The organism is Ornithinimicrobium cavernae (assembly GCF_003121625.1).
GTDB lineage: Bacteria > Actinomycetota > Actinomycetes > Actinomycetales > Dermatophilaceae > Ornithinicoccus > Ornithinicoccus cavernae.
The window spans coordinates 57,672-115,342 of record NZ_QDDJ01000008.1; the positions used below are offsets into that span (position 1 = coordinate 57,672).

The window sequence follows — 57,671 nt, forward strand, 5'->3', positions numbered from 1 at the left end:
GCAGCGTCAGGATGATGACCGTCACCATGCCGAAGTTGATCGCGGTGGCAACGGCGGCCACGACGTCGACGATGAGCGCGATGCGCACGAGCGCCCGCGGCGGCACCAACCGGGTCAGCGACCCCAGCACGGTGCCGATCCCCGACCCCACACCGGCGGCGGCCACGACGATGCCGAGCAGCAGTGTGTAGCTGCCGCCCCAGCCCTCCGGCGGGGACTCGCGCAGCAGGAACGCCAGGAAGATCGTGAGGAAGCCCGAGAGCATCCGCAGTCCCACATTGGCGCGCAGGGCGTTGACCACAGCAGGCGGCACCCAGCGGCTGCTGCGCCCGGCGACCTCGCTGATCGGCACAGCACTCTCGCCCCTGGTCGAGTCCACAGCGGGCGGCAGCAGGATCGCCAGGACCGTGCCGAGAGCGAAGATCGCGAAGGCCAGGCGCAACGACCAGCCGGAGCCGAAGTAGCCGACGCCGACGGCCAGCGGTGCCGCGACGGCCGCCCCCGCCACCCCGGCCAGCGACATCCGGCCGTTGGCCTTGACGAGGGTGAGGCCCTTGGGCAGCAGCCTGGGGGTCGCCGCCGAGCGCGTCACGTTGTAGGCCTTGGACGCCACGAGGATGCCCAGGGCGGCGGGGAACTGCCACCACGAGGACTCCCCCAGCGATCCTGCCAGCGCGAAGCACAGGAAGGCCCGGACCGCCATCATGGAGCCGATGGCCCAGCGGCGGCCGTGCCGGAAGCGGTCCAGGAACGGGCCGACGAAGGGCGCGATGATGCTGAACGGCAGGAGCGTGAGCAGCAGGAACAGCAGCACCTGACCGCGCGCCTCACCGGTCGGCACCGAGAAGAACAACGACCCCGCCAGCGAGATCGCCACCACGGCGTCCCCGGCGTTGTGCAGGCCGTGCACCTCGATGAGCCGCGAGAGACCGGTCTCCCCCGCACCGTCGGCCTGGGTCGCTCTGCGCGTGGCCCGGTAGGCGGAGTGGCCGACGACGTTCGTCCCGTGCGCCACCGCCCGGACGCCGCGGCCGAGACCGTGCCCGACAGCGGCCCCGGCGTGGACCACCCTGGCGGTCCGTGAGGGCCTGGGGCGGGCGGAGGCGCCGGTGATCGGGCCGGACGGCCCGGTCTCCCCCAGCGGGTGGTTCTGCCGCCACCGCTCCTGCTCGGCCCGGGACTCCGGGTCCTCCCAGCTCCAGTCGTCGCGCTCCTCAGGGCCGCCGGGGGCGCCCTCGTGGCGTCTGCCCGGGGTCATCGCCGCGGGACCGGGCACAGGTCGAGGTCGAACGGCAGCACCTCGGGAGACACGGCGGCAGCGCGCGCGGCCTGCGAGGTCATGCGGCGCATGTAGTGCCGCCGGCACAGGACCTCGTACTCCACGACGGGTTCCGGTGAGTCGCCTGCGGCATCCCCGTCCCCGACGTCACCGACCACGACCTGGTCACCCTCGACGACCATGATCCCGTCGACGACCCGGGCGTTGTGTGTGGCGGTCTTGCCGCACCAGCACAGGGCCTCCACCTGCAGCACCTCGGTGCGGTCCGCGAGCTCGATCAGCCGTCGGGAGCCGGGGAACAGCTCGGCACGGAAGTCTGCGGTGATGCCGAAGGCGAAGACGTCCAGCCCCATCTCGTCCACCAGCCGGGCGAGCTGCTCCACCTGCACCGGGGTATAGAACTGCGCCTCGTCACAGATCAGGTAGTCGATGCGGCGCCCGTTGGTGGCCTGCTCGGTGACCAGGTCCCAGAAGTCCAGGTCGTCGGTCACCTCGATGCCCTCGCGGGCCAGGCCCAGCCGTGAGGAGAGCATCGCCTGGCCGGCCCGGTCGTGCTTGGAGAAGATCAGCCCGCCGCGCCCGCGCGCCGCGTGGTTGTGGTCCATCTGGAGCGCGAGGGTCGACTTGCCGCAGTCCATCGTTCCGGTGAAGAAGACGAGCTCGGCCACGGCGTGCAGTCTACGGAAGCGCGGGGAGGTGCAGGAGCGGAATCGCCATCTCGTCGCGAGTCAGCGAGCCGTGGTGCCCCTGCAGCGCGAGGAACTCGGGCCGCTGCACGCGCGAGTCGAGGACGGTCGCGTGACCGCGCATCGCCACGACCAGGTCGCCGATGCGTCCGTTTACCTGTGTCTCGACCGGCCCGAACCAGCCCTGGTCGATCGCCTCCTCGCGGCTGACGACCAGTGCCGTGTCCCCCAACAGCTCGGTCCAGGCCGCCAGCACCTCCGGCGCGGCCCCCGGCAGACAGTGCGGCTGCGGGACCCGCGGGTCGCCACCCAGGTGCCGGACGCCCTGGGCGAGGTCCTCCTCCCACGCCAGGTCACGGCGCAGGGACTCGGGGGCGTCGATCATGCCGTGGTCGGCAGTGACCGTCAGCGAGGTCCCTGCCGGCAGGCGCGCCGCCAGGTCGGCCAGGGCGGCGTCAGTGCGCTCCAGCTCCTCGCCCCACTGCCAGGACCCCGGCCCGTGCAGGTGCCCGAGCTTGTCGACCTCCCCCCAGTAGAGGTAGACGAAGGACCTCGGGGACGACTCGAGCGCGGCGACGGCCGCGTCCACCCGGGCCGGCAGCGCGGACGCGGCGGCGAAGGCACCGCCGCGCTGGGCGGCCCGGGTCATGCCCGAGCCGTCGAAGTAGGCCGGCCCGATCCGGGTCACCGCGACCCCAGCGGCCTCCAGCTCCTGGAACACCGTGGGGTGTGGCTGCCAGCGCTCCGGGTCCGGGCCGTCGTCCCAGGACAGGTGGTTGAGCAACCGGTCGTGCTCGGGCATGAGCACCTGCCACCCGACGATGCCGTGGGCACCCGGCGGCAGGCCGGTGCCCAGACTGCCCAGACTGGTCGCCGTGGTGGCCGGGAAGCCGCAGGTCAGTGCCGGGGCCGGACTGTCGAGGGTCCGGAGGAACGGTGCGTGCCCGCTCCAGCGCCGCAGCTGCTCGGCGCCCAGCCCGTCGATGAGCACCACGACGGCCCGCTGGGCGGGCGGCAGCTCGAACAACGGCGCGAGCCCGAGCGCCTCCCCCGGCGTGGAACCCGCTCCCAGGCTCCGCGCGACCGCGGGGAGCACGGTGGCCAGCGATCCCGCATACTCCAGCTCGATGAACTCCGGCGGAAGGCTGACCACCGCCGGGTCACCGGCCCAGGCGGGCCGAGAGCTGCTGTGCGAAGTCGAGCGCCCGGCTGACCGCCTCGGAGCCGTCCGCCTCGGTGGTGATCCGCAGCGAGATGTCGTCGCTGGCGACGGTCCCCTCGTAGCCGTGGTCACCCTCGCAGGTCGGGTCCGCGCAGACCGCCGGCACGAGGTCGAGCCGGGAGACAGTGCCCCACCCGAGGGTGAGGGTCAGGGCGCGCCCGGCCATGCCGCCGGAGTAGGCCGCGGGGTCGGGCAGGACGTGCGTCATCATCACGCCCCGGACGGCGCGCAGCGGCACGGTCTCGGTGGTCGCGGTGGCGAAGTGACTGTTCGGCTCCTCGGACTCGTGGTCGTCGGCGTGCCCGATGACCAGACGGTGCGGCGTCAGGACCAGGACGGTGACATGGCGCCGGACGGCGTTCTCGTCGAGCGTGGTCTCCTGGTGCACGAGGTGACCGACGATCTCGTCTCCGGCAACAGCCGTGGCGACGACGTCAGAGACGAGGGCGGGCAGGTAACCTGCATGCTCGATGTCCTCGCGCAGTGCCTGTGGGAGGGTCATGCTGTCTGGCTGGGGCATGGGGTCATCCTCCCACCTCTGCCGTGAAGTGCTGGAACCGTGGTCTGCTGGCCACACGCCGACCTGACTGTCCGATCCTGGGAGGGGTTCACCGTGCGCCGCCTGCGCCCGCAACTTGTCGGAGCGGTAGCTCTGCTGGCCCTGCTGCTGAGCGGTTGCGGCGACGGCACCGACACCAACCCTGCACCCTCCGGCCCGTCCCCGTCGGCCACCTCCCCGGTGAGGCCGACGACCACGGACGCGACCGAAGACCCGACCGGCGACGACGGGGCGGACTCCACGGCCCCGGACGCCACCGGCACCCCGAACCCGTCCGAGACCGCCGCACCGCCCCCGACCGACCAGGGTGCGACCTCCGAGCCGGTCGCACAGCCGAGCAGCGAGCCACCGGTCGTGACGGGCGAGGACGCGTGCACGGCCGACCGGCTCAGCACCGACCTGCTCGGCTTCCCCGGCAGCATCCGGCTCCACTTCTGCGAGGCCGGCTGGGCCTACGCGGTCAACCTGAGCGCACCGGAGGAGCCGGAGCTCCTCGCCGAGCTGGTGGACGACCGCTGGCTCCACGCCGTCACCCTCGGGGACCCGGTCTGCCAGGACGACCTGACCGCCCGGGGAGCACCAGCCTCGATCGCCAAGCTCGTGCCGTCGTGCGACGAGCTGGCGCCGACCGCCGCGCCGACGGTCGACCCGAGCCCGACCGACCCCGGGACGTGCCTGGTGAGCACCGACCTCTACGGGCAGACGTATGCCGAGCTGGTCGGTGTCGGTTGTGCCGAGGCCACCGCCGAGTGGGAGGTCGCCGAGGCCAACGCGGAGCCGTCCTGGAAGTTCCCGTTCATCACCCCGGGCGGGTGGGAGTGCTACGTCACGCCGCACGACCCGACCTCCGAGGCCGCCGGGTCCTGCTACGGCCCCGACGGCTCGGCCTACTTCACGCTCTACCTGCCCTGACGCCGCCTCGAAGCGGCGTCGGAGGCGTCCGGCGCCCTGCGTAGCCGCTTCGCAGGCACCCGGCCTTCGCAGCGGTCTCGTCGCTCACCCCGACGCACGCGAACGCGTCCCCCGCAGGGGCCCCGCTCGCTCAGCGGGTGAGGGCGCGCCGACCGGCGTCGGCCCGGCCCGTGTCCCGCGCCACCGTGACACTGGCCCCCAGCACCGCCACGCCGCTGGAGTGCGCCACCACGGGGTTGAGCCGCAGCAGCTGCACCTCGGGCAGGTCGTCGGCGAGCACGGACACCCGGGCCAGCAGGTCGTGCAGGGCGACCTGGTCGACAGGATCGGTGCCGCGGTAGCCGGCCAGCAGCGGAGCGGCCCGCACCCCGGAGACCATGTCGGCCACGTCCGTGTCGGTCAGCGGCGGGAAGCGGTGCGCGACGTCGCCGAGCAGGTCGGCGGGGACGCCTGCCACACCGAACCCCACGACCGGGCCGAACAGCGGGTCCTCGGCCGAGGTGATCTCCACGACCACCCCGGTGGGTGCCATCGACTGGACCGCAATGCCCTGTGCCCCGCGGGGGGCGAGCACCCGGGACAGGGCCGTGTAGGCCGAGGCGACGGACTCCGCGGTCTGCAGGTCCGTGCGGATCCAGTGGTGGAAGGTGCCGTGTCGGAGGGCCGGGTCCGTCGCCTTGACCACGGCCGGCAGACCCAGGTCCTGGGCGACGCGCGCGGCCTCCTGCGCGTCCCCGACCGGGATGCTGGGCCACACGGGGATCCCGTAGGCCTGCAGCAGGGCGCTGACCTCCTCGTCGGTCATCACCCGTCCCTCACCCGCGGAGGCCAGCACGCTCTCGATGACGTCGTGCGCACGACGGCGGTTGACGCCGCCGGGGCGCACCCGCTCGCCGTGGTCGCGGTTGCGCCACGCAGCGTAGTTGGTGGCCGCGGCCAGCGCCCGGATGGCGTCCTCGGGCATCGGGTAGGTCGGCAGCGAGCCGCCGGGTGCGACACCGCGCATGCCGAGGAACGTGGCGACACAGGGCTTGTCGCGCTCGGCGACGGCCTCCTCGACCGCGGAGACCACGTCGGTGTCGGCGGTGACGATCGGCGGGATGAAGCAGGCGATCAGGCTGTCCACCGCCGGGTCGTCCAGGGCCTGCTCCAGCGCGCGGGTGAACTCCGGCACCGTGGCCGTGGTCGGGAGGGAGACCGGCCCGTGCCCGATCGTCAGGTCCCAGGACTCCGCGGCGTCCGCGGCCAGGGTGCCCAGCGCGTCGGAGTTGGTGACGATCGCCACCGACCGTCCCGCCGGCAGCGGCTGGTGGACGACCAGCTGCGCCACGTCGAAGAGCTGGTGGGTGTTCTCCACCCGGATGACGCCGCTCTGGCGGAGCATCTCGGCGAAGGCCTCGGGCCGCTCGCGGGTCGCCCGGACGGTGTGGCCGGGCACCACGTGCTGGCCCGTGCCGCTCTTGACGACGATCACCGGCTTGACCTTCGAGAGCTGCCGGGAGATGCGGGTGAACTTGCGGGGGTTGCCCATCGACTCCAGGTAGAGGCCGACGGCCGCGGTGGCCTCGTCGTCGATCCAGTACTGCATCAGGTCGTTGCCGGAGATGTCGACCCGGTTGCCGGCGGAGGCGAAGGTGGAGATGCCCAGGCCGCGCCGCTCGGCCGAGGCGAGGACGGCGATGGCCAGGGCACCGGACTGGGCGAACAGCCCGAGGGACCCCATCGTCGGCATGCGCGGCGAGAGGGAGGCGTTGAGGCTGTAGCCGAGCCCGGTGTTGATCAGCCCGAAGGAGTTGGGTCCGAGGACCCGCAGGCCGTGCACCCGCGCCGTCTCCAGCAGCTGCCGCTGCAGGACCGCCCCCTGCTCCCCCGACTCGGCGAACCCGCTGCTCACCACGACCACCGACGCGACGCCGGCGAACGCGCACTCCCGCACGATGTCGGGCACCTCCGGGGCGGGGACCGCGATCACGGCGAGGTCGATCGACTGCCCGATCTCGGAGACCCGGGCCCAGGCGCGACGCCCCGCGACCTCCTCCGCGGCATGGTTCACCACGAACAGCTCACCGGAGAACCCGCCCTCCTGCATGTGCCGGACGAGGGCTCCACCAACTGAACCGGGCCGTCGGCTCGCACCGATCACCACGACCGACGACGGGTGCAGGACCCGCCGCATACTCACGGCCTCGGACCGGTGCTCGCGGGCCAGGGCGACCGCCCGGGACGCCTCCGTGGGCTCGATCGCGAAGCTCACGGCGATCACGCCGTCGTCGAACTCGTGGGTCACCTCGTAGCCCGCGTCCTGGAAGACGTTGATCATCTTGCGGTTCTGCGGGAGCACGTCGGCGGTGAACAGGCGCACTCCCGTCTCCCGGCCGATCGCCGCCAGGTGCTCCAGCAGCACCGACCCGATGCCCCTGCCCTGGTGCTTGTCGGCGACATTGAAGGCGATCTCCGCGGAGGTCCAGTCGGTCTCGCGGAAGCGGTCGTAGCGCCCGATGCCTGCGATCTCGTCGGCGATGATCAGCACCAGGGCGACACGCTTGTCGTAGTCGACGTGCGTGAAGCGGTGCACGTCCCGGTCTGACAGGCGACGGATCGGCGCGAAGAACCGTAGGTAGATGGACTCCTCGGACTGCTGGGCGTGGAACTGGTGGATCAGCTCGGCGTCACTGGGCCGGATCGGCCGGACGTGTGCCACCGAGCCGTCGGTCAGGACGACGTCGGCCTCCCACTCACTCGGGTAGCCGGGGGGCACGTCGGTCATGGGCCCAGCATGCCCGATCCCGCCCCTCCGCCGTGCGACGAGTGGTCGTATGCCGTGTGGCTGGGCGTGCCGGGAGGCGTCCGGTCGGCGGCGGTCACCCGGGCGGGGTCAGCCGCCCGGCCGGACGACCTCCCAGATCAGGCCACCGTCGACCGAGCTCCAGTAGGCCAGCTCCTCGCTCACCTGGTCCTGGGTCGGGTAGGCGATGAGCTCGCCGAACATCGTCGCCTCGAGCTGCTCGGGACGGGCGTCCGCCCCGGGCAGGAAGGCCTCTGCACTCCACGTCTGACCACCGTCGGTCGTGACGGCGTAGTTGCCCTCCCCGACGAGCAGCAGGTGACCGGCTCCGGTGGAGGCCAGCAGCGGCGGCTGCTCCCCCAGCACGAACGAGGGCACCGTCAGATTCGCCGGAGTCCAGGTCCGCCCGCCGTTGTCGGTCTCGTGCAGGGCAAGGCCGCGCTGGTCCTCGCACAGCGCCCACAGGTGGTCGGGGCTGTCGACCGAGGCCGTGACCGCGACCGGCCCGTCCTCGCACGAGCCCAGCTCGGCGGTGGACTCGAGCCGTCCCTCCTGGAGCCGCAGCACCTCACTCACCCGCCCCTCCTCGCCGAGCGCCACGACGTAGCGCCCGCCGGCGGCGCCGATGATCTCCGCGCTCTCCACCGGGCCCAGGTCGCGCACGACGTCCTGCGCCCACAGGATGCCGGTGGGGTCGGTGAGCAGCACCGAGCCACTCGGCAGCAGGCACGTGGTGCGGGCGCAGTCGTCGTAGGTGCTCGTCGCGACGATCAGCTCGTCACCCTGCAGCGCCAGGTCCGTCACGGAGCCGGCACCGGTGTCGATGCCGCTCCAGGTCCGACCCCCGTCGGTCGTCGTCCACACCGGCGCCTTGTCGCCCCAGACCCACCCGCGGCCGTGGTCGGCGAAGAGCACCCGGTGCACCATCCCCAGCTCCGCCAGGTCCGCCCGGGGTGCCCAGGTGGTGCCACCGTCGGCGGAGTCAGCCAGCACGGAGCACCACCCCCTCGTGCTGCACGGGTGCATGACGATCGCGTACCGCTGGCCGCTGTCCGTCGCGGGCTCCGGGTCGGCGGTGGTCACGTCGGTGAACCTGCCGTCGGCCGGAAGTCCGCCTTCGGGCACCGGTGTCGTGACCACCACCGGGTCGGGGATCAGTTCGTCCGTCGGGGCCTGGGTGTCCTCACCCGTCGGGTCCTCTGACGCGGTGGAGGACCCACCGCTCGGATCCGTGGCCGAGGGGCCCGGCCCGGCCAGATTCGGCTCCTCGGTGTCCGGCAGCAGGCTGGGACCGAACACGAGCCCCAGGGCCGCGGCGGCGGCCACCAGCGCTCCGGTCCACGCACCACGGCGTGCCGACCTGGCCCCCTGCCGCCCGTCGCGGATCCGCCGCCAGGCGACCTCGTCGGCCGGCTCCTCCCGGACCTGTGCCCGGTGGGCGGCGAAGAACTCCTCCACGGGGTCGCGCCCGTTCCCGCCCGTCCCGGGCTGCCTGCCGGTCATCGCGCCTCCTCCAGCGTCGTCGCGAGACGGGACCGCGCGTCATACAGGTCCCGTTTGACGGCCCCCTCGGACCGGCCCACCTGCCGGGCCACCTCGGCCACCGACAGGTCGGCGAAGTAGAACAGCAGCACCGGCAGCCGCAGCCTGTCCGGCAGGGCCTCGACCGCCTCGCGGACGCTCAGCCGCTGCGCGTGGTCCGGGCCCGGTGCGGTCTCGTCCGGCGCCGGTCGGCCGCCCTGGAAGCGCTCGTAGGCGCTGGCCTCGCGGCCGCGTTTGCGCCAGTGGTCGCGCACCAGGTTGCTGGTGGTGGCATAGAGCCACGGGCGGGGGTCGTCCACCCGGTGCCAGTGCGACAGCAGCCGCGTGAAGGCCTCCGTGGCCAGGTCATGCCCCAGGTCCCGGTCCCCCACCAGGTGCCCCGCCCAGCCGGCCAGCTGCCCGTAGTGCGCCACGAAGACCTCGCGGACTGCTCCCGCGACGGGGTCGGCGGTGCCTGGCACGTGGCCTCCGATCACCCGGGCGGCGGTCAGGACTGCTGTCATGTTGAGTATGACGCCGCACCGACCCCCGTGGTTGGAACCGGAGCCCGTCGGTCACGACACGCGCGGGTCACACCCGCCCAGCCCACCTGGCTCTGGAGCGAACGGTCAGACGCCCAGGCGCTTGATCTGCCCGGAATATCGAGGTGCTACCTGCCCCGAACGTCTGCCCGGAATCCGGGTATCCGACGTGGAGGGGCTGCGCGTGAAACCGGTTGCTGATGGTCGTGATTTCACTGACATGCCGAGTGTCGGACGTGCTCCCTCGGCCTCCGGATGTGGTCTTGGAGCCGCCAAGCGTTCTTCGAGCCGGCTATTTCACGCTCTGAGAACGATGCGGGGCTCCAAGACGACATCTACGCCGCCGACACGGTCGTATCCGACTCTGCCGCTGTGGGCGCGTAGCGTCCGACCATGCTGGGGATCGGTCTCGCCGAGAGTCGGACGTTACTTCTTCCCCTCCTCGGCTTTTCGTTATACGATTTTGTCATGGTGGGTGACGAGCAGGTAACTGACGAGCAGATCCAGCAGTGGGCGGATGAGGCCGAGGCTGGGTACGACGTCGAGGAGCTGAAGCGTCGCGGGCGAGGACGTCCCGGCCGGGGAGCTGGGCCCATGCAGGTGATCGCTGTGCGACTCACAGCCGAAGAGATCGCGGCACTGGACGCCTACGCCCAACGGGAGCACCTGTCCCGTTCCGAAGCGATCCGACGGGCCCTGGCCGGCTACGCCGCGTGAAGGTCCACCGCAGCGCGCTCAAGCACTGCGTGCTCCCCGAGGACGCGGTCCAGGCTGCCGACCTATCGTTATGGATCGAGCCCCTGGAGGAAGAGGAGTGGCCGCACCGCGAGCTGCGGCTCGGCTTCGACACTCAGGCACGGTTGCTAGAGACCGTTGTCCTGATCTTCAAGAGCGGCGACGAGATGGTCATCCACGCGATGCCAGCCCGACGGCAGTTCTGGGAACTTCTGCCCTGATCCAGGGCATGCAACTACCGCTCTGCGCCAGGTCATTGATCCTTGTGCTCGTAGCGTCCTATTCGTCTCGAAGGCGCTTTCGAGGGACCCCTGGATGGGGGAGCACTGTCGGAACCGCAGCGACCTTATGGGCGTCAGACTGCCATGAGGTCATGGGTGACGTGCCCCTTCCTGGCCACGCTTGCCGTGTGTGCGGTAGCGCTGTTGAACGGCTGTGGCTCGGCCACTCACACGAGGGTCAGCCCGGAAAGCGACCTCGCCGCCTCGTCGGCTCCGCCAGTCATAGACCTGCCTTACCGTGACCCCGCACGGCCCTGGTGGGAACAGGAGCCGCGCTGCGGCCATGGAGTCCAGGAGGAGGGCACCGAGATGATCGGCCTGCTCGCGGGACGACCGGGGGTATACACATCGCTCTCGGACATGGTCACGCGCCTCCTGCCCGGTTCTCAATGGGCTGACTATCGCCCAGCACTCATTGAGCACCTTGAGAGCTCTGACCCCGAAGAGACCGTGGACGTCGGCCTTGAGGGCGCCAAGGCCGTCCGGTTCGCGCCTGGACCTGGCGGCACTTCACTGACTGCCTACACCTGGGGCGAGGGGTTGTGGTCAGTTGATTCCTACGGCGTCCCCAAACCGTGCACCATCTTCGACCTAGAACCGGGTGCCTCCGAGCGAGAGCGTTTTCTCTCCCTTCGCATAGCCGAGCCTACGCAGAGCCGAACCCTCCATATGCAACTGCCCAGCAGCAAGCTCCCTGAGGAGTCACCCGGCATCGACATCTACTCAAGATTCTCTCGCGACGAAGGCTACGACCACGTGGCTCGACTCGTGCCATCCGCGGCGCAGGCGGATGCACTCACCGGGAACAGCCTGGGCAACGACTCCACCGAACCAGCAGCGATGGAACACGCGAGAGCGATAGCAGTAGGCCTGCCCACTCATATCCCGGAGGGTCAATACCTCGCATGCCTGGTCACCGAGGACTTCCCGAACACGATCTGTGGCCAATTCACCCTCAGCGACCGAACAGCCTCAGAGCCCTAAGTCTCACAGCCGCCCGCGCCGATTGGAAGGGCACGGCACAGTCTCCTGATATGAGGAGACCTAACCGGGGGCTAACAACCGGATCTGCCGCGTTCCGCGCTGTCGTGCCGAGAGTTGTGCGGAAATTGGCGGTAGATCGTCAGCCACCGTGGTGGGAGACTTCAGGCATGTCGTCGCCACGCCGCGGAGCGGTCAGCGCAGCCGATCTCAGGCAGGAGCTCGAAGGTCGGTATCGCACCGATCCGGAGTACCGGGCCAGCGTTGATCGTCACGAAGCGGAGCGTCGGGCCCGGCGTGGAGAACTTGAGCGCGCCGAACGGCCGTTGGTAGACGACCTTCGGGCCGCTGGGATCTCGGTGGGCTCGATCTGGGAGTTGCACCAACACCCTGAACTAGGCGAGACGGCGTATCCGCTTCTGGTGAAACACCTCCAGTTGGACTACCCCGACAGAATACTCAACGGCATTGCACGAGGGTTCACCAAGACCGCCGCGCGTAGGCATTGGCAAGAACTACTCAGCCTCTATCTCGTAGAGGAGCGTGCAGAGGCGCGCGACGGTCTAGCCGCGACATTGGGCGGCTGCGCCGTCGAACCCCTTACGCGGACCTGATCGCGATCCTCGAAAACGAGGCACTGGGCGAGACGCGGATCTACTTCCTCCGGCCCGTGAACCGCATTGGTAACCGTATGGGCGCGAGCGCAGGGCGGAAGGTCATCGAGCGTTACGCGAACGACCCGCAGCTCGCGACCGAGGCCAGCAGAATCCTTCAGGGGCTCGGCCGGAACGACTAAATCCGGTATGCCCGCACATCAGCGGGACGTGTTGTACGTCGAGTGGGGCCGGTGCCCGGGGCCCGTCGTCCCTGCATAGGTGATGGAGCTTTGTGGCTCGACAGCGTGTGATCGGGCTCGGGTGACGACGCGCCGGGACGGCCCTTGATGAGCGACGAGATACCGGTGGTGGTTCTCAATGCCGCGGAAGGCGCACCCACAGAGCGAGCTCGCCGAACACTCGGGGCGTGGCCGAGCGCGGAATCGATGGCCTATCGCCTCGTGCAAGCCCTTAAGCACGCGGCGACGAGGGCAGAGGCTCCCGAGCGAAGCGGCTGGCTCAAGAAGACGGCGGCGTACTTGGGCAGCGCCGGACGCGGCCTGGCCGTGGAGATCGGCGCCTCCGCGGTCAGCCGACACATCGGCGGGCTGTAACGCGCCACGCCACCGGATGATTGCATGGACCCATGGAGTTCTCCGAGGTGGTCCGGTCCCGCCGGATGGTCCGCAACTACGACCCCGAGCGACCGGTGCCCGAGGAGGTCCTGGCCCGGGTGCTGGACCACGCGGTCCGCGCGCCGAGCGCAGGGTTCTCCCAGGGTTGGGACTTCGTCGTGCTCCGCACGGAGGCCGAGCGGGACACGTTCTGGGAGGCGACAACCGACCCGGCGAGGGAGCCGGACAACTGGCTGCGCGGCATACGGAGGGCGCCGTGCCTGATCGTCTGCTGCTCGAGCCCCGACGCCTACCTGGACCGCTATGCCGAGCCGGACAAGGGCTGGGCCGACCGGGACGCCGCACGCTGGCCGGTCCCCTACTGGGACGTCGACACCGGCATGGCCGCGCTGCTCATGCTGCTGACCGCGGTCGACGAGGAGCTCGGCGGGCTGTTCTTCGGCGTTCCGGTGGAGCGCCTCGACGCCGTGCGCGCGGCGCTGCAGATCCCGCCCGACCGCAACCTGGTGGGGGTCGTCTCCCTGGGCTACCCGGCTCCCGACCGCAAGAGTCCGAGCCTGAAGCGGGGCCGGCGCGAGGTGTCGCAGGTGGCCCACGCCGGGACGTTCGGCACGCCGCTCCACCTCGACCGAGCGGCATACTCCCCCGCCGCACCGACCGGGTGACCCGGCGGGTGCGGCGGGAGGAGCGGTCAGTCCCGCAGGTCTGACACCGTGGTGAACGTGTAGCCCTGCGACCGCAGCGTGTCCACGATCACCGGCAGCGCGTCCGGGGTCCGGTAGCCACCGAGGTGGGCCAGCACGATCGTGCCCGCGGGCGGCGCCGGCACCGTGGTGCGGTTGACGATCTGCTGGGTCGTCGTGTCCGGGTGCCAGTCGATCGTGTCGCGCGACCACATCACGGTCTTGGTGTAGCCCACGTCCGCGAGCCAGCCGCGCACGGTGGAGTTGTGCGAGCCGAACGGCGGCCGCCAGTAGGGGTTGGTCGGCATCCCGCTGAGGTTCTCGAGGACGGGCTCGGCGTCGGTCAGCTCGTGCTGCACGAAGGACCTGGTCATCGCCACCTGGCAGGGGGCCGTCGTCGGCGACCCGCCACCGCCGTTGACCAGGTCGCAGTGGTGCACGGTGTGGTTGCCGAGCTCGAACAGCTCGGGGTGCGCCGCGATCCTGGCCATGATGGGTCGTCCCTCGGGACTGTTGGCCATGATGCTCGTCGGGAAGAACGTCGTGCACACCTGGTGCTCGACCAGGAAGTCGACGATCTCGTCGGCGCCCGTCAGCCGGCCGCCCATGTCGAGGGTGAACGCGATCTGCCGGGTGGCGCCGGGGACGCTGGTGATCGTCTCCTGGCTGCCGGTGGACGGCCGGGTCCCGGACCAGCACACTCCCAGTCTCTTCTGGACCAGGCGGGGCACCTCGTTGCTCTGGGCGGACCGGCCACCCAGGACGTATGCCGTGTTCGGGCTCAGGCGGGTCAGCTCGGCGTTGGTGCCGGCCGACAGGCGCGACCCCGTCGTGAGCAGGATCGGACCGCGGGTGTGCCGGGCGGTCGCGCCGGCAGCCAGCGCGTCGGGCCAGCCCCGACCGGTGGCGAGCATGACCGCGGGGCGGTCGGTCCCGAACACCCGCTGGGACACCGCGAGGGCCGTGCTGTAGCGGTCGTCACCCGCGACCCGTTCGACGGTGGCGATCTCGGCGGCCTGTTGCGCCACGGTGGTTGAGAGCGACGCGGTGCCGCCCAGCAGCATGATCCGGTCCGGGGCGAGCCGCTCCAGCTCGGCACGGGCCGCCGGGTGCAGCGACGTCGGCGAGGTGAGCAGCATGGGTGCGCCCTGGATGCCGGCGGCCGCGCCGCCCGTGAGGGCGTCCGGGAAGGCGGTGCCGGTGGCGAGGTAGGCGATGTCCGCCCCACCAGGGAAGGCGTGCGCCGACAGCCGGGCAGCCGTGTCGTAGCGCGAGGGCCCGGCGAGACGACGGGCGGTGCCGTCGGTCAGGCCGTCGAGGGTCGAGCGCACCGGTGAGGAGATGACCTCCAGGCCGCCGACCACCACGATCTCCTGGGGCCTGAGCCGGACCAGCTCCGCACGGGTGGCAGCCGGGACGGAGTCCCGGGTGACGAACAGCACCGGACCGCCGAGCTCGTCGGCCACCGGTCCCGCGGCGAGCCCGTCGGGGAAGTTGGCGCCCGTGGCGACGACGGCCACGGGGACCCCCGGGTCGAAGAACTCGCGGCTGATGTCGGCCGCGGTGGCGTAGCGGTCGGAGCCGGCCAGACGTTCGACCGAGAACCCCAGGTCCCCTGCCGTGGGTGCGGCTCCAGCCGCCGAGGACGAGTCTGCGGCCGACCCCTGGGTCAGGCTGCAGGCCAGCACGAGCACCGTCGCGAACGCGCCGGTCGCCAGTGAGCGAAAGGTCTTCATACCCGTGGGACGCCGCAGGCGGTCGCTCGGTTGGTGATCCCCCGGTCACGCCTCGAACGACCGCCTCCGGTCACGCCCTCGAACGGGCCGGCAGCAGGAGCAGCAGCAGACCAGCGGTCAGCCAGCAGGACAGCACCAGGAACGCCGGCCCGGACGCTGCGCCGTCGAACCACGCCACCGAGCGCAGGGCGGTGCCGGTGGCTCCGGGAGGCAGGAGCTGCCCCAGCGTACCCCAACCCGCCGGCAGCATCTCCGGGGCCGACTGGGCACCGGACAGCGGGCTGCCGAGCAGCACCATCACCAGCGCCGTGAGCCCGATCCCGGCGTAGCCGATCAGCCGCACCAGCCCGAGGACCACTGCCCCGACCGACGCGATCCCGAGGGCCAGCACGCCCGCGTTGGCCCAGTAGGACCCGCCCAGGGCGCCCAGCCACAGCTGGCTCACGGCGCCGAGCACGAGGCCTCCGGCCACCGCCAGCACGGCCAGGGTCGAGAGCTGTCGACCACGGCCGCGTACGGCGAGGGCACTGGCCGCCCCCGAGATGATCCCGGCGATGACGAGCGGCAGCACGGCTGAGGCCAGGCCGGCCCCCCGCTGGTCGTCTGCAGGAAGGGGCACGAGATCGGTCACCGGCAGCGGGCCGCCGACCTGGGGTGGCACGTTCGCGGCGAACTGCCCGAGCAGCTGGGCGACGGCCGGGCTGGCTGCCGTGGCCGTCAGCAGCTCCCCACCGCCGGGGCCGAGGACGATCGCCCCGTAGACCTCACGGTCGGCGATCGCCTGTTCGGCTGCCGCCCGGTCCGCGACCGGGCGCAGGTCGAAGGCGCCCTCGCCCGCACCCTGGGCCAGCGCGCCACCGATCTGCTCGGCGACCGCCGGTGGTGCCACGACCGCGACCGGCAGATCCCGCGGACCGGCGTTCACGGCGGGCCACGCGAAGGCCGTCCCGATCACGAACAGCAGGGTCGCGACCCCGACGGCGAGCGCCGCGATCCGGGACCACTGCGTCGGCTCCCCACCTCCCGCAGCGGTTGCGACCTCCCGTCCCCCACCGTCGTGGCGGTCCTGCTCCTGAAGCTGCAGTGCCATGATTCCTCCTCGTAAACGAACGTTCCTTCTGTTTAATCCACTGTCCTCCTGCCTCCGGCACTTGTCAAGAACGATTGTTCGGTTTTAGGGTCAGGCATGCCCAAGGTCACCGACGAGCACCGCCAGGCCCGCCGCGAGCAGATCCTGCTCGCCGCCATCACGTGTGTCGCCGAGGAGGGCTTCCACAAGACGACGATGGCTCATGTGATCAAGGCCTCGGGGCTGTCCGCTGGGGCGGTGTATGGCTACTTCCGCAGCAAGGAGGAGCTGATCCTGGCCATCGCCGACCACGCCCTCGGCTACCTGAACCAGGCCATCGGTCAGATCCAGGCGATGGACCCGGTCCCCTCCCCCGTCGAGGTGACCCGCCTGCTGACGACCACGATCGTCGAGCGGGCGGAGGCGGGGCCGGTCGACCTCACGCGCGTGGCGGTGGCGGCGTGGGCCGAGGCCGTCCGCGACGAGTCGGTCCGGGCAGCCGTGGCCGGCCGGATCCGTCAGATCAGGGGCGCGTATGCCGAGGTGGTGGTCGCGCAGCAGGCCGCCGGACTGATCGACCCGGACGCTGACCCGGAGGTCGTCGCCAGGTCACTGTTCGGCGTGATGCCGGGCTTCGTGCTGCAGCGCCTGGTCACCCAGGACGTCACCCCGGAGGACTACGCGGCAGGCTACGCGGCGCTGCGGCACTGAGCGGCCGCGAGCGCTCCACGCCGTGCGCTCGGTCAGGAGTGGGCGGCGGCGAGGAAGGCGTCGATCTCGGCCGCGGTCGGCGCCGTGGCGGGACCGCGGCGGGTCACCTTGATCGCCCCTGCCGCGTTGGCCCGTGTGCAGGCCGTCTGCGGGTCGGTCCCCGCCGCGAGCTCGGCCACCAGCACTCCGGTGTGCGCGTCGCCGGCACCGTTGGTGTCGACCGGTTCCTGCGGGTACCCGGGCAGGTGCTCCACCCGCCCGTCGGCGAGGAGGTGGCAGCCCTCGGGCCCGTCCCGCACGATCACCAGCGCACCGGCGGGCAGCGACTCCGCGATCCGCGGCAGCGTGGAGGTCAGCTCCGCCAACCCGGTCAGCTCGTGGGCCTCCTCGGCGTTGCTGGTCCACACGTCGGTGAGAGCCAGCATCCGGTCGCGCACCGGTGCCTCCAGCGATGCGAACGCCGCGCCCGGGTCGAGCACGACCGCCACCCCGGGCACGAGCGACTCCAGCCACTGCAGCAGCGGGTCGCGGGTCGGCTCCAGCAGGCTGTAGCCGGTCACGCACACCAGGTCCCCCGCGACGGGCGCCGACAGGCCCAGGCCCTCCACGGTGATCTGCCGCTCGGCCCCCAGCGTCGTGACGAAGGTGCGCTCGGCGCTCGGCTCGACCAGCACCACACACACGGCCGTGTCGGCGTCCCCGACCGGAGGAGCCGACAACCCGACGCCCTCCGCGGCCAGCGCCGCCCGGACCAGGTCGCCGTTGGGCCCGGTCCCGTGCGCCCCGGCATGGACGGCCCGGGCTCCCGAGCGGGCGGCCGCCGCGAGCACGCTCACCGAGCCCCCCGCATACCGGGTGAAGGACTGTGCCATCACGTTGCCGCCGCGCCTCGGGATCGTCCCGACCTCCACCACGAGGTCGACGAGGGCCTGACCGGTGTGGATCACCCTGTTCACGCGCAGCACTGTAGGCCCGCGAGCGGCGCCTCCCCGGGATGACGCGACGGACGACATACGATCAGGGGCGTTCCACGCACCCACCCGACCCCACGGAGGCCCTCGAAGTATGGCGCGCCGCACCCCACCCGGCCCGGACCTGTTCGACGTCGAGCAGAAGATCATCGACATCGACGTCCGGGACGAGATGCAGGGAGCGTTCCTGGAGTACGCCTACTCGGTCATCTACTCCCGGGCGCTGCCCGACGCCCGTGACGGCCTGAAGCCGGTGCAGCGCCGGATCCTGTTCGGCATGCACGAGATGGGGCTGCGGCCGGACAAGGGACACGTCAAGAGCTCGCGGGTCGTCGGTGACGTGATGGGTAAGTACCACCCCCACGGCGACACGGCGATCTATGACGCGCTGGTGCGCATGGCACAGCCGTTCACGATGCGGCTGCCGCTCGTTGACGGGCACGGCAACTTCGGGTCGCTCGACGACGGTCCCGCCGCCAGCCGCTATACCGAGGCCCGTCCGGCACCGGCCGCGCTGCTGATGACCAGCAGCCTGGACGAGGAGACGGTCGGCTTCGTCCCGAACTACGACGACCAGCTGATGCAGCCCGAGGTGCTGCCCGCCGCCTTCCCGAACCTGCTGGTCAACGGCGCCTCCGGCATCGCGGTCGGCATGGCGACCAACATGGCTCCGCACAACCTGGTCGAGGTCATCGCCGCGTGCCGGCACCTGATCGCCCAGCCCGACGCCACGCTGGATGACCTGATGCGCTTCGTGCCCGGACCGGACCTGCCGCTCGGCGGCCGGATCGTGGGCCTGGACGGCATCCGCGACGCCTACGAGACCGGGCGGGGGTCCTTCAAGACGCGCGCGAGCGCACGCATCGAGAACATCACCGCGCGTCGCAAGGGCATCGTGGTCACCGAGCTGCCCTATCTGGTGGGCCCGGAGAAGGTCATCGAGAAGGTCCGCACCCTGGTGCAGGGCAAGAAGCTGCAGGGCATCTCCAACATCACCGACCTCACCGACCGGACCAAGGGCCTCCACCTGGTCATCGAGATCAAGAACGGCTTCAACCCCGAGGCGGTCCTGGCCCAGCTCTACAAGCTGACCCCGATGGAGGAGAGCTTCGGGATCAACAACGTGGCGCTCGTGGAGGGCCAGCCGCGCACCCTCGGGCTCAAGGAGCTCCTCCGGGTCTATGTCGAGTTCCGCACCGACGTGGTGCGGCGCCGCACGGAGTACCGCCTCCGGCGCAAGCAGGAGCGCCTGCACCTGGTCGAGGGCCTGCTCGTCGCGATCCTGGACATCGACGAGGTCATCCAGCTCATCCGCGGCAGCGACGACGCCGCGGCGGCCCGTGCCAGGCTGATGCAGGTTTTCGACCTCTCCGAGCTGCAGGCCAACTACATCCTGGAGCTGCAGCTGCGCCGGCTCACCAAGTTCTCCCGCATCGAGCTGGAGACCGAGCGCGACGAGCTGCTCCGCGAGATCGAGCGGCTCTCGGCGATCCTCGAGGACCGTGCGCTCCTGCTCAAGGTCGTGTCCGACGAGCTCGCCGAGGTCGCCAAGACCCACGGGACGCCTCGCCGCACGGTGCTGCTGGAGTCGGACGGCATGTCCGCCACCGCGGCCGCGAGCACCCCCCTGGAGGTCGCCGACGACCCGTGCTGGGTGCTGCTCAGCTCCACCGGCTTGCTCGCCCGCACCTCCACCGACGAGCCGCTGGGCACCGGCGGCTCACGGCGCAAGCACGACGTCATCGTCTCCGCGGTGCGCACCACGGCCCGCGGCTCGGTGGGGGTCGTGACCTCGGCCGGCACGGTCGTGCGCCTGTCCGCGCTCGAGCTGCCCACCCTGCCACCGACCAACGGCGCCCCCACCCTCTCCGGCGGGGCCCCGCTCGCGGCGTTCGTCGACCTGCCCGCCGGCGCCCTCCCCCTGGCGCTGTGCTCGCTCGCGGACGAGGGACCGGGGCTGGCGCTAGGGACCAGGCAGGGCGTGGTCAAGCGGGTCAACCCGGACTACCCCGGCAACAAGGACGAGTTCGAGGTCATCTCGCTCAAGGACGGCGACCAGGTCGTCGGCGCGGTGGAGCTGACCACCGGCGAGGAGGACCTGGTGTTCGTCACCGACGACGCGCAGCTGCTCCACTTCAGTGCCTCCGGCGTGCGGCCCCAGGGCCGCAGCGGGGGTGGCATCGCCGGCGTCAAGCTCTCGGCCGGTGCCTCGGTCGTCGGGTTCTGGGCGGTGGACCCGTCCGGGGACAACGTCGTGGTCACGGTCTCGGGGAGCAGCGGCTCGCTGCCGGGCACACAGACCGGCTCGGTCAAGGTGACGCCGTATGCCGAGTACCCGGCCAAGGGTCGCGCGACCGGCGGCGTCCGGTGCCACCGCTTCCTGCGCGGCGAGGACACGCTGCTGCTCGGCTGGGTCGGCGCTGCTCCCGCGATGGCCGCCTCCGGCAACGGCGTGCCGGTCGAGCTGCCCGAGGCCACTGGCAAGCGGGACGGGTCGGGCACCCAGGCGGGCGCGCCCATCACCGCCATCCACTGAGACCGGCGTCAGGACCTCGTCAGCGGGAGGCCACGGCCGACGCCCGCGAGCGGCTAGCGTCCAGCGGATCGGGTCTCGGCCCACTCATCGACCCACGCACCGTCGGTCGGCACCTGCTGCGGCTCGTCCAGCAGCCTGATGCTGCCGGGCTCCAGCCCGTGCCGGTCGCCGAACAGCGGCAGCACCTCGGCCGCGAAGCGCTCCGGCCTGTCCCGCACCACCACCCAGACGTGCTCACGCTCCCGGCTGCGCGCCTCCGCGACGAGCCAGCCCCCGGCATACTCCCTCTCGAAGGAGCCGACCAGGGTCGACTCCTCACCCGGCTTCTCCACCGTCACCACCGGGGCCTGCTCGGGCGACCCGACGAGTTCGCGCTCCGTCTCGAGGTCGTGGTCGGACTGCTCGCGCAGACGCGTGAGCTCCTGCACGGTCAGCTGCGTGGTGAGCGGATAGACGGTCCACTCCGCGGCATAGGTGAACGTCCGGCCGAGCAGGGTGCCTCCCTCGCGCAGGTCCAGGAACCGTTCGCGCAGGGCCGTCGCCGGGGTCATCCGCAGCCCGCGCTCCCGCGGCCGCAGCAGGAGCAGGTGCTCGGAGGCGACGGTGGCCGTGTGGCGCAGCGCCCGGGCACCGCGCAGACAGAGCCAGCCGGCCAGCCCCAGCCCCACACCGACCAGGAGTGGATCGAGCAGACCGAAGTCGCCCTCGCCGGCGAGCCAGGCCGTGAAGATCAGCGTGAGAGCTGCCAGGACCCACAGGATCACGGCTGGGCCGACGCACCAGGGCGTGAACCCGCTGAACGGCTCAACGACCGGCAGCCCGCGGCCCAGCTGGCCGGGTCGGTCGGCCGCCCACCGGACCGTATGCCGTGCCTCACCGAGCGCGATGACGTGCCGCCAGGTGGTGCTCACCCACGTCAGGACGACCGCGAGCGCCAGGAGGACCAGCGCCGGCACGACCAGCGCCGCACCGCTCACCCCGATCCGGGCGGCGAACTCCTCGAACTGCACGTCCTGGCTGTCCGCCCAGATCACGGCCACGACGAGGAGCGCCCCGGCCACCCCCAGGAGCACGAGGACGACGCCGAACAGCCGCGACAGGCGGCGCCCCCACCGCTCGACAGCCAGCCCCTCGGGGTGCGTCCGGCGCCGGTCCGCGAGCAGGTCCAGCCCGTCCTGGACGCTCTCGCCGGTCACGACGGGGTGGTTGGCCAGCAACCGGTCCACCGCTTCAGCGCCCCGGACCCCCAGGAGGGTGTCCATCGGCCCGGTCCCCAGCCAGCGCCGTAGCCGTCGCGCGGCGCGGCGACGTTGCGCCGGCGTCAGTTCCTGACCGTCCTGCTGGCTCACCTGGTTGCCTCTCGTCCTGTGATCGTGTCCTGTCCCACTGTCGACGGGAACGACCGCCCGCTGGTTCCGTGCGATCGGTGCCGCTCGGGTCGGGTCATCCACGCACCGGCGCCAGGGTGCGGAGCCACTGCCTGGTCTGTCGCGCACTGCGCAGGTGCACCACGTCAGGCGGCTCGCGGTGGGGCAGCGACCCGCCGGCAGTGGCCCGCTGCACCACGCTCTGCGGGTCGGCGGCCCAGCTCCGGATCCGGTCCCGCTTGCGGGCCCAGCTGCGGAAGTGCCAGATGATGATCGACTCGCGGGAGAGGACCTGCCGCCACGTCTCGGTGTTGCCGTTGCACATCTCCTGCTGCGTCACGGCTCGCGAGACGGTGCGCCGGATCAAGCGCTGCAGGGAGAACCACCGCGGGTAGTCGAGGGCCACGATGAGGTCCACCCGCGCCAGCGGCACGTCGAGCCACGCGCCGTAGGCCGTGTCGAGCACCCACGTCTCCCCCGCGCAGAGCTCCTCGGCACGCTGGCGCTGTTCCTCCGGAGGACGCAGGGTCCACCCGGGCAACCAGCCGATCTCGTCGTCGACCGAGTGCCAGGGCAATCCGGTCGACTCCCCGATCTGCCTGGCCAGGGACGTCTTGCCCGACCCGGTCACGCCGTAGACCATGATCCGCTGCGCCCTCGTTCCCTCCACCACGGCATCCTGTCACCCCCGTCAGCTCCCAACGGGTGCCATCGTCACGGCCGCTCCGCTGGAGCGTGTGACACATCGGGTGGTGGACAGGTGACGGATGTCCCTGTCGGGCGCCGATCGCGTCCTTAGGCTGGTGTCCGTAGGGACCACACTGAGGCAGAGGGCGGGTCGTGACGCAGACGGCAGAACAGCAGAAACACACCAGCACCGGGCAGGATGTCCTGGTCGTCGACGGGCTGGTGCGCCGCTTCGGGGACCTGACCGCGGTCGCCGACGTGTCGTTCCGGATCGCGCCCGGGGAGACCTACGGTCTGCTCGGCCCGAACGGCGCCGGCAAGACGACCACGATCTCGATGATCGCTGGGCTGCTCGAGGCCGACGAGGGCTCGGTCACCGTCGTCGGGCAGCCGATGGGGCCCACGAAGGTCGCGCCCAAGCGGCACCTCGGGCTGGTCCCCCAGGACCTGGCCATCTATCCGGACCTGAGCGCCCGGGAGAACCTCACCTTCTTCGGCAGGCTGCAGGGGCTGAGCGGGGGTGGCCTGAGGGCCCGGGTCGCCGAGGTGCTCGAGCTGACCGGGCTCACGGACCGGGCGAAGGGCCCGACCAAGGAGTTCTCCGGTGGCATGAAGCGCCGGCTGAATATCGGCATCGGGCTCCTGCACCAGCCGACCCTGCTCATCCTCGACGAGCCCACCGTGGGCGTGGACCCGCAGTCGCGCAACGCGATCCTGGAGTCGGTGGAGAACCTGTCCGGTGAGGGCATGGCCGTGCTCTACACCACGCACTACATGGAGGAGGCCGAGCGGCTCTGTGACCGGATCGGTATCATCGACTCCGGCACGCTCCAGGCGGAGGGCACCCGTGATGAGCTGATCCGTCTCATCGGAGGGGTCGACAACATCCAGCTCACCGCGGCCGGCGACACCGAGGCGGCCGCCGAGGCGCTCCGCGCCCTGCCCCCGGTCGCGCGGGTCGACGCGGACCGCGGACGCCTGCAGCTGACCGTCCACGACGCGCCGACCGCGGTGGCCCAGATCGTCACGACGGCCACGGCCTCGGGGCTCCAGCTCAGCGATGTGCAGATCAGCCGTCCCAACCTTGAGTCGGTCTTCCTGCACCTCACCGGCAAGGCACTGCGGGACTGACATGGGCCAGCTCATCACGCTGCTGCGGACCGACCTCGTCCAGCGGCTCAGGGACAAATCCGTCATCATCTTCGCGGTCATCGTGCCGATGGCTCTGATGGGAGCCATGAATCTGGTCATGGGAGACGCCATGGACATGGAGCTGGAGACGGCGACCGTCGCGGTCTCGGCGCCCGAGGGTGATCAGCTCGCGGCCGCCCTGGTTCAGTCACTCCCGGAGATCGGCCTGGACGTTGAGGTCACCGAGACCGGCGCGAAGGACGTGCAGGCCCGCGCCGAGTCCGGTGACGCCAGGCTGGCCCTCGTGATCCCCGACGGCTTCTCGGCGGCGCTGATGGCCGGCGAACCGGTCGAGGTCACCGCGATCCGGGGTGATGGTGCGGGGCTGGAGTCGAGCGTCGTGCTCGCTGTGGTCCAGGGCTTCCTGGACCGGGCCGGCGCCAGCGCCGTCGCCACCGCGGCAGGTGCGGCGCTCGGGCTGCCGCCGGCCCAGCTGGGCGGGCTCGCCCAGCAGGTCGCCACCGGAGACTCCGCCATCACCCTGGTCTCCGGAGAGACCTCGGACGAGCAGTTGGACCCCAAGGGGGCCCTGGTCGCCGGTCAGGCGGGACTGTTCCTCATGTTCACGGTCAGCTTCGGTGTCCTGGGGCTGCTGGCCGAGCGGGAGCTCGGCACGCTGTCCCGGCTGCGCTCCATGCCGATGAACCCGGTGCTGGTGGTCCTGTCCAAGGTGCTGAGCAGCTTCGTCCTGGGCGTGGTGGCCACCAGCATCCTGCTCACGGCGGGAGGCCTGCTCTTCGGCGTGGACTTCGGCTCACCGGTGCCCGTCGCCGCCCTGATCGTCTGTGCGGTGATCGCGACCACCTCGCTGACGTTCATCGTGATCAAGCTCGCCAAGACCTCCGAGCAGGCCAGCATCATCCAGACGATCCTGGCGATGGTGCTCGGCATCGCGGGCGGGGCGTTCTTCCCGATGAGCGGGGGCGGACTGCTCGGCACCATCCTCGACCTGAACCCGGTGGCCGCGATGATCCGTGGTCTCGGCATCACCAGCGGTGGCGGTGGCCTGGGCGACATCGTGACGCCGGTGCTGATCATGCTCGGCTTCGCGGCGGTGGCGCTGCTGATCGCCCGGGTCGTGCCCGACCGGGGGGCGATGGCATGAGGGCCGCACTCGCGATCGCCGGCGTGGAGCTGCGTCGCTTCGTCAAGGACAAGGGCAACGTCTTCTTCACCTTCATCTTCCCGCTGGTCCTCGTCTTCGTGCTGGGCTCCCAGTTCGGTGGCTCCGCCTCCTCAGGCACCGTCACGATCACCGGACCTGCCAGCGACCTGCGCACCGCGGTCTCCGAGCAGCTGGAGGACAACGACGTGACCGTGCAGCTCGCGAGTCACGACGACATGCTCGAGCAGGTTGCCCGGGGGCGCACGGACGTCGGTCTGATCATCGACGAGGAGGCCGTCACGGCATACTCCGACGGCGGTTCCGCCGAGCTGGAGATGATCGCCAGCAGCTCCTCCACGAGCTCCGCGGCGCAGCAGCACGTGCGAGTCGCCGTCAGCAACCTGGACCTCCAGCAGCTGCAGCTCCGGGCGCTCGAGGAGGCCGGGGTCCCGACGACGGAGGCCTCCGAGGCGCTCGACACTGCCGCCGGCCAGGTCAGTGAACCGACCCTCGAGGTGGTGAGCGTCGACCGGTTGTCCCAGGAGTTCCAGGGGCTCGGGCAGTTCGACCTGGGGGCGTCCTCACAGCTGCTGCTGTTCACCTTCCTGACGTCGCTGGCCGGGTCCTCGACGCTCATCAACGCCCGACGGCAGGGCGTGATGGGCAGGACCCTGGCCGCACCGGTCAGCACGCTGCAGGCCATCGTCGGGCAGTCCTTCGGGCGCTGGGTGATCGCGTTCTTCCAGGGTGGCTACATCATGCTCGCGACCTGGCTGCTGTTCGATGTGGACTGGGGCAACGTGGGGCTGTCCCTGCTGGTGCTGGCCGTGTTCGCCCTGGTCGCAGCCGGTGCCGCCATGGTGCTGGGCTCGGTGCTGGACAACGAGGGCGCCGCCGTGGGCGCGGGTGTGGGCCTGGGCCTGGTGCTGGCCGCCATCGGTGGCGGGATGGCGCCGCTGGAGATCTTCTCCGACACGATGCGGCAGGTCGCGCACGTCACCCCGCACGCCTGGGGTTACGACGCCTTCGCCGAGATCCAGCGCCACGGGGGCGGGATCACCGACATCCTCCCGCAGCTGGGCGTGCTCGTCGCCATGGGTCTCGGGGTGCTGCTCCTGGGCACCTGGCTGCTACGGCGAAGCCTGGCGCGCTCGCTGTAGGCCACCGTGGAGATCCCGACCATCGACGGCACGCCCCGGTTCGGGAACGGGTTCGCCCCGATGGTCGACGGGTAGGTGTCGACCTCCAGCAACGGTGACGGACCCAGGTGACGCACAGGGTCCGCTCAGCCATACGGCATACCCTCAGGGACGTGGACCCCGCGACGACGCCCGCCAGTCACCAGCTGACCCAGCTCGCCACGTCCGGGGACCTTGCCCGGGTCCGTGCCGACTTCACCCGCTTCATGATGGAGTACAAGTTCGGCATGGACGAGATCGAGACCAAGATCTCGATCCTGCAGGAGGAGTTCACCCACCTGCACGACTACAACCCGATCGAGCACGTGCTGACCCGGCTGAAGACTCCCGAGTCGATCCTGGAGAAGGTCCGGCGCCGCGGTCTGGACCCGTCCTTCGAGGCCATCCGCGACAACATCACCGACATCGCGGGGGTCCGGGTGACCTGCAGCTTCGTCCGGGACGTCTACCAGGTCTACGACATGCTCTCCTCGCAGCCGGACATCGAGGTCCTCGCGGTCAAGGACTACATCGAGCACCCGAAGCCCAACGGCTATCGCAGCCTCCACGGGCTCGTCCGGATCCCCGTGCACCTGTCGGACCGGATCGTGCCGGTCACCGTCGAGCTGCAGCTGCGGACCGTCGCAATGGACTTCTGGGCCAGCCTCGAGCACAAGATCTACTACAAGTACCGCGAGGCCGTGCCCGAGGATCTGCTGGCGCAGCTGCAGGACGCGGCCCGCACCGCGGCCGATCTGGACGACCGCATGGAGCGGCTGCACGTGCAGACCCATGGTGACTTCGTCGACAGCGACCGGCCGGGACCTACCGACGAGGTCGTGCGGCAGCTCCAGGAACTGCGCCGGGCACGGGTGAACAACCGGTTCGTCTGAGGCGGTTCTTACGGAATCTTTACCTGTGGACAACGCTCTGTAGCGATGCCGCGGGCGAGACTGTCTTGCGTGACCGGCTCGTGGGGGACCTGCGGGCACCTCGACCCGGAGGGAATCCGTGAAGAAGACACTGCTCGCGCTCGCGGCTCTGACCGGACTGTTGGCCGGGTGCCAGGGAAGTGCCGCTCCCGCAGATCCGCCCGCCAGCCAGGACGCGCTCACGACAGACACCGAGCCGACAACGGCTGACGCGGAGCCGAGCACCGGCGGGCCGCCCGATGACGTCGAGGACACGTCCGCGCCTCCCGAGACGGAAGCGGAGGGGCCGCCGGAGCTGCCAGAGGAGGCGAAGGAGGACTCCGAGGCCGGGGCCGAAGCCTTCGCGCTGCACTACATCGAGATGATCAACTACACAGGCCGCTACCCTGAAGTTGGACTCCTTGAACCCTTCGCATCCGAGACTTGCAAATCTTGCGCAAACCATGAAGATTCGGTTGCTTATATGGTTGAGCATGGAGAGACCATGGAAAAGGATGGTCTTGATGTAGGGACCAGCGTGTCCCTCCACCAGCCCGCCGATAGCGAAGCCTTGGTGCGAGTGCCGATTACCCAAGTGCCACAACCTGTTCTGGGCCCAGAACAGGAGATTACAGACGAAATCGATAAAATCGACGCAACAATGGTGTTCGATCTTGAGTGGCAACAAGACCACTGGATAATTCGAGAAATAACCATCGATATGGGCAAGCAATGATTGCAGTTGTCGCTCTCTCGACACTGCTCCTACTGACTTCACCCGAACCGTCGGAACCGCCACCGGAAGAGCCACCTTGTCGCTTGGTGGTTTGTGAGGTTGGCGGTGGAGGTTCATACGTTGGCCTGAGCAGAAAAGCAACTAGAGACCTCGTTGGGGTCTATCCTCCTGGGAACGGCCCAGAGAACCCAGAACGCTGGTTTGAATATTCAGCCGTTATTATGTGCGCGGGAAATGACCCACTCAACCCTGATCTGGTGCACTGCGAATGGGCGGCAACCTACTGTGAACTGCATCGGCCCGACAGCTCAGGTCCGTACTCGAATATCTACCGACGCATTGTCGATAGTGACGGCGAGGTCGGCACCTTCACGCTGGTCGGCCCAACCTGTTACCGCTCGGATGTGCCCGCCCGCTCGGGAGAGCGGTCCGAGGGACTGACCGAGGAGATGATCCTCGAGCAGTTCCACCAGACCGACTTCGCGCTGCCGACCGTATCGATCGAGCCGCCCGATGGCCGCACCCTGGTCAACCTGCCCGTGTTCTATGAGCTCGTGTGGCCGCAGGACGGCTACGAGCCGGACGAGGTCGATACGACAGAGATCATCGGGCACGAGGTCCGCATCCGGCCCACTCTTGAGTCGGCGACCTATCACTTCGGCGACGGGGAGTCGTTCGGTCCCACCGAGTCTCTCGGTGGGCCCCACCCGGACGGCGACGTCACGCACGAGTACTCCCACGCAACCACGGTCGAGCCCCACGTCACCGTGGTCTACGGCGGTGAGGTCAGCGTCGACGGGAGCGCCTGGGCCACGATTCCTGGCACCGTGACCGTTGACGGGCCGGTGAACCCCCTTGAGGTCCTGACCTCCACGAACCGCCTCTACGACTGAGACGAAGAAACCGGCCCCACGAGCACGTGCTCGTGAGACCGGTTCATCGTGACGCGACAGTCTGCCGCTCAGGCTGGGATCAGTCAGCGATCGCCGCGGTAGCCGCCCACGCGGGACGAACGCTCACGGTTGAAGCCACCGTTGCGCCGCTGCGGGCGACCGCGGTAGTTGCCACGCCCTGCCGGCCGCTTCGGGCGCAGCAGGTTGTCCAGCTGCGACTGCGGGATCGCGTCGAACGACGGCTCCCGGCCGCCGGCGGTCTCCAGCACCTCGGCGTCCTGCGGCGTCACCCGGGTCGGCGTGGCGTCGACGCCCGCGCTGTCGAGCATCCGCTGCACCGTCTTCTTCTGGTGCGGGAGTGCCAGGGTCACGACACGACCGTTCTCCCCGGCGCGGGCCGTGCGTCCTGCCCGGTGCAGGTAGTCCTTGTGGTCCGCGGGCGGGTCGGCCTGCAGCACCAGTGACACGTCATCGACGTGAATACCTCGCGCCGCGACGTCGGTGGCCACCAGGACCGGCAACTCGCCGGACTTGAAGGCCTCCAGGACGCGCGTGCGCTGGGCCTGGTTGAGCCCACCGTGCAGGGCGGCCGCGAACACGCCGCACTCCCGCAGCTGCAGAGCCACCCGGTCGGCACCGAGCTTGGTGCGCACGAAGACGACGGTCCGGCCGGTGCGGTTGGCGATCGTCGCGGTGATCGGCTTCTTGTGCTGCGGGTCGATGAGGAACACGTGGTGCTCCATGGTCGAGACGCTCGCGGTCGCGCTGTCCGTCTGGTGGGTCACCGGGTCGGTCAGGTACTTCTTGGCGACCTGGTCGACACCGTGGTCGAGCGTCGCCGAGAAGAGCAGCCGCTGACCGTCCGCAGGCGTGAGGTCGAGGATCTCGGAGATCGCCTCGACGAAGCCCATCTCGGCCATGTGGTCGGCCTCGTCGAGCACCGTGATCTTGACCTCGGAGAGGTCTGCGGCACCACGCTCGAGCAGGTCAGCCAGCCGTCCGGGCGTCGCGACGAGCAGGTCGACGCCCTGCTCGAGACTGCGCAGCTGCGGGGTGTAGGACATGCCGCCCGCCACCAGCTGGTGGCGCAGACGCATGGTGGACAGCAGCGGACGCAGCGCGTCCACGATCTGCATCGCCAGCTCACGGGTGGGCGTCAGGATCAGCGCGTGGGGCTTGTGCGGCCTGGCGCGCTCCCCCTCGGCGAGCCGGTGAATCGTCGGCAGGCCGAAGGCCAGGGTCTTGCCCGAGCCCGTCTGGCCACGACCGAGCAGGTCACGACCCGCCAGGGCGTCCGGGATGGTCGCGGACTGGATCGGGAAGGGCTTGACCAGTCCGAGCTCGGTCAGCCGATCGACCAGCTGGTCGTTCAGGCCGAGGGTGCCGAACTCGTTCGGTCCCTCGTGCACGGGCTTGGCCTGCCTCGGCGCCTGCTCGACACGCTCTTGCACCGGGCGCGGCCGGTCCTCGGAGAAGTGCCGGTTGTCGCGGCGCTCCCGGCGCTCCCAGGTGTGGTGCTGACGCGCCTCGTCCGAGGAGTCACGGTGCGCCGGACGGTCCTCACGGTCCCAGTGACGACGAGGGCCGCGGTCATCGCGCTCAAAGGAACGCTGCGGACGGTCGTCCCTGTCAAAGCGACGGGGACCACGGTCGTCACGGCTGAAGGAGCGCTGCGGCCGGTCATCACGACTGAACGAGCGCTGCGGACGGTCATCCCGCTCAAAACGGCGGGGACCACGGTCGTCAGTGCGGTCGAAGGAACGCTGCGGACGGTCGTCCCGGTCGAAACGACGGGGACCACGGTCATCACGGCTGTAGCCACGCTGCGGCCGGTCATCGCGGTTGAACGAACGCTGCGGACGGTCATCACGGTCGAACGAGCGACGCGGACCCCGGTCGTCAGTGCGGTCGAAGGGGCGCTGCGGACGGTCGTCCCGGTCAAAGCGACGGGGACCACGGTCGTCACGGCTGTAGCCACGCTGCGGCCGGTCGTCCCGGTCAAAACGACGGGGACCACGGTCATCACGGTCGGACGGACGGCGGGGGCCGCGGTCGTCCCGGTCCTTCCAGTCACGCCCCTGGGGACGGTCGCCGTAACGCTTGCCGTCACCCTGACGGTCGTCGCGACGGGGCCGCTCCTCGCGGACCGGACGCTCGGCATACGACTCACGGTCGTCCCTGCGCGAGGAGCGCGGGGACAGCTCACGAGCCTTCCGAGCGACCTTCTTCTGGGCAGCGGTGTGGCGGGGCTTCTTCTTGTGGGCAGGCGCGGAAGCGCGCCCGATGGCCTTGGCCATGGCGTATCGCTCAATTCTGGATCTCGACGAGGTTGGACGCCTCATCGCTCCTCGTGAGCGTGACCGACCTACCTCCAGGTGCTCCATGGCACCCGATGGGCCGCGAGGAACGGTTTGTCCTCCGGCGAGCCCGTCTGGACGGTGCGACAACGCACCACGCGGGCAGATGTCTAGTTTAGCGGACAACCACCTCCGCACGCGAACTCGCAGAGTATGGCGCTCGTCACCCCGGTCGGACAGCGCCAGGCCGAGTGGTCTGTGGGGCAGGCGCCACCACCGAGCCCATGGTCCCGTCGCCCGCTAACGTGACCTGCGTGGAGCGTTTCACCCACGAAGGCCTGACCTTCGACGTCCTCGACGCCGGCCCGCCAGCGGGCAGCGCGGTCGTGCTCCTGCACGGCTTCCCGCAGGACGCGACGGCCTGGGACCAGGTGGCGAGCCGGCTGCACGCGCACGGTCTGCGGACCCTCGCGCCACACCAGCGCGGCTACTCCCCCGGTGCCCGCCCGGGGCGAGTGTCGGCATACCGGATGAAGCACCTGGTCGGCGACGTGCTCGCCCTCCTGGACGCCGCGGGGCTCGAGCAGGCCCACGTCGTCGGGCACGACTGGGGCGGCGCGGTCGCGTGGTCCCTCGCCCAGCACCGCCCGGAGCGGGTGGCAAGCCTGACCGTGCTCTCGACCCCGCTGCCCAGGGCGCTGGCCTGGGCGACACGGCACGGGGACCAGTGGCGGCGCAGCTGGTACCTGCTCGCCTTCCTGGCACCGGTGGCACCCGAGCGGATCCTGGCCCGCCAGCTCGGTGACGGCGCCCTGCTCCGGCAGGGCGTGCCGGACGACCACCAGCAGCGGTATGCCGCTCGGCTGGGTTCCCCTGCTGCCTTGCGGGGCCCGTTGAACTGGTATCGCGCGGCACTGCGGCCCGGGGGCTGGCGCGACCCGTGGCACGAGCTCGACGAGCCCGGTGTGCTCAGTGCGGAGCCCGTGCGGGTGCCCACCACCCTGGTGTGGGGCCGTCGCGACCCCTACCTGGGCCGGGACGCGGTGGAGCGGACGGCACGCCATGTCGAGGCGGACTACCGCTTCGTCGAGCTCGACGCCGGGCACTGGTTGCCCGAGCGCGAGCCGGACGCGGTCGCGACCGCGGTCCTCGCGCGTGCGGGTGGCCCTCAGACCTGAGGACCGTCCTTGGTCAGGTCCTCGGGCTCCTTGATCCTGGTCGGCCTGGCGTACAGGGCGCGGTTCAGGAACCAGGTGAGGGCCCACAGGGCGACACCGATGACCAGCAGCCAACCGGCGATGGCATAGACGGAACCGTCCCGGCCGGTCCAGGGGCCGACCATGTAGGCGCACGCGAGGGCACCGACCACCGGAAGCACGGTGGGCGCGGTGAAGTGCTCGTGGTCGACCGTGTCCTTGCGGACGACCAGGCACGCGACATTGACGACACAGAAGACCCCGAGCAGCAGCAGGGCCGTGACGTCACCGAGGTTCGACACCGAGGTGACCAGCAGGATCAGCGTGATCGCCAGAGCGGTGGTGAAGACGATCGCGGCCCACGGGGTGCGGCGGCCCGGGTGCACCAGGCCGAGCGGCCTGGGCAGCACTCCCTGGTGGGCCATGCCGTAGAGCAGGCGCGAGGCCATCATCATGTTGATCAGGGCAGAGTTCGCCACGGCGAACATCGCGATGAACGGGTAGATCGTGTCGATCGGCAGGTTCGGGGCCCCGCGCTCCACCACCGTCAGCAGGGGTGTGCCGCCCTGGGAGAGCTCCCCGACGGGCACCAGCGCCACGGCCGTCACCGAGACGAGCACGTAGATCAGCCCGGTGAGCACCAGGCCGGTGAGCATCACCTTGGGGAAGATCCGGCTCGGCTCCTTCGTCTCCTCCGCCATGTTGACCGAGTCCTCGAAGCCGACCATGGCGAAGAACGCCAGCCCGGTCGCCGCCGTCACGGCCATGAACGCGTTCTTGCCGCTCGGGCTCTCGAACACCGTGATGCGGGAGAAGTCGACCTCGGCCCCGGAGAACCCTGCGACGGCCCACAACCCGACGAAGATCACCAGGAGCAGACCGGACAGCTCGATCAGCGTCAGGACCACGTTGGCCTTGACCGACTCGGCGACGCCACGGAAGTTGATCGCCATCACCAGCAGGATGAAGCAGACCGCCCCCACGGTGATCGCCGCGCCGTTGACCACCGCCTGACCCTCTGGGTCGGTCTCGACGAACCAGCTGAAGCCCTTGAACATGTTCTCGGCGAACGCCCGGGAAGCCGTCGAGGCGGAGGTGATGCCGCTGGCCATCACCGTGAAGGTGACCAGGAACGTGAGGAAGTGCACCTCGAACGCGCGGTGGACGAAGGAGGCGGCCCCACCGGCGCGCGGGTACTTGGTGACCAGCTCCAGGTAGCTGAACGCGGTGATGATGGCGATCGCGAAGGCCACGATGAACGGCAGCCAGACGGCACCACCGACCTCGCCGGCGACCTTCCCGGTCAGGGCGTAGATGCCTGTGCCGAGGATGTCCCCCACGATGAAGAGCAGCAGCAGCTTGGGCCCGAGCACCCGCTTGAGCTCGGTCTCCTCCTCGCCGCCGGCCTTGTCCAGCGTCACGTCACTCATGTCGTCTCCTCACAGACAACCGTCCCAACCGGACATTGGGCTATTCGGTCAGAGTGACGCAGGCCACGTTCGATGGCAAGCACCGCCGGCATTCTTTGCCGAATGCAGACGGGTGGGTGACCAGACGATCCGTTGGCCGTAGTCTTCGGTTGGCCCCGCTACCAGGAGGGGTGCCACGCACGGCGTACCTCCACGGCACGAGCAAGGGGCCAGCGATGTCCGACTTCTTCGAGATGGTCAACACCGCGCTCGTGGCTGCCACGGACTCCTGGTGGCTGCTGCCCGTGACCTTCCTGCTCATCGTGCTGGACGGCGTCTTCCCCGCCGTGCCGAGCGAGGCATTGGTGATGGGTCTGGCGGCCCTGGCCCCGACCGCCCGGCCCGACCTGTTCGCGCTCGGCACGGTGGCCGCCCTCGCCGCCGTGGCCGGGGACAACCTGGCCTTCGTGATCGGCCGGACCCTGGGCCCCACGCGGTTCCGGTGGTGGCGCGGCCCTCGTATGACGGCAGCCCTGGCGGGCGCGCGGCAGCACCTCGACCGTCGGCCGGCCACCGTCATCCTGACCGGCCGGTTCGTGCCGGTCGGGCGGGTCGCGGTGTACCTGACCGCGGGTGCCAGTGGCTTCCCGCACCGGCGGTTCCTGCCGATCAGCGTGCTCGGTGGAGCGGTCTGGTCGGTCTACATGCTGGGGCTCGGTCTGCTCGCCGGGGCGCTGGTGGACGGCAACCCGCTGCTCGGAGCCCTCGTGGGCATCCTGCTCTCCCTGGCGCTCGGGACCTGCGCCGACCTGGGGCTGCGGTGGCGGCGGCTGCGCCTCGCACGCGTGGCGTAGACCCCGCACCGAGCCGGCCCACCAGCTCTGGGCGTGCCCTCGGTCAGATCACGCCCTGGGCGATCATCGCGTCCGCAACCTGCACGAAGGCCGAGGCGTTCGCGCCGAGGACGTAGTTGCCCGGGACGTCGTACTCCTCGGCGGTCGCCGCGCAGCGCTCGTGGATGCCACGCATGATCTCGGCGAGGCGCTCCTCGGTGTGCTCGAACGTCCACGAGTCACGGGAGGCGTTCTGCTGCATCTCCAGCGCGCTCGTCGCGACGCCGCCGGCGTTGGCGGCCTTGCCCGGCGCGAACAGGACACCGGCCTCGCGGAGGATCCGGACAGCCTCGGGCGTGGCGGGCATGTTGGCACCCTCACCGACAGCGACACAACCGTTCTTGACCAGGGCGAGCGCACCGTCGTCGTCCAGCTCGTTCTGCGTGGCGCACGGGAGCGCGACCTTGCACGGCACGTCCCAGATGGAGCCGCCGGCAACGTACTGGGCGCCCCGCTCCTGGGCATACTCGGAGATCCGGGCCCGCCGGACCTCCTTGACGTCCTTGAGCAGCTCGAGGTCGATGCCCCGCTCGTCGACCACATAGCCGCTGGAGTCCGAGCAGGCCACGACCGTGCCACCGAGCTGGTGCACCTTCTCGATCGCGTAGATCGCCACATTCCCTGAGCCGGAGACGACGACCCGTTGACCGTCGAACGACCCGCCCTTGCTGTGGAGCATCTCCTCGACGAAGTAGACGAGCCCGTAGCCCGTCGCCTCGCGTCGGACCTGGGACCCGCCCCAGCCCAGACCCTTGCCGGTCAGGACCGCCGACTCGTAGCGGTTGGTGATCCGCTTGTACTGACCGAACAGGTAGCCGATCTCCCGGCCGCCGACCCCGATATCGCCTGCCGGGACGTCGGTGTACTCCCCGATGTGGCGGTAGAGCTCCGTCATGAACGACTGGCAGAAGCGCATGACCTCCATCTCCGAGCGCCCCTTGGGGTCGAAGTCAGAGCCGCCCTTGCCGCCGCCGATCGGGAGTCCGGTCAGTGCGTTCTTGAAGATCTGCTCGAAGCCGAGGAACTTCACCGTGCCCAGCAGCACCGACGGGTGGAACCGCAGGCCGCCCTTGTAGGGGCCGAGGGCGGAGTTGAACTCGACCCGGAACCCGCGGTTGATCTCGATCCGCCCCTGGTCGTCGACCCACGGCACCCGGAAGATGATCTGCCGCTCCGGCTCGCACACCCGCGCGATCACCCTGGCGTCGGCGTAGCCGGGGTGCTTGCGCACCACAGTGCCGAGACTGTCCAGCACCTCGAGCACCGCCTGGTGGAACTCGGTCTCGCCGGGGTTGCGCTGAAGGACCTGCTCGTAGAGTGGTTGCAGGGCCGGATCCAGGTGGTGCATGCGGACAACTCCCGTTCACTAAGGGTGGGCGGAGGGGCCAGAATATACGGAGTTACGCATACTCATGCACCGTTGTGGCGGTTCTCACCTTCGGCCCGAGCCCGGTTCTCGCCCTCGGCCGCGGCCCGGGCACCAGGGTGTGACTGGTACCGGCCTCCCCCGATGTTGACGCCTCAGCGGACCCCGGTGGCGCTCTCCTGCAGCCAACCTGCGCGCTCAGCGAGCACCGCGACCTCGACCCGACTCGTGCAACCGAGGCGGGTGAGGACCGCGCCGAGGTGGCTCTTGACCGTGGCCTCACTGACGTAGAGCGCGCGTGCCACGTCGGCGTTGGACAGGCCCTGGGCGACACGGATCACGATCTGGCGCTCCCTCTCGGTGAGCTTCGCAAGACGGCCGGCGGTCTCCTGTCGCCCGGTGACCACCGGATGCCTGGCGACGTGCTGGAAGAGCTCGGGGACACTGGCCGGTGAGAGGACGCCCTCCCCCGCGGCGACCCTCCTGACCGCGTCGATGATGTCGGAGGGTCCGGCGGTCTTCAGCAGGAATCCGTGTGCGCCCGCCTCCACCGCTCTCATCACCGCCGAGTCCTCGGCAAAGGTCGTCAGCACGATCACCCTCGGAGGGTTGGGCTGTCCGACCAGCTCGCGGGTCGCCGTGATGCCGTCGACGCGGGCCATGCGGACGTCCATGAGCACGACGTCGGGGTGGTGCCGCTGCACGGCGCCGACGACCTGGTCTCCGTCGCCGACACTGCCCACGACGGAGATGTCCACAGCGGAGGACAGCATGAGCTCCAGACCAGAGCAGACCAGAGGATCGTCGTCCACGAGCAGCACGCGCACCGGCTGACTCTGACCGCGCACCGGCGGCGACTCACCACTCACCACCTGGGTCTCGCCGCTCACCACCTGGGTCTCGCCGCTCACCACCTGCGTCTCGCGGCTCACCGAACGGCCTCCGTCGCGGTGGCCCAGGGAAGGTGCACGGCAACCCGGAAGGTCTGACTGTCGTCGAGCCCGTGGCGCATCGTGCCGTTCCACAGGGCAACGCGCTCGGAGATCCCGGTCAACCCGTTGCCCGCCGGTCCGGGCGCCTGCGTCGTCAGGCGGTTGGCCGTCTCGATCCGAATCCCGTCGGTGGGACCGCCCTGGACCAGGAGCCGCACGGGTGCTCCGGGGGCGTGCCGGCGGGCATTGGTCAGCAGCTCCTGGACGATCCGGTAGACCGCGCGAGCCAGGGCCGGATCGGCGTCCTCGGCCTGGGAGAGGTAGACGGTCGAGATGACCGGCATGCCGCCGTCGACTGTCTCGTCGATGACCGTCGGCAGGTCGGTGAGCGACGGCATCGCCGTCCGGTTGAAGGCGGTCGCCTCGGGCTCGCGCAGAACCCGTAGCAGCGAGCGCAGGTCATCCATGGCCTGCTGGGCGCTCTCCCGGATCAGGGCGGCGCTGTGCGACAGCCTCGGATCAGCCACGGCAGCCACCTGTAGACCGCCGGCGTGCAGGGACAGCAGCGAGAGGCGGTGCCCGATCACGTCGTGGACCTCCCGCGCGATGAGGTCACGCTCGGCCTGCCGCCCGAGACGGTCACTCAGCAGGTCGCGGCTGTGTTGGGCAGCCTGTGCGCGTCCGAGGGTGACGACCAGCGCCTGTCTGTTGCGCATGAAGAGCCCCGCGGCAACCGAGCTGCCGAGCAGGGACAGGGCCACGATCAACGGGACCCAGACAGCCAGGTCCACCTCGACAGCCTGCCCCGGGGCGTGTGAGGACGTCATCGACTTGAGCATCGAGGACTCGGTGGTCGCGCCGGAGGCGTCACGGAACAGGGCTGTTGCCGTCGACGCTCCGACCAGGCCGACACACGCCCAGACCCAGCGGCCGGCGCGGGACCGCACCAGTGCCGCCAGGGCAAACAGGGCCGCGGTGGCGTCCAGCGGCAGGACCAGGGGCAGTGCGGCGGCCACCAGTGTGGCGGCATACGGCGCGGTATGCCGGTGCCACAGCGCGCCGACGGCGACAAAGGCCCCGAGCAGGGCCAGCAGGATCGCGGTGTTCTGTATGTTGCTCAACTCTCCCGTCGTGGAGGACTCGGCGAACCTGGCCAGGGCCGCGCCCAGCGCGAGCAGCGAACCGGACAGGCAGGCCATGACCATGAGAGCGAACCGGGCACCGCGCCCCATCAGGCGCAGGCGGGGCGAACCGCTCTCGGACACCCGCAGTGCGGGCGAGAGGGGCCCGGCACTCGGCGACATCGTGGACATGCCGACGACAGTAGGAGGGACCACCGACAGAGCGGCACCACCGATCGGGCACAGCCACCCCAGGGACCGGTAGCCGATCGGCTAGTCGACGCTGCCCGTTCGGGCGATGTGGGCTGGTGCTCGTGCGCGGTGTGCTGGTCACACCAATCCGAGAACCTAGGAGTCACCGTGACCAACACTCCCCCGCCACCCCCGCCCGGCCAGCCCCACGGACAGCCGCAGTACGGCCGCGAATGGCAGGACCCGCACCCAGACCAGCCCTATGGCCAGGGCCAGCCGTACCCGCCCGGCCAGCAGAACTGGGGGCCCGGCCATCCGCCCGCTCCCCCCGTCCCTCCCCAGCCCGAGGCGAAGAAGTCCTGGTTCCGCCGGCACAAGATCATGACGGGGCTGCTGGCCCTCGTCGCGCTGATCACGGTGGTCAACCTCGCCAGCGGCGGCGGGAACGACAGTCCCACCGCAGCCGACGAGCCCGCGACCGTCGTGGAGCAGGCACCGGCAGGGAACGACGCACCCGACGCGGCGGAGAAGGAGGCCGCCGAAGAGAAGGCCGCCGAAGAGAAGGCCGCCGAAGAGAAGGCCGCCGAAGAGAAGGCCGCCGAAGAGAAGGCCGCCGAAGAAGAGGCCGCCGAAGAAGAGGCCGCCGAGGCTCCGGGTCTGGAGGACGCCGTCCGAGACGGCAGCTTCGAGTTCGTCGTCACCGGTGTGGAGACCGGCCTGACCACCATCGGTGAGGGCTTCACCGAGGAGTCGCCCCAGGGACAGTTCGTCCTGATCGACATCACCGTGACCAACATCGGCGACAAGGGCACCACGCTTTTCGACAGCAACCAGGTGCTCATCGACGAGCAGGGCCGCCAGCACAACACCTCGAGCGCGAGCATATGGCTGGACGAGGGGCTCTGGCTCGACGAGATCAACCCGGGCAACTCGATGAGCGGGGTCCTGCTCTATGACATCCCGGCCGATGCTGTCCCGACCTCACTGGAGCTGCACGACTCGATGTTCTCCGGTGGCGTCACGGTCTCGCTGCAGTAGTCACGACGCTGGCCCGCAGCTGGTGCCCGGCTCCAGCGGTCACCGACCGCTGGAGCCGGCTGGTGTGCCGACAGCCGGGTCAGCCCCGGTCGGCGCCCCGGCCCCGACGGTCAGCGCACCACGCGGAACCACAGCTCCTCGGTGTCCGAGATCTTCTCGAGCCGCACCTCCGGATCACCGGTGTCCGCGAAGGCCCTGGTCCCGCCACCGAGCAGGACCGGGGCCACGAACAAGAGGATCTCGTCCAACAACCCGGCACGCAGACAGGCCTGGGCGGTTGCGGCTCCCAGGACGTTCACATAGCGCCCACCGGCCAGCTCCCGAGATCGCTCGACCGCTCGCAGGAGGTCGTCCTCGAACTCGACGCCCGGAATCGGATCGGGCGGCGGGGTGCTGGTGAGCACGACGGTCATGCCGGTGTACTGCCCACCGAAGGCGCCCTCGGAGTCGGTGCCCGCGTTGGGGTCGTCACCACGGAAGGTGCGCCCACCGACCAGGAGGCAACCGATCCGGGTGTGCAGGGACGCAGCCGTGGCGCCCCACTCGCCGGGGTGTCTGTTGAGCCACGACATGTCACCACCGGGTCCGGCGATGAAGCCGTCGAGCGACATGGTGGCGGAGTAGAGCAGCGCGGCCATGGTGTCTCCTTGGTCTCACTGTTGGCTGACTCCTGCCGCGGGCCGAACTCATCGCCCTCTCCCTGCCACGTCCGGACGGGTGATGATGTGGACGCCATCGGCCGGTAGGTGGGCGCGGGCGCAGGCCCGGCCGGCACGTAGGGTCCGCAGTGTGAGCACCACTGTCTGGCGGGCGCCCGGGATGCGCCCGTTGTTGAGCATGAGCTTCCTGGGCTTCTGCGGATATGCCGCCCTGCTGCCCGCCGCACCCCTCTGGGCCGTCCACGGCGGGGCGGACGAGGCAGGATCCGGCCTGGTCAACGGCGTCTTCATGGCGCTCACCGTGCTGACCCAGCTGCTGGTCCCGACCGGGCTGCGCCGGCTCGGCTGGGGTCCCGTCATGGCGGCCGGGATGGTGCTGCTCGGCCTGCCCTCGCTGCTGCACCTGATCAGTGACGACCTCTGGGTTGTGCTTGTCCTCTCGGCGGTGCGCGGGATGGGCTTCGGTGTCCTGACCGTGACCGGCAGCGCAGTGATCGCCGACCTGGTGCCATCCACCCAGCGGGGCCGGGCCGTGGGGGCCTACGGCCTGGCGATCGCCTCCACCCAGGTGGTGCTCCTGCCGGCGGCGCCCTGGCTCGCCGACACCATCGGCTACGGAGTGGTCTTCGGGCTCGGGGCACTGCCCCTCCTCGGTGCCCCGGCCGCACTCGCCCTCGCCAGGGTCCTGCACGCCCGACCCGCACCCGAGGACACCGGCGACCGAGCGCCATACCGGCAGTTGATCCGCCCCATGCTCCTGCTGCTTGCCGTCACCCTGGCGGGAGGAGCCCTGATCACGTTCACCGCCCAGATGAGCAGCAGCTCCACGCTCACCGTGGTGGCACTGCTGCTGTTCTCCGTGACGGCGGCGCTGTCCCGCTGGCGGGTCGGTGCCCTGGCCGACCGCTCGGGGCCGCAACGGTTCGTCTGGCCGCTCGTGGTCCTGAGCGCCGTGGCGATGGTCGTGATCGCGTGGTCCGTCCGTGACCGGGGCGCCACCGTCGCGGTTGCCCTGCTCGTCGGGATGGCCGCCGTGGGTGTCTGCTACGGCGGGTTGCAGAACCTCACGATGCTCATCACCTTCGCCTCGGTGACCCGTCGCCACTTCAGCCAGGCGAGTGCGGTGTGGAACGTCGGCTTCGACGCGGGCACCGGGCTCGGCTCAGTCGTCGTGGGGCTGGTGGCTGCCGGCAGCTCGTTCAGCACGGCGATGCTCGTCGTGGCCGGCACGTGTCTGGCGACGCTCCCCCTGGCGCTCGCGCGCAGTCGTCCCTAGGACTCTCTGCCTACCGGCGCCCGCCCCTCGTCCGCAGACCTGGCGCCGCCGGGAATGCGCTCGAGGGTGACCACGATCCGCGGGTCTGGTCGCTCCGGGACGCCGTCGCTATCGCGACGCCGTCGCCCGGCCCCTGATCGGCCACCGGCCGCCCTCACGAGGGACGCCTCAGGCGTCGATCCGCTCCCGGTCCAGCTCGTCGGCGGAGGCGATGATGAAGTCCTTGCGGGGTGCGACGTCCGAGCCCATCAGGAGGTCAAAGATCTGCTCGGCGACGGCCGCGTCGTCCAGGGTGACCCGTCGCAGCGTCCGGTGGCGGGGGTCCATCGTGGTCTCGGCCAGCTGGTCGGCGTCCATCTCCCCGAGGCCCTTGTAGCGCTGCATGGGCTGCTTGATGCTGCGGCCCGCCTTGGTGAGCGCCGCCACCTTCGTGCGCATCTCCTGCTCGGAGTAGGTGTAGATCATCTCGCCCGGTCGTCGGCCGTTGGCGCTGACCTCGATGCGGTGCAGCGGTGGCATCGCGGCGAAGACCCGGCCGGCCTCGACGAGCGGGCGCATGTAGCGGAAGAACAGGGTGAGCAGCAGGGTGCGGATGTGGGCGCCGTCGACGTCGGCGTCGGTCATGATGATGACCTTGCCGTAGCGCGCCAGGTCGAGGTCGAAGGTCCGGCCGGAGCCGGCCCCGATCACCTGGATGATCGCCCCGCACTCGGCGTTGTTGAGCATGTCCGAGATCGAGGCCTTCTGGACGTTGAGGATCTTGCCCCGGATCGGGAGCAGGGCCTGGTAGTCCGAGGTGCGTGCCAGCTTGGCGGTGCCCAGCGCGCTGTCCCCCTCGACGATGAACAGCTCGGTCTTGTCCTGGTCCGTCGAGCGGCAGTCGGCCAGCTTGGCCGGCAACGAGGAGGACTCCAGGGCGTTCTTGCGGCGCTGGGTCTCCTTGTGCACCCGGGCGGAGATACGTGTCTTCATCTCCGCGACGACCTTCTCCAGCAGCTGGCTGGACTGGGCCTTCTGGTCCCGCTTGGTCGAGGTGAGGATCGCGGTGAGCTCCTTCTCCACGACCCGCCCCACGATCGAGCGGACCGCGCTGGTGCCCAGCACCTCCTTGGTCTGTCCCTCGAACTGGGGCTCCGCGAGCCGCACGGTGACGACCGCGGTGAGACCAGCCAGGATGTCGTCCTTCTCGACCTTGTCGTTGCCCACCTTGAGTCGGCGCGAGTTGGTCTCCAGCTGCTTCTTGAACACCTTGAGCACGGCCTGCTCGAAGCCGCTGACGTGGGTGCCGCCCTTGGGCGTCGCGATGATGTTGACGAAGCTCCGGGTGATCGTGTCGTAGCCCGTCCCCCAGCGCACGGCGATGTCGACCTGGCACTCGCGCTCGACGTCCTTGGGGCTCATGTGCCCCTTGGAGTCCAGCACCGGCACGGTCTCGGTGAACGTGCCACTGCCCTGCAGCCGCCAGGTGTCCGTGAGCGCCGGGTCGGCCGCCATGAACTCCGCGAACTCGGTGATCCCGCCGTCGTAGGTGAACGCCTCCTCGGAGGGCTCCTCACCACGCTCGTCGCGGATCACCATCGTCAGGCCAGGCACGAGGAAGGCGGTCTGCCGGGCGCGGGCGACCAGGTCCTCGTAGGAGAACTGAGCGGACTTCAGGAAGATCTGCGGGTCGGCCCAGTAGCGGATGCGCGAACCGCTCACGCCCCGCTTGAGGCGTCCCTTGGTGCGCAGCTCGGAGGTCCGCTCGAACGCCTCGAACGGCGCGTCCGGACTCGGCTCGCCCTTGTCGGTGAAGACGCCCGGCTCACCGCGCCGGAAGCTCATCAGGTGGGTCTTGCCGCCCCGGTCGACCTCGACGTCCAGCCGGGCCGAGAGGGCGTTGACCACGGAGGCGCCGACGCCGTGCAGCCCGCCCGAGGCGGTGTAGGAGCCGCCGCCGAACTTGCCGCCCGCGTGCAGCTTGGTGAAGACCACCTCGACACCTGTCAGCCCGGTCCGGGGCTCGACGTCGATGGGGATGCCACGGCCGTTGTCCCGCACCTCGACGGACCCGTCGGCCATCAGGATGACCTCGATCCGGTCGCCGAAACCGCCGAGCGCCTCGTCCACGGAGTTGTCGATGATCTCCCACAGGCAGTGCATCAGACCCCGTGCGTCGGTCGAGCCGACGTACATCCCCGGGCGCTTGCGGACGGCCTCCAGGCCCTCGAGGACCTGCAGGTGTCTGGCCGAGTAGTCCTGCGCCACGGGTGGTGCTCCTTCTGCTGCGGGTTGGTCGCCAGCAGGTTAACCCCGCGGCCGGACCACAGCGGGAAGGCGCAGCGTGACCAGCCACGTTCTCGTTGTGCCGAGAGCGGAAATGCAACGGACGACGGCGTTTGGGCGTCAGAGGAACAGGAGGACGTGCTTGACTGTTATGCGTAGTGACAGACAGAGGCGTTGCGACGACAGTTGGGAGATCGACGTGAACACCACCCTTGCACCAGAACTGACTACGGCTGACCGCTGTGACCGCTGCGGCGCGCAGGCGTACGTCCGAGTGACGCTTGGCGAGGGTCTCGAGCTCCTGTTCTGCGCCCACCACGGGCGCAAGTACGACGACAAGCTACGCGACCTGGACCACGTGAAGATCCAGGACGAGACCCACCGGCTCCACGCGAGCGAAGCGACCCCGGAGCCCATGGGCGCCGAGTGAACACACGGCAGTGCGCCGTGGGGTGAGCGGGCCTGACCCGCACCTGACACACTGACGACCGGTGGCCTGCTGGCCACCGGTCGTTTGTGTCCCGCAACGTCACACAGCAAGGACCCGCATGTCAGTCGTGGAATGGATCGTCGCCGGCCTGATGGTGATCGGCCTGCTCGGCATCGTCATCCCGGTGCTCCCCGGTCTGTTCCTCATCGTGCTCGGCGTGGTCCTCTGGGCGAGCGAGCTGCAGGCCACGACAGGGTGGTGGGTGCTGGGCCTGACCATCGCGCTCTACGTGGCCTGCCTGGTCCTGGAGTTCCTGGTCCCGGGCAAGCGGATGCGCGCCGCCGGCGTGCGGACCTCGACCCTGCTGATCGGGGTCCTGGTGGCGATCCCGTGCGCGATCGTGATCCCGGTGGTCGGCGCCTTCATCGGGTTCCCGCTGGGGATCTTCCTGGTCGAGCTCTCCCGCCGCGGTGGCCGGGGCCAGGCCTGGGCCGCGACCAAGCACGCGCTCAAGGCGGTCGGCCTCAACATCCTGATCGAGTTCGTCACCGCGGTGATCGTCATCGGCCTGTGGGTCGCGGCCGTCGTCTTCTGGACCTGAGCGGCTACTCGGTCAGCTCCTCCCCCGCCATCTCCGGCAGGAAGAGCGCGGCGACCATCGCCAGCAGGAAGGCCGCACCGAGCACCGCGAACACCAGACCCAGCCCCCCGCCGCGGAACAGCACCGGCACGAGCAGGGGCGCGATGATCGAGGCGATCCTCCCGAACGCGGCGGCTGAGCCGGCCCCGGTCGCCCGGACCTGGGTGGGGTAGGCCTCGGGCGTCACGGCATACAGCGCACCCCAGGCGCCGAGGTTGGCCATCGACAGCGCACACCCGGTGACCAGCAGCATCGTCGCGGACTGTGCCTGCCCGAACAGCACCGCCGACACGGCCGAGGCAGCCAGGAAGGCGGCCAGCGTGGCGCGGCGGCCCCACACCTCGATGAGCAGCGCCGACAGGGCATACCCGGGCAGCTGGGCGAGAGTGATGATCAGCGTGAACTGGAAGGACCTGACCAGGGTGAACCCATCGGCATACAGCAGCGACGGGATCCAGATGAAGGCACCGTAGTAGGCGAAGTTCACACCGAACCAGGTGAGCCAGAGGGCAACGGTCCGCCGCCGCAGCACGGGACCGAACAGGTCTGCCAGCCGGGCGGCCCGGGTGGCCTCAGCCTCGCCGACCGGCCCCTCGTATGCTGCGTGGCTGGGCTGGTCGGGGCCGGTCACCTGTCGGTCCGCACCGGGGGTCTGGCCAGGGACCTGGGTCGGTGGCGCCGGCACGCCGGCCGCCGCCTCGAACTCTCGGACCACCCGCTCGGCCTCCGCGTGGCGGCCCTTGGCCTCCAGGAAGCGGACCGACTCCGGCAGTCCGCGGCGCACGTAGATCGCGTAGAGGGCGGGGACCAGGCCGATCGCGAACGCCCAGCGCCACCCGTTGTCGGACAGCGGGACGATGAAGTAGGCGACCAGCGCGGCCAGCAACCAGCCCACCGCCCAGAACGCCTCCAGGATGACGACCACGCGGCCGCGGATCCGGGACGGCGCGAACTCGCTGACCAGGGTCGAGGCCACCGGCAGCTCGGCACCCAGGCCCAGCCCGACGATGAACCGCAGCACCAGGAGGACGGCGAGTCCACCGGCCAGCGCCGAGGCGCCCGTGGCCAGGCCGTAGACGAGCAGGGTGAGCGCGAAGACGGACCGACGGCCGATCTTGTCGGCGAGCAGACCGCCGAGCGAGGCCCCGAGCGCCATGCCGACGAAGCCGATGGAGCCCAACCAGCCCAGCTCGGTCTGGGTCAGGGCCCACTGCTGGGCCAGCGCGGCCATGATGAAGGAGATGAGGCCGACGTCCATGGCATCCAGTGCCCAACCGATGCCCGAGCCGGTGAGCAACCGGCCGTGCCTGCGGGTGAACGGGAGGGTGTCGAGTCGTTCGGGACGGGTCCGGTGGGCGTTGGGCGCCGACTGCGGCGGTGCGGTCATTCGCTCAGTCAAGCGCAGGAAAGACCGATCTCGGAGGGTTGTGGCAGAAGTGTGGTGGGCCTCACGCCGGGAGGTCGAACAGCAGGAGCGCGGCGAACTCGTTCATCCAGGTGTGCGCGAGGGCCGCCGTCAGGCCGGGGGCCTCCTGGCCGCGCTGGGCCCAGAGCCCGTCGGCGTAGGCGGAGAGCTTGAGGGCGGCCGCCGCGGGGTCAACGGGGCGCAGCGAGCCGTCCCGCACCCCGCGCTCGATCACCCGGGTGCAGCACGCCTCCCAGTACCGGACCCGCTCGGCATACGGCTGGGTCATCCCGGGCCGACGCACCACCGCAGCCCAGTAGTCGGACCAGATCCGCCAGTGCGCCTCAACGTCCGGGGTCTCCTCGAACATCGGGTCGATCAGGATCCTGAGGGCGGCGCGCGCGTCGGGCTCGGCGTCCGCGGCCGCCACCACCTCGGCATAGAACCGCTCCGACTCCGCGACGACCACCTCACCGAGGATCTCGTCGATCCCGGAGAAGTGGTAGGTCACCGTGCCCATCGAGACGCCCGCGGCCGCGGCGATGTCCCGGAGCGAGACGGCCGGCAGCCCCCGGTGCACGATGAGCGACCGGGCGGCCCCGACAATCTGCTCCCGCCGCTGGGCCGGCGGGAGCCGCCGCTGGGTCACGCGGACGTCCTGGGCACCCGGTCGTGGAAGGTGCGCTCGAAGACCGTCTCCTCCACACCGTCCCGCTCGGCCGTCGCCCGGACGGAGTTCTCCACGAGGAAGGTGTCGGCGTCGCAGGTGATCACCGACCGGGTCTCCACGTGGGCGGCCCAGCCGTCATTGGACAGCTGCAGCCGCCAGTGCGACTCCGTGCGGGGGGAGGTCGGGTCTCCCTCCCGCACCCGGCACTCCTCGCGAGCCGACTCCAGGAACTGCAGGCCGTCGGGGTAGCGGCGCGTCCCGCCGTAGCCGGGATCCACCTCCAGGACCGTCTCGCCGCGTGCCACGTCGTGGCGGACGACCCGTGGCGGGACCGGGTCCTCCGCACCGCCGGGCACGGTGATCGTGATCGGCCGGGCGTGGACCGCGGGGCCGAACTCGACCGGGACCGCACCGGGGGCGAGAAGTGGCAGGACGACCGAGCTCGCGGCCAGGTCGACCTCCAGGGTGTCCTCGACCGCGTGTGGCCACACCCAGGGCCAGTAGTGGTTGCTCAGCGCCACCCGGATCCTGTGGCCCGGTGGGAAGCGGTAGCCGGCGGCCACGAGGGGCACCTCGACGTCGACGTCCTCCCCGGGCACCATCGGCACGGCGGTGTCCATCCCGTCCCGCTTGAGCAGGTTCAGGACTCCCCGGCTGACCAGCGTGGAGGAGCCGTCGGGCGCGACGTCGCACAACCGGACGATCACGTGTCCCCGGTCGTGCGTGGAGTTCACCCGCAGCCGGGCGACCGCCCGCCCGAGCAGGTCGAGCGGCACCTCGCCGACCGGGATGTCGACGCAGACCGAGCGGCCGTCCTCGGCGCGCTGGTCCGGGGGCAGGTCTGCCGCGTTGCCGAACGGGAAGTAGCGGCCGGCGTCCTGTCCCGTCGCCCACGGAGAGCGCACCTGCACCCGGTCGGTGCCGAGCGGCATCCGGTGCGTGGGAGCGTCCCCCGGCCAGGGCACGCCGACCCAGCGTCCGGGCTGCTCCTCGACGTACGGGGTGGGCGCCACCGGGTCACTGACCCAGGCCCGCAGCTCTGGGTCGTCCTCCACGCCGGTGTCGACGCCCTTGAGCCAGCGGTCCCACCAGCGCAGCGTCTCACCGAGGAAGTCGATCCCCGGACCGGGCGCCAGACCGCGGTCCGGGTACTGGTGCGACCAGGGCCCGATGATCCCCCTGACCGGCGACTCGAGGTTGCGCACCAGCCGCAGGACGGCGTCCCGGTAGGGGTCGGCCCAGCCGCCGACCGCCAGGACGGCCGCCCGGATGCCCGGGTAGTTCTCGCAGACACTGCCGCGCCGCCAGTAGTCGTCGCGCTCCTGGTGCGCCAACCACGCCGGCCCCAGCGGGCGCTGGTGCTCCAGCCGCTCGCGCCAGCGCTCCACCCAGCCGGCACCGACGACCTCGGGGCGCGGTGGGCGGGAGGCGAAGGCCAGCATGGTCCCGGCCCAGCCCGCCATGTCGACGGCCAACACCGCGCCGCCCATGTAGTGCACGTCGTTGTCGTAGCGGTCATCGGTCGAGCAGACCGTGACGATCGCCTTGAGCGCCTCCGGTGCGCGCTCCGCGATCTGCAGGGAGTTGAACCCGCCCCAGGAGATGCCGAACATCCCGACCGCGCCGGTGGACCACGGTTGGGCGGCCAGCCACTCGACCACGGCGACCCCGTCGTCGAGCTCGACCGCGGAGTACTCGTCCTCGAACAGGCCGTCGGAGTTGCCGCTGCCGCGGATGTCGACCCGCACCGACGCGTAGCCGTGCGCCGCGTAGTAGGGGTGCCGCTCGGAGTCCCGCACGGACGTCCAGTCGTCCAGCCGGTAGGGCAGGTACTCCAGCAGCACCGGCACGGGTTCCCGGTCGGCGGTGCTGGGCAGCCAGGCACGGGCCCGCAGCCGCACCCCGTCCGCCATGGGGATCCAGAGGTCGCGCACCTCGACCGCCGAGGGGTCGAGGTCCACACGTCGTGTCACGTGGTCACAGCTCCTTCGTCGTCTCGGACCCAGTGCCCCTCGCTCGCCTCGACCAGGCTCGCTGCGGGGTCCAGCCGCACCACCCTGGCGTCGGCGTCACTGCTGGGCAGGTGGGTGCTGCCGGGCTCGACGACCGCGTCGAGCAACGACCGGGTGTAGGGGTGGCGCGGGGTGTCGAAGATGGCTGCGGTGGCTGCCGTCTCCACCGTCCGGCCGTCCTTCATCACGACGATCCGGTCGGCCACGTTGCGCACCACGGCGAGGTCGTGGCTGATGAAGAGGCAGGACAGCGCCCGTCGGTCCCGCAGCTCGGCGAGCAGATCGAGCACGGAGGCCTGCACCGACACGTCCAGGGCGGTCGTGATCTCGTCGGCGATGAGGAGGGTCGGCTCGGCGGCGAGCGCGCGGGCGATGCCCACTCGCTGCCGCTGTCCGCCGGAGAGCTGGGCGGGCACGCGGTCGGCGAACTCGGGACCGAGTCCGACCTCGTCCAGCAGACGGAGCACCGTGGACCGGGTCTCGGCCCGCCCGGACACGCGACCGAACACCTTCAGTGGCCGGGCGATGGCGTCGGCGATGCTGCGCCGCGGGTTGAGGGCGAGGTCGGCGTTCTGGAAGATCATCTGGACCGCGCTGCGCACCGCCGCAGGTCGCGCCCGGGCCGGTGCCAGCAGGTCGTGCAGATCGTCGTCACCGGTCCGCAGGACGGCCCTGCCGCGCTCCACCGGGGCGAGGCCGGCCAGAGCTGTGGCCACGGTGGACTTGCCGCTGCCGGACTCCCCCACGACGGCGACGGTCTCGCCGCGTCGCACCTGCAGGTTAAAGTCGCTGACCGCCAGGCGTGGGGCGCGGGGATACCGCACATCGAGGTCCTGGCACTCCAGCGTGAGCTCCTGGTGCGCCTCGCGCACCTCTGGGGCCGGCACCCCCTCGATCCGCGGCGCCGCGTCGAGCAGCTCGCGGGTGTAGTCCTCGCGAGGGTCTCCCAGCACCTTGGGGGTGGGCCCGTGCTCCACGGCGCGGCCGGACTGCAGCACCAGCACGTCGTCGGCCACCACGGACACCACTCCGAGGTCGTGGCTGACGATGAGCACGGCCATGCCCAGCTCCTCGCGCAGGTCGTTGACCAGAGCGAGCACCGCCGCCTGTGTGATCACATCCAGCGCCGTGGTCGGCTCGTCCAGCACGAGCACCGTGGGTTCGGTCGCGACGGCCATCGCGATCGCCACCCGTTGCTGCTGCCCGCCCGACAGCTCGTGCGGATAGCGTCGCCCGATGGTCTCCGGGGCAGGCAGCCGGACCAGCCGGAGCAGCTCGGTCACCCGGTCATCGTCGGCCGGCAGACCGTGGACCCGGAGCGCCTCCCGGATCTGTGCGCCGACCCGCAGTGAGGGTGTGAGTGCCTGCCCGGCGTTCTGCGCGACGACCGCGACCACGCCGCCCCGCAGCTGCCGCAGGGCCGACCCGGACAGCGCGAAGACGTCCTCTCCGCGCACCGTCACCTGCCCGGCGTCGATGCGTGAACCGTCCCGGAGGTGTCCGAGCAGGGTGCGCGCAACCGTGGACTTGCCGCTGCCGGACTCGCCCACGAGTCCGAGGGTGCGTCCGGCATACAGGCTGAAGCCGATGTCCTGAGCCACGGTGACCCGGCCGGCGCCGGACCGGTAGGACACGGTGAGGCCGTCGAGCTCGGCCACGGGCGTCGTCCTCATCGGAGCACCCCCCGCCGTGCGCGGTCCACGCCGAGGTACTTGCCGAGCCCGTCGGCCGCGAGGTTGAGGCCGACGACGAGCACCGACAGGGTGACGATCGGCGCGAGTGTCCCGGCGGGTGCCACGGTCAGCGCGGTGCGGTTCTCCTGGATCATCAGTCCCCAGTCCGGTGTCGGTGGGTTCACGCCGAACCCGAGGAAGGACAGCGTCGAGACGAGCAGCACCACCCAGGAGGCGCGCATCGCGAACTCCACCAGCACCGTGTCAAGGATGTTGGGCAGCACCTCTCGGCGAATGATGGCGAGAGAACGCTCGCCGCGTGCCCGGGCCGCCGTCACAAAGTCGGTCGAGAGCACCGGAAAGGTGGCTCCTCGCACCACCCGGGCGACGGCCGGGATGTAGACGACCGAGATCGCGAGCACCAGCACCCACAGGTTGTTGCCAAAGACCGAGACGATGAGCAGGAGGGCGAGCACCGCGGGCACGGCGAGCACGGCGTCCAGCACCCGCGTGATCCCCGCGTCGACCCAGCGCCCGTGGTAGGCGGCGAGCGTCCCGACCAGGGTGCCGACGAGCACCGCCAGCGTGGTGGCCAGGAGCGAGACGAGCAGGGCGAAGCGCCCGCCCTCGAGGGTCCGGGACAGCACGTCGCGGCCGTACTGGTCGGTGCCGAGCCAGTGGCTCCGGCTGGCCCCGACGAGGGCGTTGTCGGCGTTGGTGCTGATCGGGTCGTAGGGCGAGATCCAGGGGGCGATGACCGCCAGCAGGACCGTCAGGCCCACCATGACCAGGCCGACCCTGGTGCCGGTGCTGAGCTCGCGCAGGCGGGTCATCGCACCACCTCCGCGGTCCGGCGGCGCCCCCTGGGTTGGTGCAGGGTTCGCTGCCTGGGATCGGCGGCCAGGGCCAGCAGGTCGGCCACCAGGTTGGCCGTGACATAGACGAGCGCGCTGAGCACTGCGATGGCCTGCAGCACCGGCAGGTCCCGGGTGGAGACCGAGTCGATCATCAGCTTCCCCAGCCCGGGATAGTTGAACACCGACTCCACGACGACCACGCCGCCGAGCAGCCAGGCCACATTGATCGAGATGACCGGAAGGACCGGCAGCACCGCGGTCGGGGCCACGTGTCGCCAGAGAACGGCGCGCCGCGGGACGCCCTTCAGGGCTGCCGTCGTGGCGTATTCGGTGGCGAGCCCGTCGATGGTCGAGGAACGCATCGCCCGCAGGATGTAGGCCGTCATCGAGATGACGAGAGTCAGGGCAGGCAACACGGCAGCGGGCAACAGCTCCCCGAGACTCGCGTCGGGCCCGGACAGGACCGTTGCCGGGAACACCGGCACCAGGATGGCCAGCAACAGCACCAGGACCGTCGCGACGACGAACTCGGGGATGCTCATCGCGACCAGGGCGAGCACCGAGACCGTCGAGTCGGTCCGACTGCCCCGGCGGGCGGCGGCCCAGACGCCGAGCAGCAGTGCCAGGGCGATCCCGACGACCATCGCGGGGATCGCGATCAGCAGGGTGCGTGCAAACGAGGCCCAGATCGTCGAGGAGACCGGCTCCCCGGTGACCAGCGAGTCCCCGAAGTCGCCGGTGACAGCGTTGCCGAGCCACTCCACGAACCGGGCCCACACGTTGCTGTCCAGTCCGAGCTGCTCGCGCAGCGTCTCGACCGCCTCCGGAGTCGCGTTCTGTCCCAGCAGCTGCTCGGCCACGTCACCGGGTAACGCCTGCACCGCGAAGAAGACGAAGAACGCGGCGAGAAAGAGGGTGATCAGACCCGTGCCCAGGCGGATGCCGATGAGTCGCACCATGGCTCAGTCCTCCCTCAGGCCGAGGGCCAGGTAGTCGAACTCGAAGCCGTACTCGTCGTAGTTGACGACGTCCTCCGACAGACCCACCAGGCGGTCACCGAAGACGGGCGTCAGGTCGGCGGAGTCCTCCACGATGAGCCGCTGCGCGTCCTGGTACTTCTGCAGACGACTGCCGTCATTGGTGTCGGCACGGGCGGAGTCCAACAGCTGGTCGAACTGCGCGTTGGACCAGGCGGACTCGTTGTAGGACGACCCGGTGCGGAAGATCTGGTTGAGCAGCTGGTCGATGGGCCGACCGGTGAACCAGTAGCTGACCATCAGCGGCTCGGCCATCCAGATCTGGGTGTAGTAGGAGTCCGCCGAGGTGTTGGTGATCTGCAGGTCGATCCCCGCCCGGCTGACCTGGCTGGCGAAGGCCGTCGCGATGGCCGTGAAGTTGGGCTCGTAGGCCGAGGTGTAGATCCGGGTGGAGAAGTCCTCCCGACCGATGGTCTTCAGCAGGCCCCTGGCCTTCTCCGGGTCGTGCTCCCTCTCCTCGTCCATCCAGGCCTTGAGCTGCGGGGGCACCGGGTTGTCCCATCCCGGCGTGCCGGTCCCCTGCAGCGCGGTGGAGAGGATGGCGCGCGGGTCGTAGGCGAGTTTCATCGCCTGCCGCATCGTCGGGTCGGCGAACTCGTCGCTGGTGGCGAGCATCGGAATCGTGTACCACTGAGCGTTCTCGACCCGGGCGACCGTCGTGCCCGGGGAGTTCGCCACGACCCGTGCGGTCGGGTTGTCCAGGTTGGTCTGGGACAGCAGGTCGACCTGACGGGCCAACAGCGCGTTCACCCGCGCGGAGGTGTCCTGGATGGAGTAGAACTCGATCCGGTCCAGCGTCGCCCGGCCCCCGAAGTAGTCCTCGTTGGCACGCACCGCTCCTGCCCCGGCCGGTGTGAAGCTCTCCAGCACGAACGGCCCGGTGCCGACCCCGGTCCGCCCGATCTCCGCGGCGGAGTCCTCCGGGATGATGTAGCACTGGTAGGCCGTGAGCAGCGAGGGGAACTCCGCGTTGGGGGTCGTGAGCCGGAACCGGACAGTCGTCGTGTCGACCGCCTCGATCTCATCGATCTGGTCCAGCGCTCCGGCCTGCGGGGACGCCGTGTCTGGGTCCAGGATGTGCCCGTAGGTGTAGCGCACGTCCCGCGCCGTGAGAACCCTCCCGTCGTGGAAGCGAACCCCCGGCTGCAGCGCGAAGTCCCAGGTCGTGGCGTCCGCGTTGGATGACCACTCGGTGGCCAGGTCCGGCACCGTCTCGCCGTCCCGATCCAGCTTCACCAGCCGGTTGTAGACCGCGCCAAGATATTCGTAGGCCGACAGCGAGCTGGCTGGGTCGAGGGTCTCGGCTGCGTTCGCGGCCGGGCGGGCGATCCGCATCGTGGCGCCGGCTCTGGCCACCCCCGTCGCCGCCTTCTCGGGCAGCCTCAGGGCCGGTGCACCACAGGCCGACAGGCCGATGGCCGCCGCGCCGCCCAGCAGGCCACCCAGGAAGTGTCTGCGGTCGATGGTGAGGGTCAAGGGTTCGCCTCCGAACTAATCGTTCGTGCGCACGATACGCGGTTCAGGGCGAGATGGCCATGGCGTCCGCCAGAAAGGTGGCCATCGCGTCCCCCGGACGAGTGGCCACAGCGCCCCGAGATAGTGGCCATCGCGTCCCCCGGACGAGTGGCCACAGCGCCCCCAGAAAGTGGCCATCGCGTCCCCGGAAAAGCGTCACGCCCCACAACTCGTGCGAGTTGTGGGGCGTGCGAACGGTGTGATCGGAGGGTGAGCTCCTCAGGTCAGAACGGGCCCTCTTCGCGCCGCTTGTCCCAGCGCTCCTCGAAGCGGTTGAGCAGCCCGGAGCTCTTGTGGCCCTTGCCGCTGGCCTGCTTGCCGTGGCGAGCGTTGCCGCCGGGCTTGGCGTGGAGCGTGACGTTGCCGTGGGCGTCCACGGTGCCCAGGGTCGCGCCCTTGGTCCGCGGAGAGGTCATCGCCCACACACCGCCGAAGACCATGGCAGCGAACCCGAGGCCGCCGATCCAGATCTGGTGCATGGTGACCGCGAGGACGACCAGTCCGAGACCGGCGAGGGCGATGAGGAGCCCGAGGGCCGCTCGACGCCGTTTGGCGCGGGCCTCGCTCTTGCCGACCAGGGACGTGGCGAAGCGTGGGTCCTCGGCGTAGAGCGCTTGCTCCATCTGCTCAAGAACTCGCTGCTCGTGCTCGGAGAGCGGCACGGTGACCTCCCTGACCTTCGACTTCTGTGCACCACCACCAGGTGGCGGTGTGACGCCCCCGCCGGGGGTGACGGCGACGTCGTCCTTCTAGGATATGCCGGGAACCGCGCGAGCGGTAGCCGGGCCTTTACCGTGAAGACGCACCGCAGGTCAAAAAGGTTTCCGCTGGGGATGGTGATCCTCATCGCACCCCGCTGGTCCCGGTGGATCCGCGTGGTGACCAGGCCGCCGCACCCCACGGGCGGGGAACCTCTCCCGGTGGCCGTTCCCGCCTCGGTGGGCGCCCGTCGTAGTCCCCGCGTGCCTCGTCCCGGACGACCAGGCTCGCGGGGCGCACGATCCCACTGCCGAACCGTTCGGCGGCGCGGTCCATGGCCCGCTCGGCGTCGCGCCACCCGCGCTCCGGCTCGTCCAACCGTCCCTGCACCGGGGTCTGCGCCGCGTCGGTGAGACCCTCGAGCCGCACCCCGAGCAACCGGATACGGGCACGCTGGAGGCCGAGCGCGGCATACAACGCGGTGGCGGTGCCGAAGATGTCACGGGTGACGTCGGTGCTCTGCCGCATCGTGCGGGACCGGGTGATGGTGGTGAAGTCGGAGAACCGGACGGTCAGCACCACGGTGCGCGCCAACAGGCCGGAGTGACGCATCCGGGTGGCGCTGCGGTCGCTGAGCCGCAGCAGCTGGCGCCGGATGACCGCCGGGTCATCGACGTCCTGGTGGAAGGTCTCGGAGGACCCGACACTGCGCTCGACCCGGGCCGGGGTGACCCGTCCGGCGTCGTGCCCCCAGGCCAGCGCGTGCAGGTGGGCTGCGCCGCCCGGCCCCATGGCCCGGCTCAGCGTGGCCAGCGGCAGGTGCGCGATGTCGGCGACGGTGCGCAGCCCGAGTCGGTGCAGCGCGGCCTCGGTGCTCTCCCCCACCCCCCAGAGCGCACTGACCGGCAGCGGGTGCAGGAACTCCACGACCCGGTGCGGCGGCACCATGAGCATCCCGTCCGGTTTGGCGGCGCGCGAGGCCATCTTGGCGACCACCTTGGTGGGGGCCCCGCCGACCGAGCAGGTGATCCGCTGCTCGTCGGCGATGGTGTCGCGGATCCACTGACCGATCTGCGCGGGGCTGCCGAGCCGCCGACGCGCGGCGGAGACGTCCAGGAACGCCTCCTCCATGGAGACCGGCTCGACCTGGTGGGTCACCTCGGAGAAGACGGCCATCACCGCCGAGGAGATCGCGCTGTAGCGCTCGTAGTCGGGCCGCACGATCTCGGCCTGCGGACACAGGCGACGCGCCCTGGCCATCGGGATGCCGGACCGTATGCCGTAGGCCCGGGCCTCGTAGGTGGCCGACAGCACCACGCTGCGCATGCCGCCTCCGATGACGACCGGTCTGCCGGCCAGCTCGGGCCGGTCGATCAGCGACGCGGCGGCGTAGAAGGCGTCCATGTCGACGTGCAGGATCGTGCAGCCCTGGTCGTCCACGCCGGCCGCGGGGACACCCGCCATCTCGTGCGGCCCCACCAGCGCGGCGTCGGGCTCCGCGGCGAGCACCTGACGCCCGGCCGTCCCGTTCACCATCCTGGGCTCCCCGGGCTGGAGTGCCACAGCTTGCTGCTCGGACCGGCCGGCTTGGTGTCGGCATACGGCGACTGCTTGAAGCCGGAGGCGTGCAGCAGCACCCGGCGGCCCTGCTGCTGGTCGGTCCGGTGCGCCTCGTCCTCGGCCCGCTCGGCACCGGTCACCGCGTCGTGCTCGACGGAGTCCATCAGTGCCCGGACCCCCTCGATGCCTCCCGTGTCGAAGGCACGGCCCAGGGCCGTCATCTCCCACGCGCCGGTGGCACGCAGCGAGATGCCGCGCGGCCCCGTGCGCCGGGTGATGCCGCGCACGACCAGCAGGAAGGAGTGGAAGACCGTCTCGGCGAACGGCCCCTGCACGTCCTCGAAGAACGTCGCGTCGCTCGGGCCCGTGCCGTCCTCCAGGGTCAGGAAGACGACCCTGCGACCGGAACGGATCGGTGGCGTCTGCGTCGCGACCTTCGCCCCGGCGACCAGCACCTCGCTGTGGTTGCGCTGGGCGAGCAGCTGGTTGGCCGGGACGACACCGAGCGCCTGCAGCATCGGTTGGTAGGTCGTGGTCACGTGGGAGCTGACGTCCATGCCGAGCACCTCCAGCTCGGCCAGCATCTGCTCCTGCGGGGTCATCTCGGGCAGTCCGCTCCCGCCCTGCAGCACCGGCTCGTCCCCGAGGTCGAGGGTCAGCTGGGTCGGGTCGGCCTGCCGCGGGTGCCAGGTCCGGTGCCCCTTGGCCTGGGCACCGGCGCGGGCAGCGACCTCCCCTGCCGCGGGCAGCGTGGGCGCGACCTTCCGGGCCCGGGAACGGCTCCGGGACACGGTCGGTGCACTCCACCGCTCGAGCTCGGCGACGTGCAGCAACAGGTCCCGACGGGTCGGCCCCTGCCGCAGGGTGCTGGACCGGGCGGTGCCCACGCCGTGCAGCTGGTCGAACCCGCCGGCCAGCACCAGACGCTCCACGACCGGGCGGCTGATCCTGGCCCGCTGCCACAGGTCGCCCAGGGAGTGGTAGGGCTGCCCGGCGACGAGCCGGGAGACCTCGTCGTCGCTGATGCCCCTGACCTCGGCCAGCGACAGCCTGATGCCGTAGCCGGAGGCGCGCTCCTCCACCCGCGCCAGGTGCTCGTCGACGAGGTCGCCGCGGCCGGCGCGGGCGGGTCGGCCCTCGGGCCTGCTCCACTCCGGCCCGTCCCAGCCCCGGGCCTCGTGGGTGACCCGCTCCACGCGGTAGGTCTCCCCCGAGGCGTTGACGTCCAGCCCGAGGACGTGCACGCCCATCGCGCGGGCCTCCTCGAGGATCAGCCGCTTGGGATACATCCCCGGGTCATGGGTGAGCACACCGGCCAGGAACGCCGCGGTGTGGTGGGTCTTGAGCCACGCGGAGTGGAACGTCGGCACCGCGAAGGCTGCGGCGTGCGCCTTGCAGAACCCGAACGAGGCGAAGGCGGCGAGCACGTCCCAGATCGCGTCGACGTCCCGGGGCGCGTAGCCCCGGGCCGCGGCAGCGGGTCGCCACCAGGACTCGACCTCGGCCTGCCCCTGTGGGGTGCCGAGCGCGCGGCGCACCTCATCGGCCTGGGCGAGGGTGACCCCGGTGGTCTCGGCGACCAGCTGCAGCACCTGCTCGTGGAAGACCACGACACCACCGGTGTCCTCCAGGTAGGGCACCAACGAGGGGTGGAGGTACTCCGGCTCGGCCCACCCCTGCCGGGCGTTGAGGAAGGGTCGCACCATGTCGGACTTGACCGGGCCGGGTCGGAACAGCGAGATGTCGATGATGATGTCGCCGAAGGTCTCCGGGCCGAACTTGCCGATCAGCTCGCGCTGCCCGGGTGACTCGATCTGGAAGCAGCCCAGGGTGCGGGCCGACTTGATCAGCGAGAACGTCTCGGTGTCGTCGTAGGGCACCTGCTGCTGGTCATCCAGGTCGATCTGGACCCCGTCGACCCGCTCCACCTCCGCGACCGCGTGCGCCATCGCCGACTGCATCCGGATGCCCAGCACATCGAGCTTGAGCAGCCCGAGGTCCTCCACGTCGTCCTTGTCGAA

Annotated in this window: 51 protein-coding genes (2 of these 51 cut by a window edge); 22 read left to right on the forward strand and 29 right to left on the reverse strand. The window is 70.6% G+C overall.

The features are described from left to right. The 4 genes in view from DA085_RS10530 to DA085_RS10545 are tightly spaced (at most 10 nt apart) and all read right to left on the reverse strand, a layout consistent with a single transcriptional unit that may run on beyond the window. Positions 1 to 1,258 carry the 5' portion of an MFS transporter gene (locus tag DA085_RS10530; RefSeq protein ID WP_109473088.1) on the reverse strand. Its footprint begins 293 nt before the window's first position, so only the first 1,258 of its 1,551 coding nucleotides appear in the window; the start codon lies at positions 1,256 to 1,258; the stop codon falls past the left edge of the window. Beyond that, positions 1,255 to 1,947 (reverse strand): thymidine kinase, encoded by a 693-nt coding sequence (locus tag DA085_RS10535; protein ID WP_109472934.1) that lies wholly within the window; start codon positions 1,945 to 1,947, stop codon positions 1,255 to 1,257. The genes DA085_RS10530 and DA085_RS10535 overlap by 4 nt, the downstream gene beginning before the upstream one ends. 10 nt (positions 1,948 to 1,957) lie before the next feature. Beyond that, entirely contained in the window at positions 1,958 to 3,118 is a 1,161-nt protein-coding gene (locus DA085_RS10540) for an alkaline phosphatase family protein (protein ID WP_109472935.1), read from the reverse strand. A gap of 7 nt (positions 3,119 to 3,125) precedes the next feature. After that, complete coding sequence (locus tag DA085_RS10545) at positions 3,126 to 3,707, reverse strand: DUF5998 family protein (protein ID WP_109472936.1); 582 nt, start codon at positions 3,705 to 3,707, stop codon at positions 3,126 to 3,128. A 93-nt stretch (positions 3,708 to 3,800) separates the two neighbouring features. On the opposite strand from DA085_RS10545, the gene DA085_RS10550 reads away from it, so the two are divergent. Continuing rightward, positions 3,801 to 4,658, forward strand: a complete 858-nt coding sequence (locus tag DA085_RS10550) for a hypothetical protein (RefSeq protein ID WP_154402166.1) — start codon at positions 3,801 to 3,803, stop codon at positions 4,656 to 4,658. Positions 4,659 to 4,788: 130 nt separating this feature from the next. On the opposite strand, the gene DA085_RS10555 is transcribed toward DA085_RS10550, so the two are convergent. The 3 genes from DA085_RS10555 to DA085_RS10565 all read right to left on the reverse strand — a co-directional run bounded on the left by DA085_RS10555 (position 4,789) and on the right by DA085_RS10565 (position 9,488). After that, a complete protein-coding gene (locus DA085_RS10555) occupies positions 4,789 to 7,425 on the reverse strand; it encodes a bifunctional acetate--CoA ligase family protein/GNAT family N-acetyltransferase (protein WP_109472938.1) in 2,637 nt (878 codons plus the stop codon). Between the two features lie 108 nt (positions 7,426 to 7,533). Beyond that, complete coding sequence (locus DA085_RS10560; RefSeq protein ID WP_109472939.1) at positions 7,534 to 8,946, reverse strand: beta propeller repeat protein; 1,413 nt, start codon at positions 8,944 to 8,946, stop codon at positions 7,534 to 7,536. Further along, complete coding sequence (locus DA085_RS10565; protein WP_109472940.1) at positions 8,943 to 9,488, reverse strand: RNA polymerase sigma factor; 546 nt, start codon at positions 9,486 to 9,488, stop codon at positions 8,943 to 8,945. The genes DA085_RS10560 and DA085_RS10565 overlap by 4 nt, the downstream gene beginning before the upstream one ends. 486 nt (positions 9,489 to 9,974) lie before the next feature. On the opposite strand from DA085_RS10565, the gene DA085_RS10570 reads away from it, so the two are divergent. The 6 genes from DA085_RS10570 to DA085_RS10585 all read left to right on the forward strand — a co-directional run bounded on the left by DA085_RS10570 (position 9,975) and on the right by DA085_RS10585 (position 13,399). After that, positions 9,975 to 10,223: a DUF6290 family protein gene (locus tag DA085_RS10570; RefSeq protein WP_109473089.1), complete on the forward strand. Its 249-nt coding sequence runs from the start codon at positions 9,975 to 9,977 to the stop codon at positions 10,221 to 10,223. Continuing rightward, positions 10,220 to 10,462: a toxin gene (locus DA085_RS10575; RefSeq protein ID WP_109472941.1), complete on the forward strand. Its 243-nt coding sequence runs from the start codon at positions 10,220 to 10,222 to the stop codon at positions 10,460 to 10,462. Before DA085_RS10570 ends, DA085_RS10575 begins: the two co-directional genes overlap by 4 nt. Positions 10,463 to 10,831: 369 nt before the next feature. Beyond that, the gene (locus DA085_RS10580) at positions 10,832 to 11,506 is read left to right on the forward strand and encodes a hypothetical protein (RefSeq protein WP_109472942.1); all 675 of its coding nucleotides are present in this window, start codon (positions 10,832 to 10,834) and stop codon (positions 11,504 to 11,506) included. Between the two features lie 167 nt (positions 11,507 to 11,673). After that, positions 11,674 to 12,117, forward strand: coding sequence for a hypothetical protein (locus DA085_RS20955; protein ID WP_154402167.1), 444 nt, complete (start codon positions 11,674 to 11,676; stop codon positions 12,115 to 12,117). A 443-nt stretch (positions 12,118 to 12,560) separates the two neighbouring features. Continuing rightward, positions 12,561 to 12,713 carry a hypothetical protein gene (locus DA085_RS20960; RefSeq protein WP_154402168.1) on the forward strand — a complete coding sequence of 51 codons (153 nt, stop codon included), beginning with the start codon at positions 12,561 to 12,563 and terminating at the stop codon, positions 12,711 to 12,713. A gap of 32 nt (positions 12,714 to 12,745) precedes the next feature. Next, entirely contained in the window at positions 12,746 to 13,399 is a 654-nt protein-coding gene (locus DA085_RS10585; protein WP_109472943.1) for a nitroreductase family protein, read from the forward strand. Between the two features lie 26 nt (positions 13,400 to 13,425). Here the strand turns inward: DA085_RS10585 and DA085_RS10590 are convergent, their stop codons facing one another. Together DA085_RS10590 and DA085_RS10595 are read right to left on the reverse strand one after the other, a co-directional pair. Beyond that, the gene (locus DA085_RS10590; protein WP_109472944.1) at positions 13,426 to 15,153 is read right to left on the reverse strand and encodes a cell wall-binding repeat-containing protein; all 1,728 of its coding nucleotides are present in this window, start codon (positions 15,151 to 15,153) and stop codon (positions 13,426 to 13,428) included. Positions 15,154 to 15,223: 70 nt separating this feature from the next. Further along, positions 15,224 to 16,243: an ABC transporter permease gene (locus DA085_RS10595; protein WP_202619186.1), complete on the reverse strand. Its 1,020-nt coding sequence runs from the start codon at positions 16,241 to 16,243 to the stop codon at positions 15,224 to 15,226. Positions 16,244 to 16,339: 96 nt separating this feature from the next. Here DA085_RS10595 and DA085_RS10600 point away from each other — a divergent pair, with 96 nt between their 5' ends. Further along, positions 16,340 to 16,933, forward strand: coding sequence for a TetR/AcrR family transcriptional regulator (locus tag DA085_RS10600; protein WP_109472945.1), 594 nt, complete (start codon positions 16,340 to 16,342; stop codon positions 16,931 to 16,933). Between the two features lie 32 nt (positions 16,934 to 16,965). Here DA085_RS10600 and DA085_RS10605 read toward each other — a convergent pair whose 3' ends face one another. Then, positions 16,966 to 17,889, reverse strand: a complete 924-nt coding sequence (locus DA085_RS10605) for a PfkB family carbohydrate kinase (protein WP_237565442.1) — start codon at positions 17,887 to 17,889, stop codon at positions 16,966 to 16,968. Positions 17,890 to 17,998: 109 nt separating this feature from the next. On the opposite strand from DA085_RS10605, the gene DA085_RS10610 reads away from it, so the two are divergent. Continuing rightward, positions 17,999 to 20,440 (forward strand): DNA gyrase/topoisomerase IV subunit A, encoded by a 2,442-nt coding sequence (locus tag DA085_RS10610; RefSeq protein WP_109472947.1) that lies wholly within the window; start codon positions 17,999 to 18,001, stop codon positions 20,438 to 20,440. A gap of 53 nt (positions 20,441 to 20,493) precedes the next feature. On the opposite strand, the gene DA085_RS10615 is transcribed toward DA085_RS10610, so the two are convergent. Together DA085_RS10615 and DA085_RS10620 are read right to left on the reverse strand one after the other, a co-directional pair. Next, positions 20,494 to 21,789, reverse strand: coding sequence for a hypothetical protein (locus tag DA085_RS10615; protein ID WP_154402169.1), 1,296 nt, complete (start codon positions 21,787 to 21,789; stop codon positions 20,494 to 20,496). A gap of 94 nt (positions 21,790 to 21,883) precedes the next feature. Beyond that, positions 21,884 to 22,477: a P-loop NTPase family protein gene (locus DA085_RS10620; protein ID WP_202619187.1), complete on the reverse strand. Its 594-nt coding sequence runs from the start codon at positions 22,475 to 22,477 to the stop codon at positions 21,884 to 21,886. A 170-nt stretch (positions 22,478 to 22,647) separates the two neighbouring features. Here DA085_RS10620 and DA085_RS10625 point away from each other — a divergent pair, with 170 nt between their 5' ends. The 6 genes from DA085_RS10625 to DA085_RS10650 all read left to right on the forward strand — a co-directional run bounded on the left by DA085_RS10625 (position 22,648) and on the right by DA085_RS10650 (position 28,508). After that, entirely contained in the window at positions 22,648 to 23,625 is a 978-nt protein-coding gene (locus DA085_RS10625; RefSeq protein WP_237565443.1) for an ABC transporter ATP-binding protein, read from the forward strand. Between the two features lies 1 nt (position 23,626). Next, positions 23,627 to 24,790: an ABC transporter permease gene (locus DA085_RS10630; protein ID WP_109472950.1), complete on the forward strand. Its 1,164-nt coding sequence runs from the start codon at positions 23,627 to 23,629 to the stop codon at positions 24,788 to 24,790. Continuing rightward, entirely contained in the window at positions 24,787 to 25,950 is a 1,164-nt protein-coding gene (locus DA085_RS10635; RefSeq protein ID WP_109472951.1) for an ABC transporter permease, read from the forward strand. The genes DA085_RS10630 and DA085_RS10635 overlap by 4 nt, the downstream gene beginning before the upstream one ends. A gap of 152 nt (positions 25,951 to 26,102) precedes the next feature. After that, positions 26,103 to 26,861 carry a GTP pyrophosphokinase gene (locus DA085_RS10640; RefSeq protein WP_474100142.1) on the forward strand — a complete coding sequence of 253 codons (759 nt, stop codon included), beginning with the start codon at positions 26,103 to 26,105 and terminating at the stop codon, positions 26,859 to 26,861. Positions 26,862 to 26,979: 118 nt separating this feature from the next. Continuing rightward, a complete protein-coding gene (locus DA085_RS10645) occupies positions 26,980 to 27,615 on the forward strand; it encodes a DUF6318 family protein (RefSeq protein ID WP_109472952.1) in 636 nt (211 codons plus the stop codon). Between the two features lie 404 nt (positions 27,616 to 28,019). Next, the gene (locus tag DA085_RS10650) at positions 28,020 to 28,508 is read left to right on the forward strand and encodes a hypothetical protein (protein ID WP_109472953.1); all 489 of its coding nucleotides are present in this window, start codon (positions 28,020 to 28,022) and stop codon (positions 28,506 to 28,508) included. An 83-nt stretch (positions 28,509 to 28,591) separates the two neighbouring features. On the opposite strand, the gene DA085_RS21600 is transcribed toward DA085_RS10650, so the two are convergent. Further along, positions 28,592 to 29,959 carry a DEAD/DEAH box helicase gene (locus DA085_RS21600; protein WP_237565444.1) on the reverse strand — a complete coding sequence of 456 codons (1,368 nt, stop codon included), beginning with the start codon at positions 29,957 to 29,959 and terminating at the stop codon, positions 28,592 to 28,594. Positions 29,960 to 30,052: 93 nt separating this feature from the next. Here DA085_RS21600 and DA085_RS21605 point away from each other — a divergent pair, with 93 nt between their 5' ends. After that, positions 30,053 to 30,862 (forward strand): hypothetical protein, encoded by an 810-nt coding sequence (locus DA085_RS21605; protein ID WP_237565445.1) that lies wholly within the window; start codon positions 30,053 to 30,055, stop codon positions 30,860 to 30,862. A 227-nt stretch (positions 30,863 to 31,089) separates the two neighbouring features. Beyond that, positions 31,090 to 31,983, forward strand: coding sequence for an alpha/beta fold hydrolase (locus tag DA085_RS10660; RefSeq protein WP_109472955.1), 894 nt, complete (start codon positions 31,090 to 31,092; stop codon positions 31,981 to 31,983). Here DA085_RS10660 and DA085_RS10665 read toward each other — a convergent pair. After that, positions 31,974 to 33,431 carry an APC family permease gene (locus tag DA085_RS10665; protein WP_109472956.1) on the reverse strand — a complete coding sequence of 486 codons (1,458 nt, stop codon included), beginning with the start codon at positions 33,429 to 33,431 and terminating at the stop codon, positions 31,974 to 31,976. The genes DA085_RS10660 and DA085_RS10665 overlap by 10 nt on opposite strands. Positions 33,432 to 33,646: 215 nt before the next feature. Between DA085_RS10665 and DA085_RS10670 the strand changes: the two genes are divergently transcribed. Next, positions 33,647 to 34,264 carry a DedA family protein gene (locus tag DA085_RS10670; protein WP_154402170.1) on the forward strand — a complete coding sequence of 206 codons (618 nt, stop codon included), beginning with the start codon at positions 33,647 to 33,649 and terminating at the stop codon, positions 34,262 to 34,264. Between the two features lie 43 nt (positions 34,265 to 34,307). On the opposite strand, the gene gdhA is transcribed toward DA085_RS10670, so the two are convergent. The 3 genes from gdhA to DA085_RS10685 all read right to left on the reverse strand — a co-directional run bounded on the left by gdhA (position 34,308) and on the right by DA085_RS10685 (position 37,914). After that, positions 34,308 to 35,651 carry an NADP-specific glutamate dehydrogenase gene (gdhA, locus tag DA085_RS10675; protein ID WP_109472958.1) on the reverse strand — a complete coding sequence of 448 codons (1,344 nt, stop codon included), beginning with the start codon at positions 35,649 to 35,651 and terminating at the stop codon, positions 34,308 to 34,310. Between the two features lie 173 nt (positions 35,652 to 35,824). Then, positions 35,825 to 36,601, reverse strand: a complete 777-nt coding sequence (locus tag DA085_RS10680; protein ID WP_237565447.1) for a response regulator — start codon at positions 36,599 to 36,601, stop codon at positions 35,825 to 35,827. After that, positions 36,598 to 37,914, reverse strand: coding sequence for a sensor histidine kinase (locus DA085_RS10685; protein WP_109472959.1), 1,317 nt, complete (start codon positions 37,912 to 37,914; stop codon positions 36,598 to 36,600). Before DA085_RS10685 ends, DA085_RS10680 begins: the two co-directional genes overlap by 4 nt. Before the next feature lie 168 nt (positions 37,915 to 38,082). Here DA085_RS10685 and DA085_RS10690 point away from each other — a divergent pair, with 168 nt between their 5' ends. Beyond that, positions 38,083 to 38,952, forward strand: a complete 870-nt coding sequence (locus DA085_RS10690) for a DUF4352 domain-containing protein (protein WP_154402171.1) — start codon at positions 38,083 to 38,085, stop codon at positions 38,950 to 38,952. Between the two features lie 110 nt (positions 38,953 to 39,062). Here DA085_RS10690 and DA085_RS10695 read toward each other — a convergent pair whose 3' ends face one another. After that, entirely contained in the window at positions 39,063 to 39,590 is a 528-nt protein-coding gene (locus DA085_RS10695; protein ID WP_109472961.1) for a dihydrofolate reductase family protein, read from the reverse strand. Positions 39,591 to 39,741: 151 nt separating this feature from the next. On the opposite strand from DA085_RS10695, the gene DA085_RS10700 reads away from it, so the two are divergent. After that, positions 39,742 to 40,887: an MFS transporter gene (locus DA085_RS10700; protein WP_237565448.1), complete on the forward strand. Its 1,146-nt coding sequence runs from the start codon at positions 39,742 to 39,744 to the stop codon at positions 40,885 to 40,887. 168 nt (positions 40,888 to 41,055) lie between these two features. On the opposite strand, the gene DA085_RS10705 is transcribed toward DA085_RS10700, so the two are convergent. Next, entirely contained in the window at positions 41,056 to 43,134 is a 2,079-nt protein-coding gene (locus tag DA085_RS10705; RefSeq protein ID WP_109472963.1) for a DNA gyrase/topoisomerase IV subunit B, read from the reverse strand. Positions 43,135 to 43,351: 217 nt separating this feature from the next. Between DA085_RS10705 and DA085_RS10710 the strand changes: the two genes are divergently transcribed. Both DA085_RS10710 and DA085_RS10715 read left to right on the forward strand, forming a co-directional pair. Beyond that, positions 43,352 to 43,582, forward strand: a complete 231-nt coding sequence (locus tag DA085_RS10710; protein ID WP_109473094.1) for a DUF7455 domain-containing protein — start codon at positions 43,352 to 43,354, stop codon at positions 43,580 to 43,582. A 118-nt stretch (positions 43,583 to 43,700) separates the two neighbouring features. Beyond that, positions 43,701 to 44,183, forward strand: a complete 483-nt coding sequence (locus tag DA085_RS10715) for a DUF456 domain-containing protein (RefSeq protein WP_109472964.1) — start codon at positions 43,701 to 43,703, stop codon at positions 44,181 to 44,183. Between the two features lie 4 nt (positions 44,184 to 44,187). Here DA085_RS10715 and DA085_RS10720 read toward each other — a convergent pair whose 3' ends face one another. From DA085_RS10720 to DA085_RS10765, 10 genes are all read right to left on the reverse strand, one after another. Then, positions 44,188 to 45,609 carry an MFS transporter gene (locus tag DA085_RS10720; protein WP_109472965.1) on the reverse strand — a complete coding sequence of 474 codons (1,422 nt, stop codon included), beginning with the start codon at positions 45,607 to 45,609 and terminating at the stop codon, positions 44,188 to 44,190. Between the two features lie 61 nt (positions 45,610 to 45,670). Continuing rightward, entirely contained in the window at positions 45,671 to 46,276 is a 606-nt protein-coding gene (locus DA085_RS10725; RefSeq protein ID WP_109472966.1) for a TetR/AcrR family transcriptional regulator, read from the reverse strand. Then, positions 46,273 to 48,270 carry a CocE/NonD family hydrolase gene (locus tag DA085_RS10730; RefSeq protein WP_109472967.1) on the reverse strand — a complete coding sequence of 666 codons (1,998 nt, stop codon included), beginning with the start codon at positions 48,268 to 48,270 and terminating at the stop codon, positions 46,273 to 46,275. The genes DA085_RS10725 and DA085_RS10730 overlap by 4 nt, the downstream gene beginning before the upstream one ends. Next, positions 48,267 to 49,982 (reverse strand): dipeptide ABC transporter ATP-binding protein, encoded by a 1,716-nt coding sequence (locus DA085_RS10735; protein ID WP_109472968.1) that lies wholly within the window; start codon positions 49,980 to 49,982, stop codon positions 48,267 to 48,269. The genes DA085_RS10730 and DA085_RS10735 overlap by 4 nt, the downstream gene beginning before the upstream one ends. Next, the gene (locus DA085_RS10740; RefSeq protein WP_109472969.1) at positions 49,979 to 50,815 is read right to left on the reverse strand and encodes an ABC transporter permease; all 837 of its coding nucleotides are present in this window, start codon (positions 50,813 to 50,815) and stop codon (positions 49,979 to 49,981) included. Before DA085_RS10740 ends, DA085_RS10735 begins: the two co-directional genes overlap by 4 nt. Then, positions 50,812 to 51,798 (reverse strand): ABC transporter permease, encoded by a 987-nt coding sequence (locus tag DA085_RS10745; RefSeq protein ID WP_109472970.1) that lies wholly within the window; start codon positions 51,796 to 51,798, stop codon positions 50,812 to 50,814. The genes DA085_RS10740 and DA085_RS10745 overlap by 4 nt, the downstream gene beginning before the upstream one ends. Before the next feature lie 3 nt (positions 51,799 to 51,801). Further along, positions 51,802 to 53,352 (reverse strand): ABC transporter substrate-binding protein, encoded by a 1,551-nt coding sequence (locus DA085_RS10750; protein ID WP_109472971.1) that lies wholly within the window; start codon positions 53,350 to 53,352, stop codon positions 51,802 to 51,804. A 263-nt stretch (positions 53,353 to 53,615) separates the two neighbouring features. Further along, the gene (locus DA085_RS10755; protein ID WP_109472972.1) at positions 53,616 to 54,053 is read right to left on the reverse strand and encodes a DUF3040 domain-containing protein; all 438 of its coding nucleotides are present in this window, start codon (positions 54,051 to 54,053) and stop codon (positions 53,616 to 53,618) included. Positions 54,054 to 54,234: 181 nt separating this feature from the next. Continuing rightward, entirely contained in the window at positions 54,235 to 55,554 is a 1,320-nt protein-coding gene (gene dinB / locus DA085_RS10760) for a DNA polymerase IV (RefSeq protein ID WP_109473095.1), read from the reverse strand. Between the two features lie 65 nt (positions 55,555 to 55,619). Then, positions 55,620 to 57,671, reverse strand: the 3' portion of a protein-coding gene (locus tag DA085_RS10765; RefSeq protein ID WP_109472973.1) for a DNA polymerase III subunit alpha. The gene runs 1,926 nt beyond the window's last position; the window shows 2,052 of its 3,978 coding nt (coding positions 1,927-3,978); its start codon lies beyond the right edge, outside the window — the gene reads right to left on this strand; its stop codon occupies positions 55,620 to 55,622.

Coding starts and splice junctions, on each gene's coding strand:
- DA085_RS20955 (WP_154402167.1), top strand. CDS start 11,674: ATGTCGTCGCCACGCCGCGGAGCGGTCAGCGCAGCCGATCTCAGGCAG.
- DA085_RS10610 (WP_109472947.1), top strand. CDS start 17,999: ATGGCGCGCCGCACCCCACCCGGCCCGGACCTGTTCGACGTCGAGCAG.
- DA085_RS10735 (WP_109472968.1), bottom strand. CDS start 49,982: ATGAGGACGACGCCCGTGGCCGAGCTCGACGGCCTCACCGTGTCCTAC.
- DA085_RS10715 (WP_109472964.1), top strand. CDS start 43,701: ATGTCAGTCGTGGAATGGATCGTCGCCGGCCTGATGGTGATCGGCCTG.
- DA085_RS10720 (WP_109472965.1), bottom strand. CDS start 45,609: ATGACCGCACCGCCGCAGTCGGCGCCCAACGCCCACCGGACCCGTCCC.
- DA085_RS10670 (WP_154402170.1), top strand. CDS start 33,647: ATGTCCGACTTCTTCGAGATGGTCAACACCGCGCTCGTGGCTGCCACG.
- DA085_RS10580 (WP_109472942.1), top strand. CDS start 10,832: ATGATCGGCCTGCTCGCGGGACGACCGGGGGTATACACATCGCTCTCG.
- DA085_RS10590 (WP_109472944.1), bottom strand. CDS start 15,153: ATGAAGACCTTTCGCTCACTGGCGACCGGCGCGTTCGCGACGGTGCTC.
- DA085_RS10595 (WP_202619186.1), bottom strand. CDS start 16,243: ATGGCACTGCAGCTTCAGGAGCAGGACCGCCACGACGGTGGGGGACGG.
- dinB (WP_109473095.1), bottom strand. CDS start 55,554: ATGGCGGGTGTCCCCGCGGCCGGCGTGGACGACCAGGGCTGCACGATC.
- gdhA (WP_109472958.1), bottom strand. CDS start 35,651: ATGCACCACCTGGATCCGGCCCTGCAACCACTCTACGAGCAGGTCCTT.
- DA085_RS10570 (WP_109473089.1), top strand. CDS start 9,975: ATGGTGGGTGACGAGCAGGTAACTGACGAGCAGATCCAGCAGTGGGCG.
- DA085_RS10545 (WP_109472936.1), bottom strand. CDS start 3,707: ATGCCCCAGCCAGACAGCATGACCCTCCCACAGGCACTGCGCGAGGAC.
- DA085_RS10660 (WP_109472955.1), top strand. CDS start 31,090: ATGGTCCCGTCGCCCGCTAACGTGACCTGCGTGGAGCGTTTCACCCAC.
- DA085_RS10665 (WP_109472956.1), bottom strand. CDS start 33,431: ATGAGTGACGTGACGCTGGACAAGGCCGGCGGCGAGGAGGAGACCGAG.
- DA085_RS10685 (WP_109472959.1), bottom strand. CDS start 37,914: ATGTCCACGATGTCGCCGAGTGCCGGGCCCCTCTCGCCCGCACTGCGG.
- DA085_RS10635 (WP_109472951.1), top strand. CDS start 24,787: ATGAGGGCCGCACTCGCGATCGCCGGCGTGGAGCTGCGTCGCTTCGTC.
- DA085_RS10585 (WP_109472943.1), top strand. CDS start 12,746: ATGGAGTTCTCCGAGGTGGTCCGGTCCCGCCGGATGGTCCGCAACTAC.
- DA085_RS10560 (WP_109472939.1), bottom strand. CDS start 8,946: ATGACCGGCAGGCAGCCCGGGACGGGCGGGAACGGGCGCGACCCCGTG.
- DA085_RS10555 (WP_109472938.1), bottom strand. CDS start 7,425: ATGACCGACGTGCCCCCCGGCTACCCGAGTGAGTGGGAGGCCGACGTC.
- DA085_RS10695 (WP_109472961.1), bottom strand. CDS start 39,590: ATGGCCGCGCTGCTCTACTCCGCCACCATGTCGCTCGACGGCTTCATC.
- DA085_RS10565 (WP_109472940.1), bottom strand. CDS start 9,488: ATGACAGCAGTCCTGACCGCCGCCCGGGTGATCGGAGGCCACGTGCCA.
- DA085_RS10740 (WP_109472969.1), bottom strand. CDS start 50,815: ATGACCCGCCTGCGCGAGCTCAGCACCGGCACCAGGGTCGGCCTGGTC.
- DA085_RS10630 (WP_109472950.1), top strand. CDS start 23,627: ATGGGCCAGCTCATCACGCTGCTGCGGACCGACCTCGTCCAGCGGCTC.
- DA085_RS10600 (WP_109472945.1), top strand. CDS start 16,340: ATGCCCAAGGTCACCGACGAGCACCGCCAGGCCCGCCGCGAGCAGATC.
- DA085_RS10745 (WP_109472970.1), bottom strand. CDS start 51,798: ATGGTGCGACTCATCGGCATCCGCCTGGGCACGGGTCTGATCACCCTC.